Source organism: uncultured Paraglaciecola sp., from assembly GCF_963977085.1.
Classification (GTDB): domain Bacteria; phylum Pseudomonadota; class Gammaproteobacteria; order Enterobacterales; family Alteromonadaceae; genus Paraglaciecola.
In genome coordinates, this window is record NZ_CAXBNC010000013.1 from 1 (window position 1) to 57671 (window position 57671).

Genomic DNA, 57671 nt, shown 5'->3' on the forward strand with positions numbered 1-57671 from the left:
CTAGAAGCTAGAAGCTAGAAGCTAGAAGCTAGAAGCTAGAAGCTAGAAGCTAATCCTCATAATCCAAAGGATCACATACGCCGTTTTCAGAAAAGGCTTCTAGCCTTTCCTGACAGGCGCCACATTTTCCACAGGCTTTTTCGCGGCCGTTATAACAAGTCCAGGTTAGATTGTAATCCAGGCCCATTGCTAACCCAGCGGTCAATATGGCTGTTTTACTGACTTCTAAATAAGGGGTGACAATTTCGACCGCTTCGTAATTGGCTATGGCACAAACATCATTCATTTTGTGAACAAATTCAGGGCGGCAATCCGGATAAATGGCGTGATCCCCTGAGTGTGCTCCGTAGTAAACTTTAGTGGCGTCCATTGAAACGGCATAACCCACTGCCATCGACAGCAAAATCATATTTCTATTGGGCACTACAGTGCTTTTCATGCTTTCTTCTTCGTAATGGCCTTCTGCTACGTCAATATCTGACGTGAGAGATGAACCACCAATTAGTTGATTGATAGCTGAAATATCTACAATTTTATGCTGAACACCAAGGGTTTTGCAGGCGCGACTGGCATAATCCAGTTCTTTTTTGTGTCTTTGCCCGTAATCAAAAGATAACGCAAATACTTGCAATCCCTGTTTAACTGCTAGGTTTAGGACGGTAAATGAGTCCATTCCCCCTGAAAAAATTACCACTACCTTTTGTGACATGGGCTTTGCTTCTTTATAATCAATTAATTAGTAATGATTTTAAGTGATTTAACTGTAAATTCCCACACTAGGGTTAAGTTAAACAAATAGGAAAGTGATTGAGTTTATATAAAATTAATGAAGTGTTTGAATCTTTGCAAGGAGAAGGCAGCTATACCGGCTTGCCTTCTATATTCGTGCGCTTGCAAGGTTGTCCTGTGGGATGCCCATGGTGTGATACCAAACATACTTGGGTGGTGTCACCTGAATTAAAAACCACTAGCGATGCTGTGATGGCCGAAACGTCGGAATCTGATAATTGGTTTGAACACAGCACCGAACAGCTATTTGCTCTTTTTAAACTCCATGGCTATGTGGCTAAACATATAGTGCTCACAGGCGGTGAGCCGTGTTTATATGATTTGACTGAAATCACCACTCGCTTAATATCAGAGGGGTATTCGGTGCAAATTGAAACAAGTGGCACCTATGAAATTATTGCCCATCCCGACACTTGGGTGACGGTTTCACCTAAGGTAAATATGCCTGGAGGCAGGCCAGTATTAAGCAGCGCAATGCGCCGTGCAAATGAAATCAAACATCCAATAGCCATGGAAAAACACATAGAAGAGTTAGATGAAGTGCTTGCGTTATTGGGTGATCAAATTGCGCCTAATATTTATTTACAACCCATTAGCCAACAAAAACGAGCGACCGACCTTGCAATTAAAACCTGTATAGCGCGTAATTGGCGTTTGTCGTTGCAAACTCATAAGTTCATCGGAATTGAATAGGGCTTAGCCCTAGTTAAGGAAAAATTATCTATGCCAATTAATTCAGAATCCTTTTTGGAAATTTATTCAAAAGCACTTAATTCTTTTGACGCTAAAAAAATAGCCAGTTTTTGTTTACCACCTACTATTATCATGACGGATAATAGTAAAAAGGTCATGGTCAGTGAGGAAGAATTGGAGGTTGGCATTAGTCGAATGATTACCAAATTTAAGTTAGCCGGTATTCATTCGTTTGTGCCAAAGTTGCAGCAAACCATGCGTCTGTCTGACTCATTATTTTTCTCAAAAATGCGCTGGCAGTTTTATGATGCAAGTCAGCAGTTATGTTTTAGCTGCGCAACCTCTTACACCTTACAAAAAATGCCAGATAAACACCTTAAAATAATTGTGGCGGTAATCGATGATGATGAAAATAAACTTGCTGAAGTGCTTGCCCGTTCTGAGTAATTTATGAAAAAGGTCTTGGCTGGATTAACCCTACTTTTTAACGTTAATGCTATGAGTGCATCATGGCAAATAACCTTTCCTCAACCCCTTGAAACGACCTCAACAATTGATGAGTACCCTATACAAGTATTAGCCCTGGCTTTGGATCAAACTGGGGTGAAATATCAGCTAAAGCCTTCAGAAAATCTTTTGTCTAAAGCCAAAGCATTGGGTCGTTTGCAAGATAATAGAGAAATCAATATTGTTTGGGGAATGACCAATACTCAGCGAGAAAAGGATTTATTGCCGATACGGATCCCCATATTTAAAGGCTTGATTGGATGGCGTTTATTATTAATTCGACAAGATATGGCGGAACGTTTTAAATATATCCAAGAGTTAGAGCATTTAGTTAAACTTTCACCTTTGCAAGGGCGTGATTGGCCAGATACCAAAATATTGCAATCCAATGGTTTTGATGTGATCACTGAACGCTCTCAAAGTGCCCTTATGAGGATGCTTCGTAATGCTCAGGGAGACTTTTTTCCTCGTTCCATTATAGAAGTGTGGGAAGAATTGGCTAAAAGCAAACCTCAGCCTGCTATTCAAATCCAACCCACCCTTGGCATTCGCTATCCCGCTGCCATATACTTTTTTGTCAATAAAAACAGTGTACCTTTGGCGAGTCTAATCGAAAAAGGGTTAGAGAAAGCCATTAAAAATGGAAAATTTGATGCCTTATTTATTGAGCATTATAAATCTTACATAGATAAAGCACAGATTGAGAATAGAACCTTTTACACCTTAAAAAATACTTTCTTACCCGAAAAAACACCCTTAGAAAGGAAGGAATTATGGTTTGACGGTTCAATTAGCGCTGCTGCACTACCATAAAAAAAACCAGAGTGATTAGCTCTGGTTTGTTGTCTTCTTTGTATTCGTAATTAGGTTACTTATTATAACCTAACTCGTGAACCGTACTCATTGCGCGCCCTGAAGGATCCGCATTCGCTTTAAAGCTAGCATCCCACTCTAAGGCTTCAACCGTACTACAGGCGATTGATTTACCGCTAGGAACACATTTTGCGGCACTTTCTTGAGGGAAGTAACCTTCAAATATGGTGCGATAAAAGTAACCTTCCTTAGTATCGGGGGTATTCACAGGGAAACGAAATTCTGCTGAAGCCATTTGTGCATCAGTGACTTCGGATTCGATATATTCTTTCAGTGAATCAATCCACGAATAACCTACACCGTCACTGAATTGTTCTTTTTGACGCCATAAAATTTCAGAAGGTAGATATTCGTTATTGTCGAAGGCTTTACGTAACACCCACTTTTCCATTTTTCCATCAAGGCACATTTTGTCTTGAGGGTTTAAGCGCATCGCCACGTCCATAAACTCTTTATCTAGGAAAGGTACGCGACCTTCAACACCCCAAGCAGAAGTGGATTTATTAGCACGAGCACAATCGAACATGTGTAAACGGTTAAGTTTACGTAGGGTTTCTTCATGGAACTCTTTCGCGTTAGGCGCTTTGTGGAAATACAGATAACCACCAAATATTTCATCAGCCCCTTCACCCGACAATACCATTTTAATGCCCATGGCCTTAATCTTACGGCTCAGCAAGTACATAGGAGTAGAGGCGCGAATGGTGGTGGTGTCATAGGTTTCGATGTGATAAATCACGTCGCGTAAGGCATCGATGCCTTCTTGCACGGTAAAATGCACTTCGTGATGCACTGTGCCTATCATGTCAGCTACTTTTTGTGCCGCAATTAGGTCGGGGGCGCCCTCTAAACCTACAGCAAAAGAATGCAAACGTGGCCACCAAGCGTCTGTTTTATCGCCATCTTCAACACGTTTAGCTACATACTTGGCCGCGACAGCAGACACCAAAGAAGAGTCGAGTCCGCCTGATAAAAGCACGCCATAAGGTACATCAGACATTAAGTGAGACTTCACTGCTTTTTCGAATGCAACTTTTAAATCTTCAAGGTTAGTTTCGTTGTTTTTAACATTCTCGTAGTCCATCCAATCACGTTTATAATAATTGGTTAATTCGCCTGTCTTACTCCACATGTAATGCCCAGGAGGAAATTCTTGAATGGTTTTGCACACAGGTGCCAAGGCTTTCATTTCTGAGGCAACGTATAAATTACCGTGCTCATCATAACCAGTATACAAAGGGATAATGCCCATATGGTCACGAGCAATAAGATAGGCGTCTTGCTCTGCGTCGTACAAAATAAAGGCAAACATGCCTTCTAATTCGTCGATAAACTCAACACCTTTTTGTTTATACAAAGGCAGAATGATTTCGCAGTCAGACTTAGTTCTGAAGTCATAAGGTGTTGCTAGCGCAGTTTCTAAAACCTTATGATTATAAATTTCGCCATTCACGGCTAACACTTGATTATTATCGCGGCTTATTAGCGGTTGAGCGCCTGTGTCAACGTCGACTATCGCCAAACGTTCGTGACATAAAATAGCATTATCATTATTCCAAATTCCTGACCAGTCAGGACCGCGGTGGCGGAGTGTTTTGGAAAGCTCTAACGCTTGCGTTCTAAGTTCTGCTGCATCACTTTTGATGCCCAGAATACCGAAAATACCACACATAAAAATATTTCTCTTGATTGCTGGTTATAGGGGCTTAGCTACTGTTCTGAGACAAGCCTGATATGGCGATTGTATTGTTTGTTTTTATTGGTGCAATCGCGCAGTTGAATTTGCCAGTCTGAGCGAAAAAAGCAAGGAGAAACTGTGATTTTCTTACATTAGAAAGGAATTAGTAAGAACAATGCTTGTTTTAGGAGGTTTGGTGAAGGTTATTTTGTAACTGATGGTTTGTCGTGTTGCTACAATTATTCTTTGCGCTCTATGTTCTATCGAAGATTAATCTACGGTCTCTTATATCTGTCATTGACAGTGAAGTATCATTGCAGATAAGTTTGTTAAAATAACAATGCAAAAAATTAAATTTGTTATACTCAATGTTCATTTAATTTGGTCTTTAAAGGAGATCCATTTGTCTACACTTACGTCTAATAAAAAATATCGTTTAGTGACTCGCAGTGATTTTGATGGACTAGTTTGTGCTGTGCTTTTAAAAAAATTGGATCTCATTGACGACATAAAGTTTGTCCATCCTAAAGATATGCAAGATGGTATTGTAGAGATTACAGAAAACGATATTACGACCAACTTGCCTTATGTAGCCGGCTGCTTTATTGCCTTTGATCACCATTTGAGTGAAGTAACCCGAAGTGGTGAAACGCAACAACAGAATCATATTATTGATCCTGACGCGCCTTCAGCTGCCCGAGTTGTGTTTGACTATTATGGTGGTGCAGAGAAATTTCCTTCCGCTTGGTTTGACATGATGGAAGCAGTAGACAAAGCGGATTCTGCACAATTTAGTCAAGACGAAATTCTCAATCCAACACAGTGGGTATTACTCAACTACTTAATGGATAGTCGCACTGGCTTGGGTCGTTTTCGTGATTTCCGGATCTCTAACTATCAGCTAATGATGGAATTAATTGATTATTGTGGCAATCATACAATTGACGAAATTATGACGTTACCTGATGTACAAGAACGGGTAACTGTCTATATGGAACATGCTGATAAATTTAAAGCACAACTTTTAGCATGTGCCACTGTACATGATAATTTAGTGGTACTAGATCTTCGCGACCAAGAAGTCATTTATGCGGGCAACCGATTCATGATTTACGCGGTTTTCCCGCAATGTAATATTTCTATCCATGTTATGTGGGGCCTCAAGAAACAAAATACCGTATTTGCTATTGGTAAATCCATTCTTGATAGAAGCTCTAAAACCATAGTCGGTGACTTATGTTTGCAATTTGGTGGAGGCGGGCATCAGGCAGCCGGCACTTGTCAGGTAGACAATGATAAAATGGCTGAAACTCAGGCCGCTTTAATCAAACAAATCACCCAAGACGGTTAAGTGTGCAAACCGTAAGAAGCATGTAAGTGACATGCTCCTTATGGTTTCTACTTTTTATTTTTATTAAATACAAAAGTATGCGCTGACGCTTACTGCCATCCCGCGCGGCGTCCGCATGGCTTTTTTCTAATGAAATCCCTTTCGCTCGACTTACTTTTCCCCAACAACAGCAAAAAGTAAGCAAAAAGTGCCGCTCGAGGGCAATGCTCTTCATCCAACTATTTGGCAAATTTAGCAGGGTTCAGCTGGATTCTTTAGAAGCAAAGCTTCGCCCAGTTGAACAGCTCGACAGGGAAGTCGAGCTTGGGTGCTGATCATCATGGACGTTTGATTGACTAACTTCAAAGGGGTACATCACTCAATTTGCATCCTTTCAAATTACCCCTCTAAATTGAACTAATAGTTGGCGAGCCTTGAGTCGAGGGTAGAACAAAAGAAAAAAGCATCGGCTTCGTCGATTAAGGTTAAGGTGCTTAATTGAAATTAAATACCTGACTTTATATCCAGTGCTAGGTTATTTGTCCAATAAGAGCAGATCGCGGACATTTAGGGGTACTTCAACAACTATGTTTTGCTTGAAGATAAAAAAACGTTTATAAAAGAAATGCGTAGAAGTCGAGTAAAAATATGACCTGAACTATAGACGACATAATGGGATGTTTAAACACGACATAATGTCATCTAATAATATTGTTATGTGTATTTAGGCTAGTTATAGGTGTACCAATGATTTTTGGAAAAATGGAATATGAAAATGACTATTCGGATTTCCATGATGAGCTCGTTAATTACTTAAAGACAAGATTTGAACCTGTTAAGTCTGGATTACAGGGGGATTCTTGGATCGAAATTTCAGAAAATAATGAAACTGTTACAGTCGATACTTTTCTATCTATGAAACATCAAATTAAGTCATCAAAGGTAGATTCTACTTTAGTAAAAATGGTCATTGATTATCTCTGCTTAAAATACAAAGTAGTGGTATTTTCTTCTCCAGAGATTGAACCACATGAATAACATCAATACACATAACAAATCAAGTCAGCGGGAATTTCACTCGCTGAAAAACACTCATAAAATCCCCTGCTTGGGGCGTTATAACTTAAAATGAATATTGAAGTATACGATAAAGAAATAACTCCAGAATTAATGGGGTTATTATTAAGTGCAGATCCGGATGAGAAAGCGATCTTATCGTATCTATCTGGTTCAGTAGTGTTGGTCTATAGAGATAACGATATATTCGTGAGCATTGCAGTTATAAATGTAGTAGCAGGAGTGTTCGAGTTGAAGAATATAGCTGTTTTAAAAAAATATCAGGGTAAAGGTATCGCCAAATCCATGATTAACAAGTCTAAACAACTAGCAAAAGAGTCCGGCGCCAAAGCGATTGAGGTGGGAACAGGCAATTCAAGCCTTTCTCAGCTAGCACTCTATCAAAAATGTGGGTTTAGGATGCACAGCATTGAATCAAACTTCTTTGATTCTTATCCAGAGCCCATAATTGAAAATGGCATTCCTTGTATAGATATGGTGCGACTGCGTGCTGAGTTATAACAAGCAAAGCCACACAGACGCGCAAAAAAGCGCGCCCCTGTACTTTGAAGCGTTATATTTAAGGGGTAGTCTTGTTCAAGCTGGTAGTTTTAAGCTCAAAACCGCAATTAACAGGACAGCCATCGTAAGAGAATAACACAATCGGCTTCGCCGATTACCGCTTAGGTGGCCCAGCCATTGCCTTTTCCGCCTGTAAAGTTTCAACACAAAAAGATTTGTTTTAGGGGCAAATAGCAAGGATGCGGGCGCCCTTCAGGGCATAGTTTTAAGGAATAGAAGGCTTACGCTGCAAAAAGCGTAAGCCAAAACACTAAGCCTATTTCCTCTGAAACTCACTACTAGCATTCCACTTAGGCCAATCATCTGATGACACTAGATCGTACCCAACTTCAAACAACATCTGGGTATCCTGCTGAATGCCTGACAAATCCCAGTTCTCGCGATACTTATCACAAACCTGATGATAACAACCAGTCACAATCACGTTAGTACGCTTACGATATGCAGCTGTCGCTTCGTCTATGGGCTCTTCTCCACCTTCTGCATAAAGAGCGGGGACACCTTGTTTGGCAAAACTGAAATGGTCAGAACGATAATAATATCCGGCTTCAGGGCGACCTTCTTGTACTAAGTGGCGACCTTGGCGTTTTACCGCTTTTTCTAGATAGTTTTCTAATTCAGACTTACCCATTCCAACAACTGCGACATCTTTGGTTTTACCTAATACATTCATGGCATCCATATTGATGTTAGCGACGGTTTTAGCTAATGGGATGATTGGATGTTCTGAGTAATACTTCGATCCTAACAAGCCTTGTTCTTCGGCGGTGACAATTAAAAAGGTAGTCGAACGTTTAGGTGTGACAGTTAATTCAGAATAGGCTTTTGCCATAACGATTGTCGCGGCAGTGCCGGTGGCATTGTCATGGGCTCCGTTATAAATTTGGTCACCGTCTTTGCTTTCATCTTTACCTAGATGATCCCAATGGGCGGTATAAATGACATGTTCGTCAGGGGTTTCAGAGCCGGGAAAGGTCGCAATGAAGTTATAACTAGTGGATTTTTTAAAGCTATTGTTAACGGTTACCGAGGCTTCTAACCCCATGCTTTTGTTGTATGGTGCCGCAATCGCTTTGGCTTTTTCTTCGGCAAAATTGAGTCCAGCATCCGCGAACACTTTTTGTGCGGCCTCTGTGGTTAGCCAACCTTCAACAGATACCCTATCTGCGTTACCGTTTTCGCTTACAAGGCCATACTGAGGGCCGCTCCAGCTGTTAGCAACCACACTCCAACCATAAGAAGCGGGTTTAGTTTCATGCACAATAATGGCTGCCGCGGCACCTTGTCGGCTGGCTTCTTCGTATTTGTAAGTCCAGCGACCATAGTAAGTCATGGTTTTACCTTGGAACTTATCACCTTGTGGATTTTCAAATCCAGGGTCGTTAACTAAAATCACTACCGTTTTGCCTTTTACATCAAGGCCTTGGTAGTCATTCCATTCATATTCAGGTGCATTAACACCATAACCAACAAAGACTAATTCAGAGTTTTTTAGTTCGACTTTGGCTTGTTCTCGCTGGGTAGAAGCCATCATGCCTTCTTTGTAGACAAAGTTATTTTCACCTATTGTCATGGTCATATCTGGGTCGGCGGTCATTTCAATCAGTTCAACGGGTTGTAAATAACTGTCTCCATTACCGGGTGCATAGCCCATTTTTTTAAAAGCATTGACTAGATAATCAAGTGTTTTCTTTTCACCAATAGTGGTGGGCAAGCGACCTTCAAATTCGTCAGAGGCTAAAATTTTAATATGTGTTTTTAACTCATCGGTACTAATAGTTTCATACACATCAATAAAGTTATCGACAACCACTGGCATAGTGTCCGCTGCTGTTGTTTCAACTGTTTTATTTTGGCAGGCTGATAGCGCCAATGTAAAAGGAAGGCATAACGCCAGAAGTTTATGGCAAGTTTTCATATTGTTGCTCTTGTAGTTAAATGGTATATCCCCATCCTTTTTACATTAGATCTAACTCAAGGGCAATTATGACTGTTTGGCATCAGGATTTTATAAAACAAACCACTATGCTACCTATGCAGCAGCTTGATGGGATTTTTAGTCTGTCAGGTTTGACTGACTGGCCCAACGCCTATGGTCTTAATCAGTTAAAGTCTGGTTTTGGTAATAAGCCTATTCCGACATTTGTTTGTCAAAACCAACTTGCCGAAACTGATGATTATTACGAACAGATAATCCATAAACAAAATATTATTCCTACTCGGCCAAATAGCTGGCATGACTTATTTAACGGTTTGATTTGGTTACAGTTTCCAAAAACTAAAGGCCTGCTTAATCAACAACACGTGGAAGACATTGAACTAAAGGGGTTGTCACCTAGAACTATAAGACGTAATAACTTAACCCACTTCGACGAGTGTGGTGTGATAGTGACCTATCAAAAAGACACAATGGCAGCACAGTTAATTAAAGAATTAGCCATGCATAAGTGGCAGTCTGTTTTTATTGAAAATCGCTCCACTTGGGGCAAAGAGTTAAATAGTTTTATGTTTGGACACGCCAATCTAGAAATGCTGTTGCAGCCCTTTATTGGTCTTACAGGAAAATGGCTTGCCGTAGAAGTCGACAGTCATTTTTCAGACTTAGATTACGCTGAGCAATTAAATCAGCTTGATGAATTATTGGTAAAGTTAATCAAGAAAACGAATGTTTTTGCTAATAAAAAACCACTGTATCCCTTACCTTTATTGGGCATCCCAGGCCTGTGGGATGCCAATAAAAATCCAGAGTTTTATGACAACTCTGATTATTTCAGACCACTGCCACGGTTAAAAAACAATAAATAACATCCAGATAATCCAAATAGTAAGATAGGGTGCGATTGCAAGGATATAGTTTTTCTTAGCTGAAAACTGGGTCCATTGACTTAATCCTACTGCGGTTAAGTACATCACCCAGATAGATTCCAAACGTATGCTTTGCAACAATGAAGACCACTGAGAATTCAAATCAATAGCAAAAATAAATCCCAGTGAAGTCGGCGCTAAACTGACAGGAGATAACTGATTATCTTGTGCCATTAACACCACTAGGATACTGATTAAGCTACAAACAATAGTGGGCAAGCTTATCCACCAAGCGAAGCCATACCAATCTGTGTAACCTTGCACACATTCCTCATCAGATTTGGTCACAATGTTAAAGTACAGCGCCAAAATGGCGTTGCTGATAATCACCACCAGTACTGAGCCAAATACGCCAGCCCATAATGATTGCGCTTGATCTGCCATGGCGTTGCGCACCGAACTTTGTTCTGCAGGGCTAAGCTCTCCAGCGATAGATTGCACCATTAATTCGTTGTACCAAGCAAAGTCGACAAAATTAAAATACAAATAAATTGGAATGGCGCCAGTCACAGCAATAAATAAAAACGGGATCCATGACCAATTGTGTACCTCGTTGATGGTGGCAAACACTTGATTAGGCTTAGTAATTATATCCTTCATGGCTTGAAATGGGTTACTGACTTGTTGCATTTAACTCCCCTACATTAGTCTTTGGTGCGTGAATATTTTGATGATTATTAACTCTAGTCAGAGCGAATTGATTATTGTTACATATTTTTTTTGTCTGGCGCATGTAATAAATCACAAAATTCAGAGACTATATCCACATGTTTGTTACTTACTAGGAAACCCAATGATAGCAATAAAAAAATTAGCGAAAAAATTCGCAGTGGAAAATCCTAAAAAGCTCAGTGAGCAAGAGAAAAAAGATCCAAGACTAAAAGGGCGTTTTTTTCATTCTGTACAAGACGTGTCTTTTACCTGTCAAAAAGGTGAAGTGTTAGGTTTACTTGGCCCGAATGGAGCCGGTAAAACAACGACCTTACGTATGTTATCCACTGCACTGAAACCTGATGGTGGCAGCGTCGAAATAGACGGTGACAACGTGTTAGCTAACCCTGTTATTGCCCGTAAAAAAATCGGTTTTTTATCAGGCTCTACAGGTTTGTATGGCCGCTTAACGGGTCGAGAAAATATTCACTATTTTGGTCAATTACACGGCATGAGTGAGGATTTAATTGTTAGTCGTATCAAAGAGTTAGCTGATCTATTAGATATGCATAGCTTCTTAGACAGGCGTTCAGAAAATTTTTCTACGGGCATGAAACAAAAAACCGCTATCGCACGAGCTGTGGTGCATTCTCCAGAGCTGGTGATTTTAGATGAGCCCACAACAGGCTTAGATATTATGGCCACACAAACTGTACTCGAGTTTATTCGTGGTTTAAAAGAGCAGGGTACGCCGGTGATTTTTTCGACTCATCATTTGGATGAGGTACAAGAGTTATGTGACAAAGTCACTGTTATCGATCAAGGTCGTACTATGTTTGATGGAGATATCGCCAGCTTTGTAGCCCTTGCAGAGGGCTCATTGCATCAGTCTTTTATGGCCGCTATCCAATCAACAACAAGCGAATAGGGAGAATAGATTATGTGGTTAGTATTTAAAAAAGAGATAAAAGAATTACTTCGCGACCGTAAAACCTTGTTTTTTATGATTGCGCTGCCTTTATTGATATTCCCTTTAATTTTCGGAATTGTTGGTTTTGTGGGTAAACAAGCCATCGATAAAGCGGAAACCCAAGTGCTTAACTATGCTTTGGTTGGTGGGCAATATGCACCTGATATTGTGAAAGAGTTGCAACAACCCGAGAAGTTTAACCTTGTAGAAATTGAGGCCGGCGCGGATTACACCAGAATAATTCGCAATGACACAGTCGATTTTGTATTGGAGATCCCTGCCAATTATTCCAGCGATGTACTCAGTAATGGCCAAGCAAATGTTAAGTTATATTTCAATGATGCGGGACTTAACTTGGTTTATACAAGAGTAAACGAAATTGTTGAAAGCCAATCTGAGTTATTTCAACAAAGTGCGTTTTCATCTATAGGTCTAGATGAAGCAAAACAACAAGCCTTGATAAAACCAATAGTATTAGAAAAAGTGAATACCGCCGACAATCGTGAAAATTGGGGCGAAAAAATTGGTGGCATGTTGCCCTATTTGTTATTCATTATTTGTTTAACAGGTGCTATGGCGCCGGCGACTGATATTGGCGCTGGTGAAAAAGAGCGCGGTACATTAGAGACCTTGTTGATTTCGCCCATCGACCGCAACAAAATTGTGATGGGGAAATTTTTAACTATTGCTTTTGCGGGCACTATGACAGCCCTCATTACAGTTGCCAGTATGGTGATTTGGGGATTAGTGTTAAGCCAAGGCATGGCTATCAAATTTGTCGCCGATTTTATGGCACAAATCGCCATGGTAGATTTTTTGCTTATTTTCTTGATGTTGGTACCCGTGGTGGCAATTTTCTCGGCCATCTTGTTGAGCATATCCATCTATGCCAAAAGTTTTAAAGAGGCACAAAGTTACATGGGGCCTATGACTATTTTGGTTATTGTACCTATTATGATCGCACTTTTACCTGGCGTAGAGCTAAAAGGTGCCTGGGCTTGGGTGCCTGTCACAAACGTTTCACTGGCGATGAAAGAGTTAGTTAAAGGCACAATGGACTACTACCAACTGTTCGCGATCTTTGGTTCAACAGTTGTGATTGCAGGGGCGTTATTTGCATTCTGTGTTTACTGGTTTAATCAAGAGAAGGTATTGTTTAGATAAATCAATGTGATGAAATGACTTGGATGATCAATAACAAAGCCATGCATTTGCATGGCTTTTGTCGTTTAGGGGCGTTAATACGGCAAGGCTTTGCCGTAGTTATTCGATTTATTGCCTGCCTATGTTAGGCATTTCTAATACAGTTTTTTCCTGCTTGTTTGGCAGTATATAGGGCTTCATCGGCTCGCGAAAAAATGCCAATTTGAGAATCATCTTCTCCATAAGTGGCGCTACCTATGCTGCAAGATATGTGATGTAGTTGCAGTAAGGGGTGTAATTCAAACGCACTACGAATACGTTCTGCAATCAAATTGTTGGTCCGTGTGTCTGCCTCAGGTAACAAACAGCAGAATTCATCACCCCCAAATCTAAAGGCAAAATCAGACTCTCTAAGGCTGTGTACTATAGTATCTGCACATGCCATTAGTACTTTATCGCCAACTTGATGACCATGAATATCGTTAACTTGTTTAAAGTTATCCATATCTAATATCAGCAAACCAAATGGTTGATGACTTCTCTGTGATTGACTGGCTAATCTAATCATAGTTTCGTCGTAACTGGCTCGATTACCCAAAGAGGTTAAAAAATCCTTCATAGCAAACTGCTTAATTTTATGATGCTCTAGGGCATTCTTAAAAGGATTACAAAAATTAACATGCATTTGTTGCAAAATTTGCCAATCCCTTATCGATAAAGGTTGTGTGAAGCAATAATCCATAACAGCCACTGCAGTACCTAGCTGCATACAATTAAGGGTTTTGAGATGTGAAGGTTGAACTCTCTGGCCAAAGGTCACGCTATCATCTTCAAACTGGATTTTTAGTTCAGACAGCGGTAGGGTGTTTTGTAACTGCTGAAAATATAATTCACTCAGCTTAGGCAGGTCTATCGTTGTTAGTAATTTTAGGATGAAATTATTCAGCTGACTTTGTGTCAACCCTTGTTTCTTGTCATGGTTTAACTCTTCAAGACTGAAGTAAGGTTCACCGACATTTGTGTTGTATAACTGAGTAAGTTGTTCCAACATTTTCTCCTGCCAATAATATGGCGAATTACTATACAAAAATGATATTTAGTTAGGATAAGCAAATATTGTGCCTAGGGGTAAACAAACAAAGGTAATCAGCGAATTATGCACGGAAATTTAGGCAATATTGTAATTTTAATGGCCGTAGCTGTGGTAACTGTTTGGTTATTCAAACGTATTAATTTGCCACCCATTTTGGGCTATCTATTTTGTGGTATTTTGGCAGGTCCCGATCTACTGGCATTATTTGAACACCCAGAAGATATGCAAAATTTTGCCGAGCTAGGCATTGTATTTTTGTTGTTTTCATTGGGGTTGGAGTTTTCACTTCCGAAAATGTTAGCGATGCGCCACTTAGTATTTGGCGTAGGTTTGGCCCAAATGGTATTGACCACGCTAGTGTTTATGGGCATTGCTTACTTATTGGGGTTTGATAGTAAAGCCGCATTTGTTATAGGCGGCATTATTGCATTGTCGTCTACGGCCATAGTGATTAAACAAACCAGTGACTTGGGTATTTTAAATACTACTCGAGCACAAGTTGCAGTGAGCATTTTATTGCTTCAAGACCTAGCTGTTGTGCCTCTACTTATTTTAGTACCTCTATTAGCTTCTGATTCCGACCAAAGTTTAAGCATTGCTATTTTATTGGCATTTTTAAAAGGATTATTGGTCGTGGGCATTTTGTTATCCGTAGGCAAATGGGTGTTACCTAAAGTGTTTAGAGAGGTAGCGAATACCAGAACCGATGAACTTTTTGTGCTGACGACTATATTGGTGGCGTTAATGGCCGCGGGATTGGCTTTTTCTTTTGGTTTATCCATGGCCTTAGGCGCTTTCTTAGCAGGCATGATGCTAGGTGAAAGCAAGTATAAATATCAATTGGAAGCTGATATTAGGCCCTTTAGAGATATTCTGATGGGGTTGTTTTTTATTACTATAGGTATGCGCCTAGAACTGCATAATTTACCAAGCCAGATACATTGGGCGTTGTTGGGGTTGGTAGTGATTGTGTTGCTTAAAGTCATGCTTATTCGGATTTCTGCTGAGATTTTTAAATTAGGTAAACAAGATGCCTGGGCGGCGGGACTGAAACTTTGTCAGATGGGCGAGTTTGGATTCGTGTTGGCCGCACTAGCTGTAGATCACGCCATTTTAAACTCAGAGCAAGGATCTTTATTGTTGACTATTGGTGTGATGAGTATGGCGATTACGCCTTGGTTGGTCGATCAAAGCCCCAAAATTGCTAGAGCCATAAGCCCTGAAAGGACTCCTAATGTAAAAGGTTTAGAGCAAATTTCTGTTCAAGATAAACAACTGACCGACCATGTGTTGATTTTTGGTTTTGGGCGAGTGGGTCAATCAGTCAGTCGTTTATTAAAGAAAGAAGCGATTCCTTACATGGTAGTTGATGCCGATCCTATCCGTGTGCAAGAAAGCCAAAGCGCCGGAGAACCTGTGTATTTTGGCGATGTGAAACAAAAAGATATATTACGTTCAGTGGGTATCCAGCGAGCCAAAATGTTGTTAATCACTTTTGACCAACATGAAAAAGCCATGAGTGTTATTCATTTGGTTAAGAGTTTATATCCCGAATTGCCCATAGTGGTAAGAACCAGAAAAGACTACCGCATGGAAGAATTGCTAGCGGCAGGTGCATCACAAGTGGTGCCGGAAATTCTTGAGGGCAGTCTAATGTTGGTGACTCAGGTATTACAATTATCGGGTGTACCTATGTCGAGAATACTCAAACGAGTGCGCAAAGAACGTAAGGCCCATTATGCCAATATGCACGGCTTTTTTCCTGGTGAAACCACTGAGCTTGACTACGTTAAACAAGACAAACTGGAGTTTTTGCACGCAGTTATTTTGACAGAAAACGCCTATGCCGTGGGTAAGTCATTACAGCAACTTAATTTGCAGCAATGGCGGGTCAATTTAAAAGGACTCAGAAGAGATAATCTCGAGTTAGCAGAGCCTGATGAGAGCATGGCTCTATTAGTGGGTGATGTGATTGTGATTTCTGCCAAACCTCGAAAAGTCGAGCGTGCTGAACGTTTTCTGTTGGAAGGAGACTAGCCTTTTAATGGTAAACTAAGGGTGTTAGATTTGTGAAAATCTAACACATTGTGAACCTGTAATAATTGACTTACGGTTTCGCCTTGCATAGGTTTAGCAAATACAAAGCCCTGAAAATTATGACAGCCCAGCTTGATTAAGGTGTCTACTTCGGCGAAAGTTTCTGTTCCTTCTGCCAATATTTGAATATTAAACACCTTACACATCGCAATGATCGCTTCAATGACTTGAATCTTTCTTTTGTCTGTATTTATATTTTTAATAAATTGCCTGTCTATTTTAACTTTCTTAACAGGGTAGGATATAAGTTTTGCAATACCAGAATAGCCGATTCCAAAGTCGTCTATTGTGATGTCAAATCCCCAGCTAGTGAGGTGATTTATGGTTGCTAAAGCTTTCTCATTAGAGATGCTTCTTGCAGACTCAGTTAATTCAAGTTCGATTAGTTGCGGGTTAATCTTGTATTCGATCAGAGGTTTGATCAAATGTTCATGAAAATTATCTTGATCAAGGTCAGCACCTGAAATATTGATTGCCACCGGCACTAAATTTACATTGTCGTGTTGCCAGTCGTTTATTTGTTTGCACACGTTTAATACTAACCAGCGAGTTAGGTTTGTCACTAAACCTGATTTTTCTGCAATTGGAATAAACACACTAGGTGAAACCGAGCCAATTACTGCCGAATTCCATCGCAATAAGGCTTCTAAACCGATTAACTTACCGTCCCCTTCGACTTTGGGTTGATATACTATGTGTAATTCATCATTGGCTATGGCTTCACTCAGTAGAATGTTAATTTCCTGATGTTCAATAAAACGCTCCAGACTAGAATTGTCATAGAAGTTAATATCAAGATTACTAGAATTGGCGGCATATAGTGCTTTGTTTACCAATTTTTCAGGGACAGGGTCAGGATCTAGGCCATGACTCAGTGAAATACCAAGCTGAATGTCCAATGGAATTTTCTGTCCATTAATTAATATGTTTTTGGGTAATTGTTCGATAAAAGATCTCAGCAAAATTTGTGCGTCTTTGTCAGATAATTCACTTACAATAGTTAAATTATTTGGATCAACTGATGCAAATTGACAAGGCATTTTTGTTTCTGATAGCCACTGGTCGGCCAAATTACGGATCATCACAGGCAAAGTCTGAAAACCATGTTTTTGCGCAATAAACTCGGCATTTTTAATACGTATCGCTACAATACACAACTCTGTATCAGAGTGGCTGAGGCGGTTTTTTAAATGCCCCTCTAGCCATGTTCTATTCGGCAAACGAGTGGCTTCGTTTAAGTTTTGTTTACGGTGTAGTAGACTGTGCGCTGCTAAAGTTTTATGTAACATGGTTTTAGCTGTAACATCTTCAATAGTAAGAAAATAATAACTATTGTTGAGCAAAGCGCTGCGGCTTATTTTAAACATTTTCAGTCTGCCAGCGACAGTCAAATTTACAGTGTTTGTGCCTTCTTTTTCAGGCATGTCGGTAAATAATTCGGACACCTCTAACGCCTGTGTGTGTTGTTTTAAATTACAGTGTAACAATTGTTCAGCAGCAGTATTCATTTCAGACACCACCCCTTTAGTAGACACAACTAATTTGGCTATTTCAGTTTCAACAAATAAGGTTTTATAAAAATCATTTTGTAATTGTAAATTGACATTTTGCTCAGTGATGCGTTTGTATAGACGAGAATTTGCGACATTCGCGCGGGCGACGCCTAATGGAATACACAGATTAAAAAATAAAAATATTAAGCTGAAAATATAGGCATTGGCACCATCCAAATAAGCATGTTCGTTTATGTATTGATTAAGTTGGAAGCCATTTAATAAAGTAATAAAAGGTAGAATATTGAGCATGATACAAATCACGCCCACCTTACAACCTAGTAGAACAAAAGCCACTAAAGGCAAAGAAAAAATAAACACTGGCCCTAACATTGCCAAGGTAGGCACTTGCACCATTAAATTGATGCAAACTGCAGCGAGTACAATGCTGATTAAGAGGCTATATGCGCTGATGTGATAGTGTGTTTTTGAGAGCCAAAGTTGAAAACCGCCGACTAGATAAAAGCAAGATAAGACGGGCAGAGCAATATAGTATTCAGCATCAAGTGCTTTGATAACACAATGAATAGCCACCAAAGAGTATAGTGAATAACAACTAATGATCATTATTCGCAGTGCACTTATTCGCCACTTTTCTATACCTGAAAAGGTACTTTCATCATCTGAAAGCATTAAATAGTCTAGCAAGGAATTTTTTAATTTTACGATCATTCTGTGTGCCTATTACCCAAAGACTTGATAAACATTTCACATCGAATAAGCCCCTCTGCTTCCGATGCTAACTCAAGGGTAATATAGCGATTACTTTTAACTATCATTATGATTGTTATGATATTTTTATTTACTGTCAAGGTATATTTTTTAACCTCGAAAGTTAGCTTTATTTTTCTTTATTTGTGATCTAGGACGGGATTAAAGTTGTTGGTCGATGATAGTATGAGGTAATTTTTTATCATAAAGGTGTTTTTATGGCTTCTAATCACACATTGAACGCGCCCAATAAAGGATCGGTTGTAGCAGTGCTGGTCACTCAAAATCAGCAAGTACGCTTGGATCAACCTTTGGTTATAATCGAAGCCATGAAAATGCAAACTACCTTGTGTGCTGACGTTTCGGGGCAAGTCAGCCAAGTTTTTGTCAAGATTGGAGATGATTGTGAGGTAGGTATGCCTGTAGTCGAATTATGTGCCGATGGCGCCAGTGATACAAAATCGAACAAAACGGTCAACAACAATAGTACTAATTTAAGATTACTAGACCATTTGTACGCCAGAAAAGCCCTCACTCTTGATGAACAAAGAATTGAGCAACAACAAAAGCGCCATCAAAAAGGGTATTTGAGCGCCAGAGAAAACTTACAAAACCTCTGTTCTTTAGATAGTTTTATGGAATATGGACAACTCGCAGTCGCAGCGCAGCGATTACGTCGAGACTATGACGACTTGAAGTTGGCGACAGCTGCTGACGGTGTTATCACAGGTATAGGTCAAATTAATCAAGGTCTGGTCGCCAAGGAAAATACACCTGCGGCTATCGTCATCAATGATTACAGTGTGTTAGCAGGCACTCAAGGTTATTTTCATCATTTAAAATTGGACCGTATCTTGGATATCGCTGCAGATAAAAAGTATCCAGTGGTGATGTTTACAGAAGGGGGCGGGGGGCGACCTGGTGATACTGATATCACTACTGTGAATTCAGGCCTGCAATGCCAATCTTTCGCTACTTGGGCAAGTCTACAAGGAAAAGTGCCCCGTATAGCCGTTGCAAATGGTTACTGTTTTGCTGGTAATGCTGCGTTGTTTGGCGCTGCAGACATCACTATTGCGACTCATTCTTCTTGGATAGGTATGGCAGGCCCAGCAATGATCGAAGGCGGAGGTTTAGGCGTGGTCAACCCCACTGATATTGGCCCCAGCGCCAATCAGTTCAAAAACGGCGTGATTGATATCCTAGTGGAAAATGAACAACAAGCGGCCAATATGGCAAAAAAATGTCTGGCGTATTTTCAAGGGCCATTGCTAGATGGACAGGCTTGTTCATTTGCAGATCAACAAACAATTAATCATGTTTTACCTGAAGATAGACGTTTTGTGTATGACGTTAAAGACATCATAAACATTATTGCAGACACCGATAGCTTTACTGAGATTAAGTCCCAATTTGGCGCGGCTATTATTACTGGTTTTATGCATTTACAGGGGCACCCGGTAGGTGTGATCGCCAGTAATTGCAAAGTCTTAGGTGGGGCAATTGATATCGATGCAGGAGAAAAAGCCAGTCAATTTATGCAGCTTTGCCAACAGTTTGCAATTCCTTTAGTGGTGCTCTGTGATACCCCAGGATTTATGGTTGGGCCAGAGCATGAAGATAGAGGCGCAGTGCGTAGGCTGTCTCATTTGTTTGTTGCAGGTAGCCAACTTTCAGTGCCTTTAGTCGCAGTGGTATTAAGAAAGTGTTACGGCTTAGGGGCGCAAGCTTTGTTAGGCGGAAATACCAGTAAACCCAGTTACACTATGGCCTGGCCTACAGGTGAATTTGGTGGGATGGGGTTGGAAGGGGCAGTTAAACTGGGTTTCAAAAAAGAACTGGCACAAGTGTCAGATCCTAGCGCAAGAACAGCCCTTTATGAAAAGTTGTTAGCCGAACAATATCAAAAAGGCCAAGCGCAAGAGGTGGCTAGTGTGCTGGAAATTGACGCGGTTATTGCCCCTGAAGAAACTCGTCAAATGCTTATATTAGCTTTGTTGGGGTAATTTAACGGCTTCATTGTTACCAATACCTTTGAGCAATCTGCCTAAAATATCTGCGCCGGTAATGACGCGTTTTTGTGTCTCACTCCAGACTAAAATAACGTCAGAATGTAAAACTTCATCAGAGTTGGGCTCAAGGTCGTGGGCTATCTTTAGGTTTTTCATGGCTTCACCTAAAGAACATTGTTCATCTTCTATTATTAAAGGGCGATGGCAATAAGCATAAGGGTCTTTATTAGCATCTTCGGTAATAGTGGCGCGTATAAACCCGTCGGCGTCCAGCATTAACAGAGGCAAATCTTCCTCATCTGTTAGTAGTACCCATTTATGGCCCGAGCGATTGACATCTTGAGTAAAGCTTAAAAATTCTGGACTGCCCACTTCTGGCAGTATCGGAAGGTCGAGCTTGCAAGGTAGTTTGAGTACGCTTTGGGGGTCTAAACTTTCACCTTCTTGACTCACCGTTATTTTATCCATTTGCAGAAAATTAAGGGCTCCCATGCCTTGAACGTGCTCCATGTCGGTATCTTCTGATTCCATGTGTGCGTTGATAATGGCCGTTAACTCTTTTTCACGAAAGTAGGTAATGCCCTCTCTACCCAACCATCCATCTAAAATTAAAGCGGTGGGTTTGGCTACGGGAAAAAGTAGTATTTGATAAAATTTAATAATAGGTGTCAGTTTAGATGCCACCGTTAGCGCATTTCGAGAGAAGTAGGCTTGTGGAAATATCTCTCCCAAAAAAGTAATGACTATGGTTGAAAACATAAAAGAATACATGCCAGCCAATACTGAATCAGACAGCAAAGTGAGCAATACGTTGATTGATACGTTGCCCCATAAAATTGTGGATAACAAGAAATTCGAGTCTTCGCGCATAGACAAAATGGTTTTTGCACTGCTGCGTCCTTGTTTTGCTTCTACTTCAAGTTGCAATCGACTAAGACTAAAGAAGGCTAGGTTCAATCCAGAAAAAATCGCTGATTGTGTGACGCAAAGTGCAATACCAATCCAAATCAAAATTTCGTAAGTCATTTTTATTACATCTAGTTTAAAGGTTAATTATTCAAAATTGGCTGTTACAACAGGGAAAAATTGAGCCAAAATGTTAAGAGCCATGTGACACTTGTACTCAAGTAGAGAGCGGGCGAGAGGTTATCACAAATTAATCAATTCTTATGTAATCTAACGTATTTTTAATTTCCAATATTCATTGCGTAATAAGTCGATATGAAGTTTATTTAAAGGTACGATCACCTAAATTAGTCAATCAACCCTGTGGGAAAAGTATGAAAATTGGGATTTTGTCACGTAATAAAAATTTGTATTCCACTCGTAGACTGCAGGAAGCGGGCCTCGCTAGAGGTCATGAAGTCGATATAATAGATACACTACATTGTTATATGGATATCACTAGCAGTAGACCTGTAGTACGTTATAAGGGTAAAGAATTACCTCAGTATGATGCGATCATCCCTCGTATAGGTGCTTCCATCTCGTTTTATGGTACGGCAGTGGTTAGACAGTTTGAAATGACAGGTAGTTTTTGTGTAAACGAATCTGTGGCGATCAGTCGCTCCCGTGACAAACTGCGTTCGATGCAGCTCTTATCGAGAAAGGGTATTGGTTTACCTAGAACAGGTTTTGCTAATCGTCCCGATAACATCAAAGATTTAATTAAAAATGTCGGTGGTGCGCCTTGTGTTATTAAATTATTAGAGGGTACTCAAGGTATTGGTGTGGTTCTGGCCGAAACGGCTAAAACCGCTGAAGCTATAGTTGAAGCCTTTATGGGGTTAAACGCAGACATCCTTATCCAAGAATTTATTAAAGAGGCTGGTGGCGCGGATATTCGTTGTTTTGTTGTAGGTGACCGGGTGGTAGCAGCGATGAAACGACAAGGTGCGGAAGGTGAATTTCGTTCAAACTTGCATCGTGGTGGCTCTGCTGTTTTGGTGAAGTTAACAAAAGAAGAAAGAGCTACAGCTGTGGCCGCCGCTAAAATTATGGGGCTGAATGTGTGTGGTGTAGATTTACTCCGCGCCGAACGTGGTCCTGTGGTAATGGAAGTGAACTCATCCCCTGGTTTAGAAGGAATTGAAACGGCAACCGAAAAAGATGTGGCTGATTTAGTCTTTCAATTTATCGAAAAAAATGCCAAACCTCATCGTACCAAAACCCAAGGAAAAGGTTAGCAGTGCTACTTTAAGTTACTTTAGGTACAGCATAATAAAGGCCAAGTTTGCTCGCGCTAACTTGGCCCTTTTTTTAATTACTCATTATTTTGCTGCGTGTTGCTCAGGGTTGAGAATTTTAACTTCACGTTGAGGGAAGGGGATTTCGATACCATTTTCTCTTAGGGTTTCTAGAATAATCAGCATCAGGTCGCCACCGACTCTGTTTTTACCATCGTCAATACCAAACATCCAAAACTCAACAAACATGTTAATCCCAGAGTCACCAAAACTGTCAATCTCACAGTCGGGGCGTTCTTCGAATGGCACATCGAGACCACTAATCACTTGCTCATGTTCTGCTACTGCGACTTTGATGAACTCAACCATAGTGCGTACGTCAGTAGCATAGGGCACGGAAAAGTCCACACGGTATCTTTGCTTAGGATCTTTATGGGTCCAATTGACCATCAAAGAAGAAATGAATTTTTCGTTGGGCACTAAAATGTCTTTACCGTCGTAGGTTTCTAATACGGCGTAACGCATTTTAAATTCTCGAACAAAGCCCTTTTGTCCGTCGTCCAACTCCACAAAATCTCCCACTGTTAGTGAACGATCTAGGAGTATAATAATCCCCGATATAAAATTGGACGCGATAGACTGTAAGCCTAATCCCAGTCCTACACCTACAGCACCACCAAATACTGCAAGAGTCGTCAGGTTGACCCCCATTATATTTAATAATAACAAGATCACTATACAAAAAAGGGAGACCTCAAATAGTTTGCTGAATACTTCTTTGGTGGGCACATCAAGTGACGCTTGTTTTTTGATTACTGCTTTGCCAAAGGTATTTGAGGCACGGCCCAACCAAAATAGGAAACTGCCAAATATAAGTACTCTGGCGACACCGTAAGCTGAGATGCTAACGTTACCTACATCCAAAGAAATTTCTTCAAGGGCGTTAATGACAGTAGTTAACAAACTTAACAAGTGCAGCATTAAAATGGGTAAACCTACCCATCTAAACAATGACGCCGCAAACTTATGTTGTACAAATGCACGTATTAAGGAGTTAAAAAAGAGTAACACTGCTATGGCTAATGCTGTTTCGATTAACCAAGGCGTAAAGGCTAAACTTTCACCCGCTTTGGTTGAGATCTGCAATAAAATGATGGCCAATAAAGGAAATAATATCCCACCAATTCTATAGGCCAATTTGCGCACCGGATGAGCGCTTTCTAAAGGTTCATTATGTGTTAGGCCGACGCTATGCCTTATTTTATAGGCGCTAGCAAAAGACAAAATGTAAATCACCACAATAACCAGTAGTTGAATATAAGTGTTACTGTCAGCGATAGCGAATTGGGCGGTTTGTAATGCCTCGTTTATCACTGTTGACACTGAATGTGTGTCCATGGGAGTTAACTCTTTTTTTATTTAATGGCTTAATAATGAATGATAGACGAGATATTGCCTAGCTATTTGATAAATAACTAATTATCTATAAGAAATGAAAAAAGGCTTTACCAGCTAAGAAGAAACAGCAAGTTATGGATTGTTCACCATTTAATTGCTTATTCCCTCCAGTGTTATAGGCCTAAGTACTTTAAGCAGATAAAAAATCTGGAGGGAAATTATAATAGAGACAACGGGTCATTTACGCTTAAAACATGTAAACGGCTGATAGACGCAAGGTTCTAGGTTCAAATACATGGTAGTGCAAGTCTTCGGTCGCGCTATCAATAGGGTCATTGGCTAAGCGACTGGCATAAAAATAATCAATGTCGTGATCTTTGCTATCAAGGGCATTCAAAATATCCAGCTTTAGGGTTAGCCGAGAAAATTTGTAACCTAGATTAACATTCATTATTTGTGAGGCGTCAGACGTGACACTTGCGTCTTCTGTCAATGGACGTTCAGAAAAATAGCGTAGTCTGGCACTGCCGAACCAGCCTTGCTGAGGTTGGTAATGTATACCGGCTTGCAAAACATGTTCAAGTGCACCGGGAATGTGATTATTATTGTTTGCTAACTTATCGAACTCAGCATGGGTGTAGGCATATTCGATATCCAATGTTAAGTCTTCGGTAATGCTGTAATAAGTGGTTAACTCGATACCATAACGAGATGTGGAGTCACTGGGTTCAGTATTCCCCGCGTCCCCTACAAACAATAATTCGCTGTCTAGGTTAAGCTGCCATAAAGACATAGACGCGTTAAGTTTTCCAAATAAATGGGTCCGTAAGCCTACTTCAAAACCGAATGAGTCCACGATAGGATCGACTGGCTGTATTGACTCCCCAGAATTAGGATCGACTTGCACTATAGTGCCTCTGGCGTCATTACTATGGAAACCTTGTCCTGCGGAAATATAGGCTTCCCAATTTTGGTTAAAGGTGTAAATTAGGTTTGCTTTTAGGGCGACATTATCAGCGTTTTCTGTGCCTTTGTTAGCGCTTAAGTCAATACCATTGATATTTGTATTGATATTGCTATTTACATCAAAATTAAAATAATCATAACGGGCGCTGAATATTGTTTTAATGGGGTCACTCCAAATAATGGTGTTTTCCCAATAAATGCCGGCACTACTTTCGTCTACCGCATCATTTCTGATTGCGCCTAATCGTTCGCGTTGTTGGGTGTGATAAAGTCCTACTTGATCGATATTGTCGACACGTATTTGGCCACCAAACTCATTCGAGACAGGCAATCCAGACCAGTTTGAAAATAGTGTATAGCTTAACTTGCCGCCGTATATTTGGCGCTTGTCAACTTGTTCGAATTGGTCCCCTGTGGTGGGGTTATCTAAAAAATAGGTAAAGTTAGACCAAAGGTTTAAATCGTAATCTATGACGTATGCGGAGGCACTGAAATTTTGATTTTCCCATATGGCATTAAGACTATAACGACTGCTTTTGCCACCTAAACTTGTATCCAATGAGCCTAACTCATCAATAATACCGGTACTCACCGCCCGTTCAGGTATTTGATCTGCACTATTCCAAGTATTGTCGTAGCCCATAAATGTGACTTTTAAATCGCCATTTTTCACCTTGCTGTTATAACTTAAAAATACATTGGTTTTGTCTAGGTCTTCTTTGATGTCTGTCCAAGGGCCATCATAAGTATTGAATTCAATGGCGTAATTTAGATGGTCTTGGTTTAACGCCAAGTTGCCGGCTACTAAGTAGCGCTGAAAATTATCTTCTCCTATAGTGGCAGAAAATAAAGGAGCTTGTGGCTTTCCAATGGTATTAAAAGAGGCACTACCGGCTCCACTAAAATCATCTACTTCGCCATAGTAGGCGCCTTTTTTGAAAGCGATAGTTTGAATGGTTTCAGGAATAATAAAGTTAAGATCGGTATAGCCTTGACCATGACCATGACTGCGCATGTTGACTGGCATTTGATCAATGAAGGTCGCAAAGTCGGTGCCATGATCTAGATTAAAGCCTCGCAAAAAATATTGATTTGCCTTGCCTGTACCGCTGTGTTGCGTGACAACCATGCCGGGCACTAATTCAAGAATTTCCCCCACTCGTAGCATAGGTCTATTTAAAATTTCTTGTTGACCAATGATGCCTTCTGATGCTGAAATAGCATCACCAACTAGATTGGTTGCTTTTCCTTGGACTTCAATTTTTTCTATCTGGATATCTTGTGTTTGCTCACCTAAAGCGGCAAACGAAGACAACGAAGCAACACTGAATAAAATACCACTTGTCATTGTGATGTATGTTTTGGTCAATACCTTTACACTACTTTTGGGTTTTTGCATTTCGTTACCTTTGACAATTTTTTGCATCTGAAAATTACACTTATGCGTACAGTTAAACATGACAAATCAAAACCGATAAGGCCTCGGTGGAAAATATGAAATTCAACAATATATCGACGAAACCCGCTCTATCTGCTCCTGTATTGGGAAAACGGGAAATAGATACTCTCGGATTGTTTTGGCGGGACGAAAGTCTCTCGTTAAGTGCGAGTGATATACTTAATATGCTCTGCGCGCAAACAGATAAACCTGACAATGTGATCAGTATTAATACGATTCAAAGTACCATAGAGCGTTTGTGGAAAAAGCAATTACTCAGTCGTCGAAAACAAGGCAAGGCCTATATTTACCGGTCGATTTATTCAAAACAAGAAGTGATCAGTAGTTTAATAAATGAGATCAGTGACACGCTTGGTGAAGGTGACGATAGCGCCATCATGTCTGGTATTTTTACGTTTTTAAAGTCTCGAGATACCAATAAATATTTGAATTTGTTAGAAGCCCTTGAACAAGACCCTGTGTTTACTGAGGTGCCTACAAACAATGTTAGGTGACGAAGTTTGGGACTTGGTCGTTACTGTTACTACCCTAGTTTTTATTGCTAGCGGAATTTTTGGGGTCAGTTCGATATTGGCTGTTTGTGCCTATTCGTTGCATCGAAAATTCGTCAGCAAGGTTAAGCAGAGTTTAAATAGTGTTTGGATAGTGGTGCATGCTTATTGCGCTTTTTGCGCAACCCTAGTGGTCACAATATGGTTGTCTTACCCTGCGTCACTTAACTTGCCATTTGTTTTCAAGCATTGCCATAGCCGCAATTGTGACCGACACATACCGGCAATAATGGACTCCAATTTTCTCAAATTCCTGTTTGTGTTTTTCACTGTGAGTATGCTGCTGATATGCTGGACTTTAATTAAAACGCAACAGAAAAAGTTAACGTCGCAAATAAATAGTTTACTTCGGTTATCTCAAAACAAGCAGCATTCTGAAATCCAATTGTACAACGCCAACATTATCGAAGCGCCCCAGCCGGTATTATTAAACGTGGGTTTGCTTAATCCTAAGTTGCTTATATCTACACAGCTGACAAATTCGTTAGCTGCCCACGACGTAAAATTGCTGTTAGCGTACGAGTATGGAAAAGCGAAGCAGTTTGAAAACTTCAAAGTGAAGCTTTTACAAATTGTGTGTTTATTTTGGCCATCAAAATACCGCTCACTCATTATTCTCGATTTACGTACTCACTTACATAGGCGTGCGTTAAATGAGATCCGCCAGTTGTTAGGCAGTCACAAGATCCATATTCCTGAGTTAATACTCAATAATATGGCTAATGACGTTAAACAGTTTGTATTGGAAGTAAACGAAGACAAGGCGCACCCCTCTGATCCCATTAATACTTTTGTTAATGATGGGCATTTAAGTGTTTTTGGATACCTTGCTATTCTTGGTTATTTCATCTGTTTGGTGATTGTCACCTCTAACTTGTCCCATGTTTTGTTTGAGCTTGTTGGCTAATTGCATTTTTGCTTGGATAAATAACTAAAGGTAATCCACAGTTCAAGCAATGGTGATATAGAGCCCAATGGTATCAACGTTGTCAGAGAATAACGCCTTTATTGTTACTTAGTATCTGATGATTAGGCGTTTATTCCCCATTTGCTTTAGGGATGCTGTGTAACAGTGTGTCATAGTGAGAGTATATTTTACCCACATCCATTTGATTGAGAAACCCAGAGCAGGTTAAGTAGGCTAATAAATACCGAGCATCTTTTACCCAAGGTGGTAAATATTTGGGGGTTTTACACAGCCCCATTTTTTCGAGTTTGTAGATCACTGGCATATCTTCAATGTCTAACTTGCCGCAAAATAACAACTTTAAACAATCTGCTCGGCCATTGGCTGCTATTGCTTTTAAAAAATTGTGTACCCGAATCAATCCTTCTAAGTACACGCCATCTTTGGTAAAAGGTGCGCCACCTGTTAAAACACCGCCCCTAAAGACTCTGCGGCTATTTTCATAGGCTTGAGATTCGTTACCAATACGCCCTAAAAAGTATTGATATACCTGTAAAAAGTCAGCGCCATCTATGGCCATTTGTATGGCAATAATACGATCGGCAAGTCGACGTAACCGATCTAAGTCAATTGAATTGGTAATGTATTCGGCAAATACGGCTAAACCTTCTTGGGTTTTAGTCGTGCCGGGGTGTCCCGCCGCTAAAATTTTAAGGTGGGGCTGATTTAATCCATTAATAGAAGTGGCCACATGAATATGGGCTTCATGATTAATTAATTGTTGAGCGTCTAAGTCAGTAAAACACGCGGTTTTTCTGATCCTGATAAGTTTAGGACTCGCCAAGGCATTGGCTGACAGTTCATCCACAATTTCAACTTGTGGCGCTTCATCACCAAACATTTTTATGACGGCCTCGCGCATTTGTTCGGCAATACCAGAGGCGAGATAACACACAGGTGCAGGGGCGCCTAAATCGTAGTTAGCATAACTACTAATTTGTGTATCAAAACTTTCGGCTAACCCTAGGGGGGTAGATTTTCCGTCCACAAAAGGGTTAGTGGGTTTGCCGTAAAGTTTTTCAGAAAATTCATAGAATTTCTTGCTACCTGTGGATGCCATCATTAATGCACTGTATTCAAGTTTAACGGCAATACTCTCAAACCATTTATCTACATCTGAATTTCCAATTAAGGCTCTAGCATCACGCACCGCAGATAAGGTGTTAGCGGGATCAAATTCAGGATAAGTGACTTTAGGAAGTGCCTTGCATTGATCAGCAAAAAACTGTCGCTTTACATCTCTATGCCATTCCACATGAGTGAGTATTCGAATAGATTGACTGGCACCATATAAGAGTGAACTAATGTTTTGAATTCGCTGTTTTTCAGCTTCTATTGTCATAGTTTTTCACTTGTATTGTGGTCATTTTCAGGCTTATCCGAAATGGGAGGAGTGGTATTTAGGGTAACAGGCATAGGTTTGGTTGCTTCTCCTGAATAGATACTAATATGAGGGAATGGAATTTCAATACCCTGCACATCAAAGGCTTTCTTGATTTCCTGATACATAGTGTTTTTTAATCGTAGAAAGTTCTCTCGTTTGGCCCAAACTGAAAATTGAATGTCCACTGACGATGAGCCGAAGCCTAACAGGATAAACAAAGGAGCAGGTTCATCTAGGCATAAGGTATTTTTAGCCGCCACTTCGGCGAGAATGAGTTTAACTTGTTCAATATCTTCTTTGTAGGCAATACCAATTTGTAAGTCTGCCCGTCGAATTGGAAATTTAGTGAGTGTGGTTACTTGTGATTTAATCATCGATTCGTTTGGAATACGTACAAACAAATTATCAAAGGTTCTAAGTTTAACGGATAACAAATCAATGGAAATTACCTCCCCAGTGGTATCTCCTACACGGATGATGTCAGCGATTGAAAAGGGCCTTTCCATCATCAAAAATAACCCACTGATGAGGTTGGATGCAGATGTTTGTGAAGCAAAACCTACGGCAACACTTAAAATTCCCGCTGCACCTAATAGCACACTTAAGTCGAAACCCAATTCTCTTAAAGCTGAAAATAGCATAAGAATAAAAATGCCATAAAAAATGGCGCGTCTAAGTTGTACTTTACCGTGAGTGCCAAGATGTGCGAAGTCGATGCGTAACACCGCAGTACTGACTATTTTTGCGACAAAGTAGCCTACAATCAAAATTAATAGCGCTTTGGTTATAGCAAAAATATGTAGTTGTTCCATCAAGCTAATCGTTGAGGTTGTTTCTTCCATTATGGACTCCACACTTAATTAGGATTATTAGCCTAACAAGCTTTTGATTGATTTTACGAAATGACGGTTGTCTGATATCTGCCGTGCGTCTGATACTAAAGTCATATTGCCTGTTCCTTTATCAGGAGGACTACGTTTAAGTCTCAGGCCTGTTTTATCACTATCACTGTGATAGGTAATTTCGACTTCTTGGGTCCAGAAATCTTGGTTTTCATCTGCATATAAAGCTAAAAATGGTGCCGGGAGATTAATACGTTCAATGACCAAGGTTTCGGTGTGCTGATTTTTAATTAACACTGGGGTAATGGCTCTGTGCCCGCGTTTTTCAATTTGTAGCAAATTAACCCTCGCATCTGTGTATTTTGCATAACACAATTCACCTTCCATAGTTGATGGCCCAAACCATGAATCAGAAGGGCGCAAAAAAGGTATATCAACTATGGGGGAGGTCTTGTTTTTTAACTTCATCAAGAACCATAAAGGCGAACTAATGTAGAGTTCGATATGCTCCCCTGGCAAAATGTTTAATGAAGTAGCGGGTCTTGCCACTATGGGTCTGTCAGCTAACATGGGGGATATATTGATGGTATCAGTTGTTTGATTCACTAAATGTCTTGAGTAGGGCGGGTCGCTGAACGTGTTTGCGGTTTTCAGTGACTTAACAGTTATTTGCGAAGTACTTTCAGAATCTGACTCTTTATTCCAAATGACCCACTCTTTTGGCAATCTTTGAATAGCGATCATACGTTTGCCAAGACCCCAAACTTTAACCTCATCCAGCGCCAGAGACACCTCTCCCCACCAATTTATTGTTTTAGTCATTAATACTCCCGACACGCTGATACAGCATCACTATTTCGTTTGTAGCATATATCACTCTGACAACATTCATTACTACATTTTTGTGGTGGAGCATTTTAGGAAAGTAAAATAAAAAACATTTGCACAATTACTGAACAGTATTATACTGTGTGTATATACAGTAGTTGATTGGAGGCAACATGAACAATCCTTTTAATACCATTTGTGGCGCTCATAAAGTTAACCACAGTAGCCTGAGCGCAGAACATTATGCCAGTATGGATTTATGTAGTCAGGCGCAAATGTCTGAAGACGCAGATAATATTCTTAGTCGTATGGATAAACTCAGGGCTTTCGCAAAAGAGCAGCAAGCCGCACGGGCAAAATCTCAAAGGCGACAAATTAGTTTTTGTTTTTAAGGTTTAAGCTAATAAACCTGAATTTTGGGGCCGCCATATCGCCCAGCAAAGCAATAATTGCGTTAGTTAAACCCAAAATAGCAAGTTTGGCTAAGTTTTTTACGAGCAACTACTGCACAATGTGGCTATTCAAACTAAACAAGAAAATACCTATTTGTCTGTGTATCTCCCAAGGCTCGATGTGGTTGTTAAATACATTGAGTCTAATTTAAATAAAACTATCACTACCTCTGAGTTAAGTGAGATTGCTTTTTTATCTAAGTATCACTTTCACCGCATTTTTGTGGCGCACTTAGGGATCAGTGTTGGTCAATACATCAAATTATTGCGATTCAAACAAGCGTCTTATCAATTGGCATCTCGTCATCAAATGTCTTTGTTGGATATCGCTATTGATTGTGGATACGAGAATGCATCAAGTTTATCGAGAGAATTCAAAAAAGTTTTAGGGTTAACGCCTTCTGCTTTTCGAAAGTCTACTGATTGGTCGTTATGGCATCAGGTAGTCGACCCTTTATTACCGCCAGTCAATTCATTCACGGATTATCTAAAGGAGAAAAATATGTCCGCTATCAATCAAACTCAAGCAGTTAAAATTATTGATTTCCCACAAACCACAGTTGCTGCTTTAGAACACCATGGGGAACCACACAAAGTGATGGAAACAGTAGCGAAGTTTATTCAGTGGCGGAAGGAAAATGGCCCTTCACCTAAAGTTAGTGATACCTACAATATCCTCTATGACGACCCCGCAAATGTCGCACCTGAAGAATATAGGTTTGATGTATGTGCTTCAATTCAATCCCCACTTCAAGCGAACACTTACTCGGTTGTGGAAAAGGTCATTGCTGGTGGCCGCTGTGCTGTGTTAAGGCATATTGGCACTGATAGCGGTCTTGGGCACAGCATTCATTATCTGTATTCTCAATGGTTACAAAAAAGTAATGAAAGCCTCAGAGATTTTCCATGTTTTATTAAACGTGTGACTTTTTACCCAGATGTGCCTGAACATGAAATGATCATTGATATATATCTACCAATAAAGTAACGCATTCCTTATAAAAACCTTTAAACTATACACATCTTTAGGGTTGGATGAGCCAACTTCGTTTTTAGGAATATTATGATCAACAATGATGTCATGCGCCGTGTGCGTTATATCTTCGATTTCAACGACGCCAAAATGATTGAAATTTTTGCCCAGGCCGATTATCCCGCTACTGTTGAGCAGCTGCATACTTGGTTACGCAAAGATGATGATCCGGCCTTTGTTGAAATTACCGATTTGCAGTTTTCACTGTTTTTGAACGGTTTGATTAATTTAAATCGTGGTAAGCGAGAAGGTGTAGAAGCCCCAGTTGAACGTAAACTTACCAACAACATCATTTTTATGAAGTTGAAAATAGCGCTAAATATGCAAGCTGAAGCGGTATTAGAAGCAATGGATTTAAGTGGCTTTAAAATCAGTAAACATGAGTTGAGTGCGTTTTTTAGAAAACCAGAAAATCGCCAGTATCGAGCCTGTAATGATCAAATAATGCGTAATTTTTTGAAAGGACTACAGATTAAGATCCGTGGGGAAGGCTCGGCTGATTAATTGCTTTTTGGGTCAAGGCAATTGGCAGTGCTCATTTATTCCTAGCGACCACTTCGGCAATTACTTACTTTTGAATAACTGTTGAAAGACGTCTGTCTTTTATACAAAATCAACCAAAGTCGGTCGTGACTATCGGCAGTCTATCAATATATTTTCGTTAAGAAGGTTGGATTCTATCCAACCTGACCTTAGGTTATTCAAAATTCAAACTGCTATATCTACCTGATGCACCGCGCCCAGCCTGTTGTTATCGGTGATAAATACACTGGTTTGACGAATTTGTGCAGTGGCATTGCCAAGATGGTCGGTAAAAGTAAAGGGGGTATTCGCAGCATTCAGGGCTATGGCTCGAATGCCGCCCTCAGCTAAGGACTGAAGTGTCTGCTGTCCATCCCACAAGCTAAGTTGGTCAAAGAGTGAATCGTCTGATTCGATTAAATCATTGTGATTGTCATCTAGCTCGGCTAACTCAGTAAAACCTTGGCCTGTTTGTGCTCCAAATAGTTCCAGTCCATTGTCAATGCGCCCATTTTGATTACGATCGTAGGCTAAATACCACGCCCCTTCAGCCAGTTCTGGGATCAATTCTTTATGTCCATCTGCATCTAGATCAAATTTTTGTTTGTCCTTAACAAATAATTCCCGTTGCGCACCTATGTTCAACACTAAAGGATCGCTAAACTCAACAGCTGTCATGCTTAATTGCGTTGTAATATCCAGCTCTCTGGTGTAGTTCAGCGAAAAGTTATGTGAAGCAAAAGATCCATCTGATTCATCTAACCAGAGAGTGGTATTGTAGTCCAACCGCTCATACTCATAGAGTCTTTGTGTAACTGATAACACACTGTTTTCGTTTACTAGGTGGCCTTGAATCTCAAAGCTTTGTGAGTTGGATTGTTGTGCTTCATCTAGGGATAACTTGGCGAGCTGTTGCTGTTCAATGTAGATAATAATCGCTCTGCCACTCAGGCTTTCGATGGTTTTTCTTTGCACTTCTTGCTCAGGTGATAAGGTAAGCCGGTAGGCTTCATCTTCGACAGTGGTGGTAAGTGTCTGTTGGTTTTTGCTGGCGATATGCCCAATCTGACCGTCACTGTTGACCGCCGTAATGTCTCGCTCACGGATCTGTTCAAACTTGTGGTTAACTTGTGTTTTTTGACTGGAAATTTGCATAATTACAACCCTCCTTGTCAATGTTATCTGCCGGAGGCTGGAATACTTTAGGGTTAGTTTGTCGCGTAAAAATCAAACGCTATAAAACCCTTGTACCATAAAGCTAAATGAATCTTAGTGACTCTGGATCTCCGCCAAATAAATATCCGCTTGCCTGCCATCGGTTTGACTATAAATAAGCTGAGTGTGGTTTGGACTCACCGCTAAGGTTAAGCCTATTGCCGAGGGCAAAATGTCGCTGACTTTTTGTACTTCACCAGTTTCAATATGGCGTCGCCACATGCCTTTATCTGGCTCAAGTTTAGGGTAATATAAATAGTCGCCTTGTACTGTCCAATGCCCATCAAGTTGGGGGTTAAAATCCTTAATTAACACTTGTTGGTTGTGACCGTTAAGATCCATAGAATACAGGCCGTTACGATGGGGCAACGAGTAGATTATTTTATTACTCTGTGTGGCTTGCAGTCGCTCAACACTAAAATCAGTTAGTTGTATGAGATTTCCATTTTTAGTTATTTTAACTAAGGTCGATTTTTCATTCGCTTGTTTCGAAATAGCATAAATATCTCCCTGCTGGGAATACTGACAGGCGTGATGCTGCTTTGAAACGCCATATAATGGTTGGTAGTGGGTTGTGGCAAGATTAATTTGATAACAGCCATAACCCTTTGCGCTGCGACTACTCACTATTAAATGACTGCCGTCAAAAGACCAGTTGGGCTGCACTAAGTCGGCATCTTGGAGCATTAATAGTTGGCTTTGTTGTTTAGTTTCAAGGGAATACAACCAAATAGCTGCTTTGCCTTTTCTGTTGCTCACAAAAGCGATTTGTTGACCATCGGGAGAAAAGCTGGGGAAGTTATTGTATTTAATTGACTGGATAATAGGGGTCGCAATGGCCTGTTTTGCAGTTAAGTCAAGCTGCCAAATATTGGCGTTATAATGCACATCTTGAAAGGCTAAACGAGAGTTTTGCTGATTAAAACTGGGGTATTTTGCATCTCTGGCCCCTAGTAAAGTTGTTTGCTGGCTTTCAATATCCACTAACCACAAATTTCTGTCACCTAACACATTACTATCATAAATCAGCTGCTGGCTGTTTATTAGCCAGTCAAAGCTGGTGATAAAAGCCACTTGTTTAGTCAAAGCGATGGCTGGTTTTTCGGTACCTGTCTTCGTTAGTTTGCTAATAAAAATCTGGCGAATAGAATCATTACCGCGAGTTAAAGCCAAGTGTTTTCCATCAGGTGAAAAACGGGGGCGTGTGTCATAACTGTGTTGATTATCAGGAAAACTGAGTTGCAGGTGCTGCTTACTGGATAAGTCATAACGCCAAATGGCTGATACCTTTGTGCTATTGTTTTCTTGGTTAACAGAGGGCTTATTAACATATAGGAACTGTGTACCATTTGCGGACCAGTCAAAAATGCCTGATGCGTTAGGAGACATACATGCGCTGATTTTTTCACGCTCTAATGATGGTAAGTGATAAAGGTAGACAGTGCATCTATCATTGATTACGGCTGCCACTAACAATTTTTTATCATCAGGTGAAAAAGAAGCCGACATTAAGTGATGTTTAGGATCGCTGATTTCATACAAAGGCTCACCTTTGTCATCAACCACTTTTATCAGCAACTTGTGGCCTTGTTTCACTGAAAAAGCCAGCATATCCCCAGTACTTGAAAGCGCGGGGTGAAATTCTAGGGCATTATCTGTGGTGACTCTTTGGGCGGTGATCAAAGCTGATTTGATTGGCTGAGCTTGATCCTCAGTTGGGGCCTCTAAAAAGTATACAAAAAACACTAATATCAGAGCTATCAACAATATCAATAGGCCGTATTTAAAAGTAGGCTGAAGAGTACTTGGTTGTGACTGGTGGGTTCGAACAGTACTCACTTTATGAATAAATCGGTAACCTTTTTTTGGCACAGTTTCAATAAAGATGGGTGCAGTTGAGTTATCACCTAAAGCAGCACGCAATTCGGCAATACATCTTGAAAGTGCATCTTCGTTGACTATTTTATCTTTCCAAATTTCATCAATTAGCTGATTTCTGCTGAGCAAATGACCTTGATTGCTCAGCAATAAAAACAATAACTGAGCTAACCTAGGTTGCAAACGCAGGCTTTTTTGTTTGGAATTGAGCTGTCCATCCTTAGGATTAAACTGCCAATCAGCAAAATGATAAGGGGTTTCTGGGGTCGAGGCTTGGTCTGAGATCATTTGAATATTCTACATTAAAACAAACAGTTATCAGCAATTAGTGCTAAAAATCAAACCTCTGGAGGTTTTCAGGAAATTTTTAACCTCATCTCCGAAGGTTTTTCTGGGAATCTATCATTAAAATACTACTGAATTGACTCAAAGGTCATGGCTAATTGATGAAGGAAATCAAATGTACCGATTTAACTCTCTACCTCTTGCAAGCTTATTAGGCATTTTAAGCTTAGCCTCGTTCGCTGCTTTATCTAACACACCTAATTTAGGAAGTGACAAATGTGATTCTCTGTTATTGGTCAGTAGTTGGAAACGTAATAACGTAAAAATCTACGACGGTTGCAGCGGAGACTTTATTCGAGACCTAGATAGTCAAAATTTAATTGATGGCCCCCTTGGCATTTTACAAGCGCCTGACGGTGACCTGTTAGTAGTGAGCGAAACCAATGGCAGATTACTCAAATTTGATTACCAGACCTTATCCAAAGGCCGCGTGATTATGGGGGACGATCCCACCACTTCCATGCTCGAAAATAATTTTATTAAAAATCCTGTAGGCGCGGTAATTGGTAAAGATGGATTTATCTTTGCCGCCAGTTACGGCACCAATGAAGTCGTCAAAATAGATACTCAGAAATGGGAAATAGTTGAGCTAATGTTGCCTGCTGATAATGGTCACGTTAAAGGCATAGACGTAGGCATGGCCATCAGTGACGACGGCTTTTTGTATTTACCCGGTTATGACAGCGACAATATTATCAAACTGAATCTAACCGATAAAACCGTCACTACTGTTGTTGAGCCTGGTACTAAAGGGTTGGATGCGCCAAGGAGCATATTATTTAGCGGTCAAGAATTCTTAGTCACTGCAGAACGAAGTAATAAAATCATGGTTTTTGACCTAGAGGGGAATTTTAAAGAGGTGCTAATAGATGTGGTTCGCCCTACAGGTCTTAAAAAGGATGGCGATGAGCATTTTATCGTGAATACCTCGAATGCGGTTTATCGCGTGTTAAATGATGGCAGTGCCTATGAAAAAATTGTGCAAAGTGGCAGTGGCGACTTAGCCGGTGGCACTTTTGTATATCGCTTGTTTAAAACCATGCATAAGCCCAACACAGCCCGCCATGATACAAAAGAGGCCAACTAATGCTTAAGATGTTGAATATGACAAGGTGTTTTGCCTTGAGCATAATTGTTAGTCTTAGTGGCTGCAGTTCTGATGGCGCCACCGCTGCTAACAGTGCAAAAACCAATGTGCCATCCCATGTATCTGATTTAGCCGCTATGCCAGTGGCAGATTATGAAGTGTTATTTATTGGTAATAGCCATAGTTCGGCCAATGGCTTACCCAATTTAGTCGCGATACTGCTTGAATCAGCTGAGTCCGGAAAAACCGCCAACGCCGCGTTAGCCGCTGGTTATGGTTTTTTAGATGAGCGAGTGAATGACGGTGTCACCGAAGAAGCGCTAAAGGCTCGCCAATGGACTCATGTGTTTTTACAAGCACAAAAGTATTCCACTACAGGACGTTACTTTTACCCCACATTAGCGGCGCAAACATGGATAAAAAGTGTTAAATCACTATATGCCTTGCCTATCATGTTTCCTGAATGGCCAAGGTATGCAAATAAAGAAGAAGGGCAGCGGATATTCGACTTGCACCTATCAATTGTTTCCCAAGAAGCGGCATGTGTAGCACCCGTTGGCCTTGTTTGGGATGCCTCCATAAAAAGACACCCAGACATTAAATTGCATGCAGTAGATGGTAATCATTCCAACCTAAACGGTGCACTATTAACCGCTTATGTGTTTTTTCAAATCATCAGCACACAACCCGCCAATGTATTAGAATATATCCCCGAAATTGGGGTAAATGAAGTTATCCAAGCAAAGTTAAAAGCCGTGGCGCTAGATTTTCACAATTTACATTTGCCTTGTCCTTGAATCGATAAAACATCAGTGATACTCAAGGATAAAAGCAAATAGGTCACATTCAATATACTGTTGAATTTAACGCTAGAGTACAATTTCTATTGCCGCGTCCTCAGTGAAATTGTATTTGAAGGTACTGAGTTGAATCCTTGCACTTGTCTGTCAGAAAAGTTCTTTAACTTAAAAGTAAGATTCTCTATTTACCTGCTTTTCCTCAATTATCCTGTGGTCAGAAGCTTTTGTGTTAATTCTATCTATTGATTTCCGTATTTTTCAAATGCGGATTAGGGTGATAACTTTTACTCTAAATATTACTCATAGTTCCCAAAAAGTCTTTTATTTCTACAGCAAGTTTGACAAAGTTTGTACATTCACTTAACTTATGTCTTATATAAGACATAAAATTAAATTTACGCCTTTAAAATTGGAAAAATAGATGCCAAATAAACAAAAAAATATGCCCAAGGTTGGTTTTGGACTTTGGAAAATTCCCCAAGATATCTGTGCGGATGCAGTTTATAACGCTATTAAAGCTGGGTATCGTCATTTAGATAGCGCCTGCGATTACGGTAACGAAGTGCAAGTAGGTGAGGGCATCAAACGCGCTATTGATGATGGTTTGTGTACTCGTGAAGATCTCTGGGTGACCTCTAAGTTATGGAATACCTATCATGCAAAAGAGCATGTAGGCCTAGCTTTACAAAAGACGTTAACTGATTTGCAATTAGACTACGTGGATTTGTATTTAATCCATTTCCCTATCGCACAACCTTTTGTAGATTTTGAAGATCGCTATCCGCCAGAGTGGATAACAGACCCTGCGGTCGGCAAAATGGAACTAGCCCCTGTGCCCTTGTTTGAAACGTGGCAAGGAATGGAAGCCATACATGAACAAGGTTTGGCGAAACAAATTGGTGTCTGTAACTACAACACAGGTTTGTTGCATGATTTGATGTCGTATGCCCGAATTAAGCCAGCGGTTTTACAAGTGGAATCTCACCCTTATTTAACGCAAGAACGCTTAATGCGATTAGCCAAGCAGTATGGTATTGAGGTGACTGCCTTTTCTCCCCTTGGCGCTTTATCCTACTTAGAACTCGACATGGCCGGCGCTGCAGAATCTGTTTTAGAACAGGCTGTCGTTAAACAAGCGGCTCAAAGAGTAGGCAAAACAGCCGCTCAGGTTGTGCTGCGTTGGGGAGTACAAAGGGGCAATGCGATTATTCCAAAAACCTCTCGCCCTGAACGTCTAATTGAAAATTTAGACATTTTTGATTTTGAATTAACCTCAGATGAAATGCAGGGTATTTCAGCGCTAAACAGTAATAGACGATTTAATGATCCGGGTAACTTTTGTGAAGCTGCCTTTAATACTTTTCACCCCATTTACGATTAACAGAGGCGCCAGACAATGCAACCCATTAATTATGTAGAAGTGCCACATCAATTGAACTGCTCGGATTCAGTTTTTCCTAGTGTAGTTGTCAACGATGGTTCCCTAACTTCGCTGCAACAATGTAGCGATTGGATCAAAGCGAACTTGAGTGAACTTGAGGCTAAGTTACGGGAATCGGGGGCTATTTTATTTAGAGGATTTCCATTAGATTCGGCTGAGACCTTCGATGAATTTTCAAACTCTTTTGATTACCCGAATTTTACTTATAAAGAATCATTGTCGAATGCGGTACGCATCAACTTTACTGAAAGGGTGTTCACCGCCAATGAAGCGCCTAAAGATGTGGAAATATTCCTACATCATGAAATGGCTCAAACACCTATTTCGCCAAGTAAATTGTTTTTCTTTTGCAAAAGTGCAGCCGAACAAGGTGGTGAAACACCTTTATGTCGTTCTGACATGTTATTTGCAGAGTTGCAAAAACAGATGCCAGCTCTTGCAGCAGATTTTGCAAATAAGGGCCTTAAATACACTACTCATATGCCTGCGGAGGATGATCCTAATTCAGGACAAGGTCGCAGTTGGAAAAGCACATTAAGCGTACAAAGTGCGGCCGAAGCAGAACAAAAATTGGCTGACTTAGGCTATAGTTGGAAATGGCTTGATGACGGCAGTTTACGGGCTACTACGCCTGTTTTACCCGCTGTAATTGATATGGGTAATCAGAAAAAAGTATTTTATAATCAATTGATTGCTGCATTTATGGGGTGGAAAGGTGTGCGAGAAAACCCTTCTAGTGCTATCACCTTTGGAGATGGTTCTGCTATCCCAATTGAAGGGTTAGAGTTGGCCGTCAAATTGTCTAAAAAGTTCACTTTTGACTTACCTTGGCAGGATGGCGATGTGGCGCTAGTGGACAATTATATGACTATGCATGGTAGACGCCCTTTTTCAGGCGAACGCAAGCGGCAAGTGTTGGTTGCTTTGGCAATAGACTAATAATACATCAATTTTTATGACAATTTTTACAGACCAAGTGAGCGAATACATTGCATATCAAAACTAAGCTGCCGGGTGTTTTAATTTCTGTCATTGTTGGCCTAGCTGCCTTGTTCTTAAGTGAACATTATGGCGCACCTGCGATGTTATTTGCCTTGTTGTTAGGCATTGCCATGTCCTTTTTATATGAAGGCACAAAATGTAAAGAGGGCATTGAGTTTACTGCTTGTCATATTCTACGTGTAGGTGTTGGATTATTAGGATTACGTATCGCCTTTGGTGATTTGGCAGCCTTAGGTTGGAAAACTGCATTGTTATTGGTAGTGGCTATTGTCAGCACTATTGGCCTAGGAATGGTATTAGCCAGAGCGCTTGGGTTAAAGAAACGTTTTGGGGTATTAACAGGGGGCGCAGTAGGTATATGTGGAGCGTCGGCGGCCATGGCAATTGCGGCTGTGTTACCTGAGAGTAAAGATAAAGATCGCGATACTTTGCTGACAATTGTAGGTGTGACTGCATTGTCAACAGTGGCTATGGTGATGTACCCAATAGTGGCAGGGGTACTCAATCTAGATCCCACTCATACTAGTATTTTTCTAGGCGGCACCATCCATGATGTGGCACAAGTAGTAGGCGCAGGGTATTCAGTATCGGAACAAACAGGCGACTTAGCCACTTTGACTAAGCTAGTCCGTGTGGCTTTCTTAATGCCTGTAGTGGTGTGTATTTTGTTAGTGCTGAGAATGAACTTAGATAAAACTTCAGATGCTAAAGCACCTGGTATTCCAGCATTTTTAATCGCCTTTATCGTGTTAATGACAATTAACAGTTTAGTGGATTTGCCTGAGCTAGTGACCCAAGGCGCCACAGACATTTCTCGTTTTGCCTTAGTGATTTCCATTGCCGCTATTGGCATGAAATCAAATCTGGGACAATTGCTTGAAGTGGGTTTAAAACCTATTTTACTGTTAGTGTTAGAAACCCTATGGATCGCGGGCTTGATACTAGTCTGTTTGCCCTATATTTAAGCATAGTCGTCAAAGCATTACTGCTTATCATGATGCGTCAAGCTTAGCTCGTATTCAAAATCCATGGATGCTGCATTAATTGACATTCTCCCCATACAGGTAATTCGAGTAAGGGACTGATAGTCTCGGCCTTAAAAAAATCCATTCCTAGTAGAACTCAGTTCTAATGTTATAAATTCGTTACAATTCACTACCTTATGATGTCAGGCACTGCTAAAGTGGTGCACTTTTAAAATCAATATGGAAGTAGACGCATATTGATAAAAAATTGTCATTTAGATTTTTCGATTTGAGCTCAAAGGTGCAGGGTATGTCTTTTCTTACAATAAAAATTAGTTGGCGTTGGACCGCCGCTGTTGTACTTTTTTTGTGTGCTTTTTTCGCTTTGATGATGGGGGTGACATTATCAGAGCGACCAGATATTCAAACCGCTGATATGCTAACTAAAGCTTATTATAGCTTAGGGTTGTTTGTCATGGGGGGCTTGGATTTGGGCACCCCTGTTGATGGTCCTGTGGTGGCTAAATTGATGTTGTGGTTAAGTTATTTTGGATCACCCATCTTAGCGGCTTCAACCATTATTGAAGCGGTCATCAAAACCATTTCCCCTTATAAATGGCATTTTCGGCGCATTAGTAATCATATAGTGGTATCTGGCGCTGATGAGTTGACTATTACCTACTTAAAGCAACTTAGGTTGGTGCAACCTAAAATACCCTTATTAATTATATGTGATGAAATTTCACCTGTTCGCGAAGAAGAACTTAAGCGTCGTTATCATGCCAAAGTGATTACGGGTGATGTGACTCGTAGTTATTATTTGTCGAAATTATTTCTACATAAAGCCAAAAAAGTATTATTACTTGGCCAAGATAATTTTCAAAATTATGAGGCTGCACACAAAATTTTGCAGATGCAGCCATCATTAAAAGGCAACATTATTATTCACTGCAATAGCATTCGCTTTATGCGTTCTATGGCTGATTCTAGCGTAGCTAAACAATGTATTAATTTTAACGCATACCAATTAGCCGCTTCGGCTTTAGTTAAACAACATTTGATTTCGCATTTTGTAGAAACTGTGCCCAAAGATGTAGTGGTAATAGCGGGTTTCGGTTTATTTGGTCAAACAATTCTTGAAGAATTGCAGCAATATGCACAACAAGAAATAGATACTATTGCCATTATTGGTATCGATGCCAAACGCCGAATTCAAGTCGTGGATGAACAACTAAAGTTAACTAATTTTTGTAAAAGGGAAATATTTGAAGGAAATATTTCCCATCCAGAAGTGTGGCAACAATTACGTGCCAAAGTGGATTTGTCTAACACTCAGCCTATTATTATTTTATGCACAAACTCAGTAGAAGATAATTTTAGAACCTCTTTGTGGCTCAAAAATAAATACCCCGACTCAATGATAATTGCGCGCAGTTATTTACCATCAAAATTCGCCGAAAATGTTAGCGAACAATACAATATTTTGAATGTGAGTATAAATCAGTTAGTGAAAGATAACTTCCCAGAGGAGTGGATGGCGCCTTAACGTATAAAGTGTGAATTAATAGGTAGCAAATTGTATGAGGGAATACCCAAGAGACATTAACATAGCTATATCTCTGTTGCCTTTGCGCTCAAAGGCTCATCTAGGTGGCGGTTTGTTTGAATGCAAACATCCTCCCTAAGGGACTAATTGATTGCGGCCTTGATCTTTAGCTTGATAAAGCCTTTTGTCTGCACGTCTAAAACAGTCACTTATGGTTTCATCTTCTTCACTTATCACCCAGCCAATACAGGCTCTTACCTCAATTGATTCATAATTTGGGATGACTATTTGATTCACTCTTAAATGTAATGCTTTGAGTGTGGCAGCAAATACAGATTTTTCTGGAAGACGTTGAATTATGGCGAATTCCTCACCTCCGAAGCGCCCTGCAATACAATCAGCAGTATTCAATGGTTGCAGTAGTGCTGCTATCTGGCATAGCACTATGTCACCCACATCATGTCCATAGGTATCATTAACACGCTTAAAATGATCCAGATCCAATAACGCTATTCCAATGGTCTTAGCGTTGTGTTCGATACAATCATCAACAAATAAATCCAAACTGCGCCGGTTAGGTAATTTAGTCAAAGGATCTTTCGATGCGAGCTCCTGAAGCAATTGATTAGAGGCTTCTAGTGCTTGGGTGCGCTCGTTCACTAACTTTTCTAAGGCGTAAGCCTGTTGTTGTTCAAGGTCTCTTTGGCTTTGTAAAAGTTTAATGAGATAAGTTGAGATCATTACCGTTAGTAATAAACAAGTTGAGACTAAGCCCAACATTAAAGACCCAATCGGATCAACGGGAATATTCAGACCAAGTGCAATGGCTACAACAATAGCGCTACTTATTGAGAAGGGTAACATGGCAAAAATAAACCATAAGGCTTTGACAGAGCCAGCAGAGAACTCTTTGTAGGTGATGAAGAATGCTAATAAAACTGACGGGAAAAACCAATATAAAGGAATGACCAAAGTGGTATTTAAATCTAAGAATAACGCAGAAAACAGCCCACTTATCATTAGCAAAGCGGTGTAAGCCATTACGATATTTTGAAAGGCTACTTTCTTGTCTTGGCGTTTTAAAAGTGAAATTGTTAACCAAGATGACGACACCATGACGCTGTAAAGTAAAAGTCCGTAGGAAATATCATTGATTTGAGGGTAGTTTGGCCAAATGAGTTCAAAGCCATAACCAAATACACGAAAAAACCAAGCACCAAAGGCAAAAGTAAACACCGCAAAACTTAAATAGGAATAGTATTTTGTGGCTAAAAAAATAATTAAACTAACAATTACTAAGGTACTCATAGCGCCGAAGAATGCCATGTCTCTCATAACATTGTGTCGGTACAAAGCGGTGACTTGTTCTGGCGTATTTAGGGTAAACGAATAACGCAAAATTTCCCCTTGCATAAAGCCCGAAAGTTGTGTTGATTGGTTTGCTTTTAGGTGTACTGGAAAAATATAATCAGGTGATTCTACCGGACGTGTTGAAAAGTTTAATGCATCACCTGTTACCCAAGTATTGAGTCCATCAGTAACAGTTATATGTTTTATTGCTGGGAAAGGGAGTACCAACCACAACGAATGTTCAATAGATTGACGGTTCTGTATCGACACTCGAAAATGTAAATATTGCTCTTTGCTGCGGGATAATTTTTTATCGTGGGAAAGCCATTTTTCATCACCCACAAGGGTGTCACTGTCGGTTACAGTGAATTCCATATGTTCATCGAGATTAAGTTGTGAATCTCCAATCCAAGCAACTTCAGCAGCATTGCCAATAAAGCTTGTTAGCAATAACCACACTATTACCCAATACTTCAGAATTTTCACCACTGATACAGCTTACATTTTTATATATTAACGGAATATACCTGAATGACAAATGGATAAACTTTTTAGGTAGGCATAAAAAAGGCGCTCAACCTTTAAAAAAGAAGAGCGCCAATACACACTTAAGTTAAGTTAGAACTTAGCTCGTAACTGCACACCGAAATAGCGTGCTGCATCGCGAGGAATTTGGTAACGGAAACCATCGCCACTGTAAGTCGTGATGTAACTTTCATCGGTTAGGTTTTTACCTATGATAGAGATACGATAATCATCATCACTAAAGGAGAATGCTAAGCTAGCGTTCAGTATGGCGTAATCAGGAAGCAGGTCGACTGCAGAGGCTGTCGCTCCTGGAGCTCCGGCAAAAATTTCGTCTGTGTATACGTATGAACCATTTAAATAAATATCCATATCATCTAATTCCCAAACGTATTCGCCTGTTACCGAGTACTTTAGATCAGGTGAAAAGGGGAGGTCTGTGCCTGATATTGCATCGCAACTGGTGGTTGTGCCGTCTGGACACAAAAATTGATCAACTTCTGCTTTTACGCTGGAAAGTCCACCTGTCACTGTTAATTGATCTGTGGCTTGCCACATAAAATCGAACTCAATACCTTGAGTAATTACCGAGCCCGCATTAGTTAGACGAGTAATGGTGACACCGTCTAATAATTCAGAGTTGTTGGCTTGGAAGCCGTCTATTTCGGTACGGAATATCGCGGCATTAAAAATTAAGTTGCGACTCGCATATTTATAACCAAGCTCATAAGCATCTGATGTTTCTGAATCAATTGGCAAGGTATCATTATCAGACATGTTGTAGAACACGTTAAAGGCTGGGCCTTTATAACCTTGAGAGTAAGTGGCGTAGACCATGCTATCGTCGTTGATGTCAAATTGTGCACCCAATTTACCTGATACATTTGACTCATCTGTTGTGCCTTGGTAATCCGTGTCGAATCCACGTACACCTACACCTGTGCGTCTGTATTGATCGCTACTACTACGATTGTGAGAAAAACTCACTTCATCATCGGTGTAACGTAAACCAAACAATAATCTAAAATCATCGTTGATGTGGTATTTACCGTCTGCAAACAATGCCCAGTTATCGAACTCGGTTTGCATATAAGCGGTCGCACCTACAATATCGTTAGCGTTACAACTTAAACCTTGGTCGCTGATAAACTGTTCTATGTCTGCGTCTGTCGGATCAACCGCACCAAGTACATCTGTTAAGTATGTGCCAATTGCTGCAGGAAACTGCCCACCGTTATTCTGACAACTTGCATCTCGAGTAAAGTTACGTTCCGATTTTTGATTCCACCAGAAGAAACCTGCTTGATAGTCCAATGCTTCGCCGGTAGGTGATGCGATACGTAATTCCTGTGATACCTGATCCCACTCTTGGGGACCAATATCGTGAAGTTGAAATCCAACGCCACCGTCATTCACATTTCCAAAGTTAACTGGGAAAGGGATAGAGCCTGTTGTTGATGTGAAATCACCTTCTCTGTATTCGGTATTATTCCAACTACGGTAAGCGGTGATAGATGTGAGTTGATGATCGCCCAGTTCTTTATCTACTTGTATTGAAAACGCGGTAGTTTCGTCAATGGTACGGGTTTCGAAGTCATGGTCAATTTGCCTTTGATCAAGATCAAAATCCCCAGAGCCAGTACTATTAGGTGAAGCTTCTGAATCATGACGACCACTTGGCGTCAGTTCTAAGTCTGCACAGCAGCTGTCGTTAGAATTGACATTTTCAAAGATAAATAAGATATCTGTGTCGTCAGCCGCTTCGATATCAAGCATGGCACGTACACCTTCTTTGTCGTAGCCACTCACGGTTTGATTGTTATAAACGTTATGAATATACCCATCAAACTGCGATTTTAAAACCGTTAAACTACCACTGACGTTATCGTTTAGCGGGCCTGACACGCTAGTTTTTAAACGATATTCGTTATCTTGGAATAATGTTGCTTCGAAGCTGCCTTCAAATTCATCTGATGGGCGTTTAGTGGTGATGTTAACAACACCTGCCGAGGCATTTTTACCAAAAAGAGTGCCTTGAGGGCCACGCAATACTTCAATACGGTCAAGATCGTATAAGTCTACGAAAGCCTGACCAGAACGCCCCAGTACCACACCGTCAACAACTGTGGATACGCTAGGTTCTGCAGCCACACTAAAGGAAATGGTGCCAACACCACGAATTGTAATCGCGGAATTACGGGTAGTGTTACCTTTTCTAAAACTAACGGAAGGCACTAAGGCTTGTAAACCTTCTATATTGGCCGAAAACGCTGAGTTAATTTGTTCTTCTCTCAGGACGGAAACCGCAACGGGCACTTCATTTAAACTCTCGACACGTTTTTGTGCGGTCACTGTGATTTTTTCAAAACCTTTATCGTCTATGTCTTCTACTTCTTGTGCATTGGCTGTTAAACCAATAGTCATACAAGCAGATAATGCAAGGGCTTTGGTTATGCTGGTGTGTAAGTTACTGGGTTTAAGTTGCATGGTGTTCTCTCAAGCTTCGTTTTAGTTCTAATTGTGTAACGACACCCCAGTGAAAAGTATTTCATCTGTCTGAGGTGATGGCTTATGTGTCATTGGATTGTTATACCAACTATTATTGTTATTTTACTTTTCCATATCTTCTGTCTTATATAAGACAGAAGATATGGTGAATTTAACCTCTAAGTAAAAAATATGCAAACACTTTGTTGCTATTAGGTTAATTGTAGGTAACAAAAGGGTATTATTTGAAAAAGAATCTTAATTGATACTGGCATCACATTCTTTTACAGAAGTTTCCAAAAAGTCTAGCCACTCATTACCAAAGTTTGTGCTAAACCAAAGCCGCATATTGACTGAGGCATCTTTAAAGCTTTGCTTTTCTGCTTCAGAAGGGTGGTAAATAGTGCCACCTGCTTGTTCAAAAATTTTGTAGGAATGGCTTTCTTGAGTGGCAACTAATTCACTGGCTGCTGCTTTTTGTTTGGCGAATCCGTCGAGTACAATTTGTTGAATATCTGCTGGCAGTGTTTTCCACACGGGTTCAGAAAACCACCAAAGGGTTGCCATGTAGGAATGCCCATCAAGGATGATATACTTTAAATGTTCTTCCAGCTTAGCCCCTATAATATCCTGAATACCATTTTTACTGCCTTCAACCACACCTGTAGCGAGTGCAGTATAGAGTTCTGCCCATGATATTGGGGTGGGGTTGGCTCCTAACTGCCTAACTAACTCTTGCTGAATATCGGCTGGAGTGGTACGAATTTTTTGACCTTTTAAGTCGGCGGGACTGTGAATGGGTTTCTTGGTTGTGGCAAAGTTACGCCAGCCACCAGTATTAGATACACCAATTAATCGAATATCTAAGCCTTTGTTGAGTACAGTTTCCCGCATTTTCTGGATAATAGGGCCGTCTAATACACATTCTGCTTGAGCATCACTGGTAAACACATAGGGTAAATCCAATACTTGAGCGGGAGCGAAAAAGTTACCTGTTCCTCCTGCTGTGCTAGGAAACATTTCTAACACGCCAGATTGTAAACTTCCGATACATTCAGGTACGCTGCCGCAAAACTGTCCTGAGGCATATAACTGTACTTGTACTCGGCCGTTGCTAGTCTTTTCGACATATTCTTTGAACGCCAATAACCCTATATAATCTTCATCTTGCGTAGAAGCTTGAATCGAGGCTTTAATAGTAAACTCTGCTTGAGTCACGCTAGCGCGAAAAATCCCCACTATGCAGGCTAGAGCAATCAGCCCATAAATAACCAGTAATATTAACCGTTTTGTTGACATGTTATGCGAATCCAAAAAATTTAGGTAAGGTCATAGTGAGAGCTGGGAAGTAAGTGATCAGAAATATGACTGCCGCTTCTACCGCTAAAAATGGCAACATTTCTAAGGCGATATTTTCAGTTTTTTCACCTGACACCGATGCGGCAACAAACAACACTAGCCCCATAGGTGGCGTGGCGAGTCCAACGGTAAGGTTGACGCACATGATTACCGCAAAATGCAAAGGGTCTATGCCTAGAGTAATAAATATAGGTGCCAGTACTGGGCCTAAAATTAGAATGGCGGGCCCAGCATCTAAGAACATGCCTATGGCAAATAAGAATAAATTGATGATCAATAGCAGTAACAACACATTGTCGGTTATACCGATGATTTCTGAGGCGAGGGTATCAGCCATGCCTGATACAGTAATGATCCAAGCAAAAGTGACCGCTGAGCCCACTAATAATAAAATGGTGCCAGATTGCACTGCTGCATTGACCAATATAGTAGGCAATTTATTAAACTTTAACGTGTTGGTCACAAACAAGGTGATGATCAGCGCGTAACCAGCGGCGACTGCTGCTGCCTCTGTGGGAGTAAACACTCCTAGCACTATGCCACCCAGTAAAATAACGGGCGTTAACAAAGGTAAAAAGGAGCTTTTTAAGGCACTACCACGTTGGTGCCAAGTGGCTTTGGCATTAGCAACAGGGTAATTACGTTTTTTGGCAATACGGCTGGTCATTAACATCAAGCCAACACATATTAATATGCCTGGCACAATGCCGGCCAAAAACATCCCTGCAACAGAGACGTTCATAATAAAGGCGTACAATATCATAATGCCAGAAGGAGGAATAATGGGGCCAATCACTGACGACGCAGCAGTTACTGCCGCAGCAAAACGCCTGCTGTAACCATTTTGCTCCATAGCTGGAATAAGCATTTTCCCCAGTGCTGAGGTGTCTGCGACAGCAGAGCCAGACAAACCTGCGAATAACACAGACGATAAAATATTCACCTGGGCCAAACCGCCCCTGTAGTGGCCAATTAAAGTCTGGCTAAAGCGCACAATTGATTGGGTGATACCACCTTGGTTCATCAACTCCCCTGCTAAAATAAAAAACGGTACCGCCATCAACGGAAAAGAGTTCATGCCTGAATACAGTCTGTTTAACAGGGCCGAGAAAAACACCTCTTTACCATCTAAAATCAGACTGACACCAGGGCCAATTAACAGTGCAAAAATGACAGGAGCACCGGCGGTTAACAATAAAATAAAGACCCAGAAGTAACTTAATGACATTTTAGAGTACGTCCTGCTGTGTGGCGAAACAATGATCTAAAGGCAAACATAATTGTTCGATAAGCTTTTCTAAGCCAACCAAACAAATTGAGCCAAAAGCAAATGGGGCGCAGCTATAAAAATAAGCCAATTTAATGGGTACAGAAGAAGCATTAATGCTCAGTCCTGATTGCCAAAATTCTAAGCTTTGGAGAAAAAATATGCCGCAAATTACTATCACTAATAAGGTGATCAGTATTTCGGTAATTCTGCGTAAAACATCGGGTAGTGCATCAGCAAACATTTGGATAGAGACATTTAGATAGGCCCGATAGGCCCAAGGTGCCACCAAGCAGGCTACCCAGACCATAGAAAATTTTGCCAGTTCTTCGGTCCATGCCAATGAATCGTTCAACACATATCGAAAAAACACCTGCGCTAATATCATGGCTAACATAAGTGCAAGTAATCCACCGGCCAAATTCTTAGCTACATTCGCCACAACATAATTGAGTTTACCCAAAGGAGTATTGACGGCGAATAAAGCTTGCTGCAGCTTAATCATTGTGACTTCGCATCTGTGATGGGCCAGTAATGACTTATTTGTTGGCCGATTTGGGGCTGCGTTAATTGTTCGGTATGCAATATATCTGGGCCAATGGGAATTTGTTGGCCCTTTGGAACAAACACGGCCATTTCATCAAGATCTAATGTCAACTTGTGGACCCTGCCACCACTGAATACTTGTTGTTTAGGGAATGCCAGCCACTCGCCTTGAGGTAAGTAAAACTCCACTTCGCCACCGGGTTGTGTGCAAGGTACCACTAATAAATTCTCACCAAACATAAATTGTATTTCAAACCCTCTGGCTATCCTGTCATCGGGAAAGGCTAACGCCATTGCGCGCATCACTGGCATACCGGTTTGATTGGCTTGCTGCATAGTGTGTTGAATATAAGGAATAAGCTGATAACGTAGTTTTAATGCTTGATTTACGGCTTTTTCAGCATCCGCCCCATAACTCCAAGGTTCACGTTGACCTATGCCGTGTAAGCGCATATGCGCTGAAAACACCGCCGTTTGTGACCAACGAACAAATAACTCTGCGTCGCGGGTATCTTTGTAAAAACCGCCAACGTCAGTCGCAAAATAAGGTGCCCCAGACATACCCCAAGACAACGCCCCGCGGATGCTACCAATCAATCCACCCCAATCTGCTTGAGGATCGCCACCCCATTGGCTTGGATAACGTTGTGAACCCGTCCAGGCACTGCGGCTAAATAAAAACGGTCCGGTTTGGCAATATTTCTCTGCAGCTTGATACACGCAGCGGTTATACAATAGGCTGTAGACATTGTGTAATCGATGCCCAGAGTCTCCGTTGTGGGCTAACATATTGTCATCTTCTAGTTGCTCACCAAAATCAGCTTTGATCATATCAACGCCAAGGTCGAACAGAGGTTTATGTGACTCAAGCCAAAAATCAAACGCATCGGGGTGGGTGAAATCCACTATTCCAGACTCAGGTAAGGGGGTCAGTACTTCAGCAAACGCACTCATATCCCATTGGTAACGATAAGCTTCGCCAGTACGTTTGTCTGTGAGTAACCAGCCTTTTTTTGCCATCTCTGCAAACAAGGGGTTTTGTACTGAGACTAAAGGGTATTCCCAGATACAGACTTTAAAGTCCATGGCTTTTAAATCAGCAATGACTTTATTTGGCGGAAAGTCAGCAAATCGCTTGGGATCCCACTCAAAGGCAAATCGGGTATCGGTATCTTGCCATGCGCGCCCATCTATGGTGATCACATCACAAGGCATATTATGTTCACGCACAGCTTTAGCCGTTGCCATTAATTCGGGTACATCTTTGTAATAGGCTTTAGATAAAATCACCCCCAAACTCCAAACGGGTGGAATCGGTGCTTTACCTGTTAGTTCGGTATAATGATGGATAATTTCCCCACCATTTTGACCTTTTAGAATAAAAATATCTAAGGCATCGTCTTCAATCAATAAACCATAAGCTCGCTGAGACCATGGCGCATAACCTACAGCGTGGGTCACTGGTGCCGGGGTGTGTACAAATACCCCCCAACCTTGTGGGCTCCAAGCAAAAGGGGTGTTTTTGTAAGATATTTCAGCATTGACCCCTAGGGCATCATGATTATAGGAACGAATAAACTGACCTCGTTTATTCAAACTTGACCATTTTTCACCTAAACCATATACCGCTTCTTCAGCGCCTAAATCTAGACTAAACAACCAGCCTTGATCTGTTTTGGCTAAAGGTGGCACACGAAACTGACGTACAAAATGTCCATCATTTGGGGTTTGTTGCACACTTTTACCGTCGTGAAATAGTGCAAAAGAAAACGGATTATGCTGAATAATCAGTTCGTAGTTATCTGATATAACAGAAGTGCTGTGTTCAGAGTGTGTCACTTGACAAGAGTGTGTTGCTGGCTCTTGTTGTAACATTTCATAGTTAGCACTAGAGGTACCTGCAATTCTTAGGCGTAACCCAGATGTATGGAAACTCACTTGTAATTGGCCAGCTGAAGTTGGCAACAAAACGCTGCCATTTTCGGTTATAGAAGCGGCACCTGTTACTTCTACTTGTGTGACCAAGTTCCAATCGGGAGCAGTGAGATTAAGTTTTTGAGATAATGATGGAGTGAGCACAGACAAAGGTAACCTCGAGCAATTTGAGTAAACTATATTTTATTCATCTTAAACTCATTACTTAAAAACAAAGCATAAATGAATAAAGTGCGTGTCGTTAATCTTATATAAGACATAAGTTATAGCAATGTTAAATTTTTGTCAATCAATGAGAGTATTCCATCGCTTTAACTGTTTTAGCATGTCCCATCTATAGCAACCATAAGGTATTTGGCATAACTAGAGTTAATCAGCTAAGGCATGGTTGATTTTTGTTAAACACTTAGGTTGATGTTTTTTAGAATAATTTTTATTTATTATCTTGTATCAGAGCATAGGTTGATAATACTCTAGAAGTACTATTAACTTGCTGTTCACATCTATGAATAAAAATCGTTTTGATAATAAACTCAGTCGTCCAGGTTTAGCGTTTCAGCCCCTGTATAAACAAGTTGAAGAACACGTGACGCAATTGATTGTTGAACAACGTTGGAAGCCTGGGGAAATGCTGCCAAATGAATTTCAATTGGCAAACGAGTTAAATGTAAGTCAAGGCACAGTGCGTAAGGCCCTAAACAGTTTAACCGACGCTAAAATTCTAAATCGCAAGCAAGGTATTGGCACGTTTGTCTCCGAGCATACTGGGCATCATAGTTTATATCGCTTCTTTCCATTAATCGCCGATGGCAAAACCCCAGAGTTACCTAAAGCTGAACTTTTATCGGTAGAGACTCGTGTGGCAACTAAGGAGGTTGCTCAAGCCTTAGAATTAGCCGCCAACGCTAAAGTGATAGTGTTGACTAGAAGGCGGATTTTGAATAACGAGTTTTGTATTGCCGAAACGATATTTTTACCACACAAATACTTCTCAAGATTAGAGAAACAACCTGAAGTCCCCCATACCCTATACCATTTTTATCAAACTCAATTTAACCTCACAGTGCGAGACACCCGTGACAGTATTAAAGCTGTACTTGCCACAAAGCAAGATGTACAGATGTTGGGGATTATGGAAGGTGAACCTTTACTTGAAGTCACAAGAGTTACACACTCTTTAGATAACAAAGCCATTGAGTTTAGACAGAGTCGCTGCCGTACTGACAAATATCATTATTTAGTGGAACTGGGTTAGATAATAAAGTCATACTCATTTCGGGATGCCTAAATTAATTTGGGCACACCCTTAATTATCGGTAAAACAAACAGCGATCGTGTTTTTCTTGCAGTGTTTGCTGTTCATTTTTAAGTGGTGTAGATACTTTATCGGGCTAAAGCTAGGATCATAGGCTTATTATCCCTTGAGGAATTTACAATACTGCCTAAACATTAACCTAACACTTTTCTATTTTATATTCAGAGTAACCGCCACCTAAACAAATCGTTGAGCCGCATCTACTCACTATCAAATTGTAAGCTTAAAGTTTACATCTCTACCTAAGGTATGTATCGCCATACAAAAGTATAAAGCAGCGCCTTATTTTCTCGATAAATTATAGATATGCTTGATAATCACACTCAAGATATTGATATATATGAATAAAATTTACAAGAAATACTCATTTCGTTTACCTGTTGTCCCATCCAATGTTAGCCTTAAATTGCTATTTTATGTGTTGTTAACAGTATTTATCGCAGCATGTGGAGGCGGTGGAGGGGAGGACAGTGGTGTGACAATTACGCCAGCCGTTCCAGCTTCACTGACCTTAGTTGTAGATGACCAAGATATCAGTATCGAAGAAAATGCCCCTGCAATTATTCTGGTTAATGTTAACTACACAGGTTCCAAGACCCTTGTTGCCACATTGAGTGATGTAAATATTGATGGCTTAAGCGTCAGCCAATCGCAAGAAGTAAATAATTTTGAGATTACGCTTTTGGCAAGTGATTTAACTGGTTCGTTTGAGGAAACAGGTGAATTAACTATCACTGTGAGCGACGGAACAGTATCAGATACTACAACAGTAGCCATTAGATCGAGCAACACATCGTATTTACAGCTGGTTGAACAAACCAGCCTAGAAATCGAAGCCCTTGAGTCATTTGATGTGAGTGATGAGTTCACTAAAGTCACCCTCTATGCTGCTGACAAAGCCTACCTTTATGGCCTTATGACTTATGATGAAAAAGTCGCTTGGCTAGAAGATATGGGGTTACTTTTAGCAGATATTCAATCTACGGCAACCATTGAAGCACAAGAAATATTAGTAGGGATCCTTGAGCAGCAAACCGAACTATCCGAATCCGACGCCATCAGTCTAAGTAATCAAGCAATGGATAGCTTAGCTGCAGCAGGCGCAAAATTTGACTCCTTATCCACTGCGATAGATTCTCTTTCTATTCCAAACTTTACTTCGTTAGCGTCCTTTAAAATCACTCAATATCAAGGTCAATATTCTTTGTTTTATGGCAATGATGCATACGGAGTTGAAACGAATAATGAATGGACCTTTGCAGAAAAGTGGGCGTTATTAGAAAGACTATTGTCCTTCGCTCCTCAGTCATGCCCCGTAAATAATGTATAAGGAAATTGTGATGAAAACTATTTTATTGGCGTTAATGCTCTCTTTGTCCTTCGTTACTTACGCAAGCAACCTTGCTTCAAATACTCACATTGAAAACGATGTTATTATAGGCACGCCTAAGTCAAAACCTAAGACCTATAATGATTACCACTCACTAACACTAGAACAGCTACCTAAGCAACAGGTTAAAGAGCCCTATAGTATCTACCCAAGTAGCCGCTCTGATTATGTGCCAAACGACACTTACTACAATGAGCAAGTTCATTGGCTTGCACCTACCACTCAATACCTCAGCTACAATAATATACTGCCAAGCGTGCAAAGGTTGTCGCCGATGCGCAGGCCTGTTGTTGGCATAATTGATAGTGGATTTTATGCACACCCCGACCTGATTTATGCAGATGGTTACGACATGGTGACATTGGGAGACGCCCAACGCGGTGAAAATTATCTTATGCGTGAAAGTGACGATGAAGAACATTTTTGCAATGTACATGGAACGGGAGTCGCAGCAGTAGCTGTTGCTACCCGTGACAATAATCTGGGCTTTGCGGGGATTGCAGATGGTGATTTTCTTGCAACACGTTCAATGGATTGTGGTTTTGGTTATCTAAGTGATTCTTCTGACGCACTACTGTGGCAGATTGGTAAACCAGTAGAGGATATTCGACCCGCTACTGTTACAGCTGATGTAGTGAATATGAGTTTAGGTGGCACAGTGGACCATTGCCCTGATTTTATGCAAAACGCTATCACCGAAGCGGTTAATTCAGGAGTGCCTGTCATTGCGGCAATAGGCAATAATGAGATGGATGCATCAGAGTTTACCCCTGCAAATTGTAATGGAGTGATAAACGTTGCAGCTGCTTCTCGAGAAGGTGAGCTGTTTAGCTCCAGTAATTTTGGCACCCTCATTGACATTGCTGCACTGGGTGACTTTGTGGCCTCTGCTACTGAAGATCCAGATGGTGTAGGTTGGTGGGAAGAGTCGAGTTTTTCAGCCCCCATAGTGACAGGTGTTCTTGCAAACGCTGTATCTGAATTTGGCTTATTAAGTAACGCAGAAATAAAATTCTTTCTCGCTGTCACTGCAACACCTTTTGCAGCAGGGCAATGTGATGACAGTAATAGATGTGGCCCCGGTATTATGGATGCTAACGCCTTCCATAGTTCACTGCGAGAATATAAAAATGGCGATCTAGTAACCTTGAAGCCAGCGTTATCAAATACTGAATTTTGCGATAAAGATCTCTATGCAACCGATGACAATGAACTTGCCATGCTATGTGAAACATATGAACTCGTCATGCCAGTACATCAAAGTAATCGCTCAGATATTCGTTTTGAAGTAATGGTTTTTGTTAAAGACGACACTATGCAATATGCCAATGGTCAAGTGGTGGCTACATCCACTTCAAGTCGTATGTTAATGAGTGCTTTGGATATGAGTAGCAATGATTATGGCGTCAGAATGTGTAATACAGAACGTTGCTTCGGCGATACTGCAATTAAAATTAATTCAAGCTCGACAGCGTTACCCGCAAAATGCAATCAATAACACAGTAGTAAAACAGTCCATTTTTAGTTACTTAAAAATGGGTTGTTTTTTAAGCTTTGTTATTTAAAAGATCATCGCTACTGAAGGCATAAACAAACCTGACTTTTAAATCAATAGTCACATTCACTCAGAGTTTAACTCGTAATAGTGGATAGATTGAAAGTAGGGTTTCGCCTAGTAAGTTGTTCCGGAATCAAACATAGGAGCGTAAATGGAAGTCTCAATTGAAACAGAAATAGCAACTTCAATTGAGGGGGAAAGAGGGGGGAATGCTTGGGTCACACCCGACGATATTACATCTTGGAACTTTGCCACTGATGAGTGGTGCTGCCCAGAGGCAAAAATTAACCTAGTAGCCAGCGGTCAGTTCAATTATCGAATGGAAGCCAAAGACGGCTCAATAGGATTCGATTTTGAAGGTGAATTTACGTCGATAGAGCGACACAAGTTAATTCATTACAAGTTGCAAGATGACCGCAAAGTTAAAATAACATTTATAGAAACCGAAGGCACAACAAAGGTTATTGAA

At 40.6% G+C, this 57671-nt stretch carries 47 protein-coding genes (1 of these 47 running past the window's edge); 27 read left to right on the forward strand and 20 right to left on the reverse strand.

What is annotated here, in order from left to right:
- Positions 1 to 49: 49 nt before the first annotated feature.
- Complete coding sequence (gene queC / locus AAC000_RS14785) at positions 50 to 709, reverse strand: 7-cyano-7-deazaguanine synthase QueC (RefSeq protein ID WP_339723604.1); 660 nt, start codon at positions 707 to 709, stop codon at positions 50 to 52.
- A 98-nt stretch (positions 710 to 807) separates the two neighbouring features.
- Between queC and queE the strand changes: the two genes are divergently transcribed.
- From queE to AAC000_RS14800, 3 genes are read left to right on the forward strand one after another with little or no spacing between them, the layout of a single operon-like run.
- Positions 808 to 1482, forward strand: a complete 675-nt coding sequence (gene queE, locus AAC000_RS14790) for a 7-carboxy-7-deazaguanine synthase QueE (RefSeq protein ID WP_339723606.1) — start codon at positions 808 to 810, stop codon at positions 1480 to 1482.
- Between the two features lie 30 nt (positions 1483 to 1512).
- Positions 1513 to 1929 (forward strand): hypothetical protein, encoded by a 417-nt coding sequence (locus AAC000_RS14795; RefSeq protein ID WP_339723607.1) that lies wholly within the window; start codon positions 1513 to 1515, stop codon positions 1927 to 1929.
- 3 nt (positions 1930 to 1932) lie between these two features.
- Positions 1933 to 2802, forward strand: a complete 870-nt coding sequence (locus tag AAC000_RS14800) for an amino acid ABC transporter substrate-binding protein (RefSeq protein WP_339723609.1) — start codon at positions 1933 to 1935, stop codon at positions 2800 to 2802.
- A gap of 55 nt (positions 2803 to 2857) precedes the next feature.
- On the opposite strand, the gene asnB is transcribed toward AAC000_RS14800, so the two are convergent.
- Positions 2858 to 4534 carry an asparagine synthase B gene (asnB, locus tag AAC000_RS14805; protein WP_339723611.1) on the reverse strand — a complete coding sequence of 559 codons (1677 nt, stop codon included), beginning with the start codon at positions 4532 to 4534 and terminating at the stop codon, positions 2858 to 2860.
- A 409-nt stretch (positions 4535 to 4943) separates the two neighbouring features.
- On the opposite strand from asnB, the gene AAC000_RS14810 reads away from it, so the two are divergent.
- From AAC000_RS14810 to AAC000_RS14820, 3 genes are all read left to right on the forward strand, one after another.
- Positions 4944 to 5891, forward strand: a complete 948-nt coding sequence (locus AAC000_RS14810; protein WP_339723612.1) for an exopolyphosphatase — start codon at positions 4944 to 4946, stop codon at positions 5889 to 5891.
- A 726-nt stretch (positions 5892 to 6617) separates the two neighbouring features.
- Positions 6618 to 6908, forward strand: coding sequence for a hypothetical protein (locus AAC000_RS14815; protein ID WP_339723613.1), 291 nt, complete (start codon positions 6618 to 6620; stop codon positions 6906 to 6908).
- A 90-nt stretch (positions 6909 to 6998) separates the two neighbouring features.
- A complete protein-coding gene (locus AAC000_RS14820) occupies positions 6999 to 7448 on the forward strand; it encodes a GNAT family N-acetyltransferase (protein WP_339723614.1) in 450 nt (149 codons plus the stop codon).
- Positions 7449 to 7764: 316 nt separating this feature from the next.
- Here AAC000_RS14820 and AAC000_RS14825 read toward each other — a convergent pair whose 3' ends face one another.
- Positions 7765 to 9426: a M28 family metallopeptidase gene (locus AAC000_RS14825; RefSeq protein ID WP_339723615.1), complete on the reverse strand. Its 1662-nt coding sequence runs from the start codon at positions 9424 to 9426 to the stop codon at positions 7765 to 7767.
- 68 nt (positions 9427 to 9494) lie between these two features.
- On the opposite strand from AAC000_RS14825, the gene AAC000_RS14830 reads away from it, so the two are divergent.
- On the forward strand, positions 9495 to 10313 hold the full coding sequence (locus AAC000_RS14830; protein WP_339723616.1) for a DUF3025 domain-containing protein: 819 nt from the start codon (positions 9495 to 9497) through the stop codon (positions 10311 to 10313).
- Here AAC000_RS14830 and AAC000_RS14835 read toward each other — a convergent pair.
- Entirely contained in the window at positions 10296 to 11003 is a 708-nt protein-coding gene (locus AAC000_RS14835; RefSeq protein ID WP_339723617.1) for a YIP1 family protein, read from the reverse strand. The two genes, AAC000_RS14830 and AAC000_RS14835, sit on opposite strands and share 18 nt — an antisense overlap.
- Before the next feature lie 163 nt (positions 11004 to 11166).
- On the opposite strand from AAC000_RS14835, the gene AAC000_RS14840 reads away from it, so the two are divergent.
- Positions 11167 to 11952, forward strand: a complete 786-nt coding sequence (locus AAC000_RS14840) for an ATP-binding cassette domain-containing protein (RefSeq protein WP_339723619.1) — start codon at positions 11167 to 11169, stop codon at positions 11950 to 11952.
- Between the two features lie 12 nt (positions 11953 to 11964).
- Positions 11965 to 13158, forward strand: coding sequence for an ABC transporter permease (locus tag AAC000_RS14845; RefSeq protein WP_339723621.1), 1194 nt, complete (start codon positions 11965 to 11967; stop codon positions 13156 to 13158).
- Between the two features lie 124 nt (positions 13159 to 13282).
- Here the strand turns inward: AAC000_RS14845 and AAC000_RS14850 are convergent, their stop codons facing one another.
- Entirely contained in the window at positions 13283 to 14188 is a 906-nt protein-coding gene (locus AAC000_RS14850; protein ID WP_339723623.1) for a GGDEF domain-containing protein, read from the reverse strand.
- 105 nt (positions 14189 to 14293) lie between these two features.
- Between AAC000_RS14850 and AAC000_RS14855 the strand changes: the two genes are divergently transcribed.
- Positions 14294 to 16267: a cation:proton antiporter gene (locus AAC000_RS14855; RefSeq protein ID WP_339723625.1), complete on the forward strand. Its 1974-nt coding sequence runs from the start codon at positions 14294 to 14296 to the stop codon at positions 16265 to 16267.
- On the opposite strand, the gene AAC000_RS14860 is transcribed toward AAC000_RS14855, so the two are convergent.
- Positions 16264 to 18552, reverse strand: a complete 2289-nt coding sequence (locus AAC000_RS14860) for a GGDEF domain-containing phosphodiesterase (RefSeq protein ID WP_339723627.1) — start codon at positions 18550 to 18552, stop codon at positions 16264 to 16266. The genes AAC000_RS14855 and AAC000_RS14860 overlap by 4 nt on opposite strands.
- 257 nt (positions 18553 to 18809) lie before the next feature.
- Here AAC000_RS14860 and AAC000_RS14865 point away from each other — a divergent pair, with 257 nt between their 5' ends.
- On the forward strand, positions 18810 to 20597 hold the full coding sequence (locus AAC000_RS14865) for a carboxyl transferase domain-containing protein (protein WP_339723629.1): 1788 nt from the start codon (positions 18810 to 18812) through the stop codon (positions 20595 to 20597).
- On the opposite strand, the gene AAC000_RS14870 is transcribed toward AAC000_RS14865, so the two are convergent.
- Positions 20580 to 21629: a DUF21 domain-containing protein gene (locus AAC000_RS14870; RefSeq protein ID WP_339723630.1), complete on the reverse strand. Its 1050-nt coding sequence runs from the start codon at positions 21627 to 21629 to the stop codon at positions 20580 to 20582. The genes AAC000_RS14865 and AAC000_RS14870 overlap by 18 nt on opposite strands.
- Positions 21630 to 21883: 254 nt before the next feature.
- On the opposite strand from AAC000_RS14870, the gene rimK reads away from it, so the two are divergent.
- The gene (rimK, locus tag AAC000_RS14875; RefSeq protein WP_339723631.1) at positions 21884 to 22789 is read left to right on the forward strand and encodes a 30S ribosomal protein S6--L-glutamate ligase; all 906 of its coding nucleotides are present in this window, start codon (positions 21884 to 21886) and stop codon (positions 22787 to 22789) included.
- An 84-nt stretch (positions 22790 to 22873) separates the two neighbouring features.
- On the opposite strand, the gene AAC000_RS14880 is transcribed toward rimK, so the two are convergent.
- Positions 22874 to 24187, reverse strand: coding sequence for a mechanosensitive ion channel domain-containing protein (locus tag AAC000_RS14880; RefSeq protein WP_339723633.1), 1314 nt, complete (start codon positions 24185 to 24187; stop codon positions 22874 to 22876).
- Between the two features lie 247 nt (positions 24188 to 24434).
- Entirely contained in the window at positions 24435 to 26579 is a 2145-nt protein-coding gene (locus tag AAC000_RS14885; RefSeq protein ID WP_339723635.1) for a TonB-dependent receptor, read from the reverse strand.
- 68 nt (positions 26580 to 26647) lie between these two features.
- Between AAC000_RS14885 and AAC000_RS14890 the strand changes: the two genes are divergently transcribed.
- The gene (locus AAC000_RS14890; RefSeq protein ID WP_339723637.1) at positions 26648 to 27106 is read left to right on the forward strand and encodes a BlaI/MecI/CopY family transcriptional regulator; all 459 of its coding nucleotides are present in this window, start codon (positions 26648 to 26650) and stop codon (positions 27104 to 27106) included.
- Positions 27096 to 28070 (forward strand): hypothetical protein, encoded by a 975-nt coding sequence (locus AAC000_RS14895; RefSeq protein ID WP_339723639.1) that lies wholly within the window; start codon positions 27096 to 27098, stop codon positions 28068 to 28070. The genes AAC000_RS14890 and AAC000_RS14895 overlap by 11 nt, the downstream gene beginning before the upstream one ends.
- A 130-nt stretch (positions 28071 to 28200) precedes the next feature.
- On the opposite strand, the gene AAC000_RS14900 is transcribed toward AAC000_RS14895, so the two are convergent.
- Genes AAC000_RS14900 through AAC000_RS14910 form a run of 3 tightly spaced genes read right to left on the reverse strand, consistent with a single transcriptional unit; the run spans position 28201 to position 31178 of the window.
- Positions 28201 to 29472: a flavohemoglobin expression-modulating QEGLA motif protein gene (locus AAC000_RS14900; RefSeq protein ID WP_339723640.1), complete on the reverse strand. Its 1272-nt coding sequence runs from the start codon at positions 29470 to 29472 to the stop codon at positions 28201 to 28203.
- Entirely contained in the window at positions 29469 to 30356 is an 888-nt protein-coding gene (locus AAC000_RS14905) for a mechanosensitive ion channel family protein (RefSeq protein WP_339723641.1), read from the reverse strand. Before AAC000_RS14905 ends, AAC000_RS14900 begins: the two co-directional genes overlap by 4 nt.
- Positions 30357 to 30383: 27 nt before the next feature.
- The gene (locus AAC000_RS14910; RefSeq protein WP_339723642.1) at positions 30384 to 31178 is read right to left on the reverse strand and encodes a hypothetical protein; all 795 of its coding nucleotides are present in this window, start codon (positions 31176 to 31178) and stop codon (positions 30384 to 30386) included.
- Between the two features lie 179 nt (positions 31179 to 31357).
- On the opposite strand from AAC000_RS14910, the gene AAC000_RS14915 reads away from it, so the two are divergent.
- The 3 genes from AAC000_RS14915 (at position 31358) to AAC000_RS14925 (ending at position 33173) form a co-directional block, all read left to right on the forward strand.
- Positions 31358 to 31576 carry a hypothetical protein gene (locus tag AAC000_RS14915; RefSeq protein WP_339723644.1) on the forward strand — a complete coding sequence of 73 codons (219 nt, stop codon included), beginning with the start codon at positions 31358 to 31360 and terminating at the stop codon, positions 31574 to 31576.
- Positions 31577 to 31697: 121 nt separating this feature from the next.
- Positions 31698 to 32624 carry an AraC family transcriptional regulator gene (locus AAC000_RS14920; protein ID WP_339723646.1) on the forward strand — a complete coding sequence of 309 codons (927 nt, stop codon included), beginning with the start codon at positions 31698 to 31700 and terminating at the stop codon, positions 32622 to 32624.
- A 75-nt stretch (positions 32625 to 32699) separates the two neighbouring features.
- A complete protein-coding gene (locus tag AAC000_RS14925; RefSeq protein ID WP_339723647.1) occupies positions 32700 to 33173 on the forward strand; it encodes a DUF1456 family protein in 474 nt (157 codons plus the stop codon).
- A 204-nt stretch (positions 33174 to 33377) separates the two neighbouring features.
- Here the strand turns inward: AAC000_RS14925 and AAC000_RS14930 are convergent, their stop codons facing one another.
- Both AAC000_RS14930 and AAC000_RS14935 read right to left on the reverse strand, forming a co-directional pair.
- Positions 33378 to 34346, reverse strand: coding sequence for a hypothetical protein (locus tag AAC000_RS14930; RefSeq protein WP_339723649.1), 969 nt, complete (start codon positions 34344 to 34346; stop codon positions 33378 to 33380).
- 114 nt (positions 34347 to 34460) lie between these two features.
- Complete coding sequence (locus AAC000_RS14935; protein WP_339723650.1) at positions 34461 to 36572, reverse strand: winged helix-turn-helix domain-containing protein; 2112 nt, start codon at positions 36570 to 36572, stop codon at positions 34461 to 34463.
- A gap of 172 nt (positions 36573 to 36744) precedes the next feature.
- Between AAC000_RS14935 and AAC000_RS14940 the strand changes: the two genes are divergently transcribed.
- From AAC000_RS14940 to AAC000_RS14965, 6 genes are all read left to right on the forward strand, one after another.
- Positions 36745 to 37716, forward strand: a complete 972-nt coding sequence (locus tag AAC000_RS14940) for a hypothetical protein (protein ID WP_339723651.1) — start codon at positions 36745 to 36747, stop codon at positions 37714 to 37716.
- A gap of 35 nt (positions 37717 to 37751) precedes the next feature.
- A complete protein-coding gene (locus AAC000_RS14945; RefSeq protein WP_339723652.1) occupies positions 37752 to 38513 on the forward strand; it encodes a hypothetical protein in 762 nt (253 codons plus the stop codon).
- Positions 38514 to 38937: 424 nt separating this feature from the next.
- Positions 38938 to 39897, forward strand: coding sequence for an aldo/keto reductase (locus AAC000_RS14950; protein ID WP_339723654.1), 960 nt, complete (start codon positions 38938 to 38940; stop codon positions 39895 to 39897).
- A gap of 15 nt (positions 39898 to 39912) precedes the next feature.
- On the forward strand, positions 39913 to 40896 hold the full coding sequence (locus AAC000_RS14955; protein WP_339723656.1) for a TauD/TfdA family dioxygenase: 984 nt from the start codon (positions 39913 to 39915) through the stop codon (positions 40894 to 40896).
- A gap of 50 nt (positions 40897 to 40946) precedes the next feature.
- Positions 40947 to 41924, forward strand: a complete 978-nt coding sequence (locus AAC000_RS14960; RefSeq protein WP_339723658.1) for a putative sulfate exporter family transporter — start codon at positions 40947 to 40949, stop codon at positions 41922 to 41924.
- A gap of 310 nt (positions 41925 to 42234) precedes the next feature.
- Positions 42235 to 43470, forward strand: coding sequence for an NAD-binding protein (locus AAC000_RS14965; protein WP_339723660.1), 1236 nt, complete (start codon positions 42235 to 42237; stop codon positions 43468 to 43470).
- A gap of 135 nt (positions 43471 to 43605) precedes the next feature.
- On the opposite strand, the gene AAC000_RS14970 is transcribed toward AAC000_RS14965, so the two are convergent.
- The 6 genes from AAC000_RS14970 to AAC000_RS14995 all read right to left on the reverse strand — a co-directional run bounded on the left by AAC000_RS14970 (position 43606) and on the right by AAC000_RS14995 (position 53089).
- Positions 43606 to 45306: a diguanylate cyclase gene (locus AAC000_RS14970; RefSeq protein WP_339723662.1), complete on the reverse strand. Its 1701-nt coding sequence runs from the start codon at positions 45304 to 45306 to the stop codon at positions 43606 to 43608.
- 132 nt (positions 45307 to 45438) lie between these two features.
- On the reverse strand, positions 45439 to 47832 hold the full coding sequence (locus AAC000_RS14975; RefSeq protein WP_339723664.1) for a TonB-dependent receptor: 2394 nt from the start codon (positions 47830 to 47832) through the stop codon (positions 45439 to 45441).
- A 258-nt stretch (positions 47833 to 48090) separates the two neighbouring features.
- Complete coding sequence (gene dctP, locus AAC000_RS14980; RefSeq protein ID WP_339723665.1) at positions 48091 to 49131, reverse strand: TRAP transporter substrate-binding protein DctP; 1041 nt, start codon at positions 49129 to 49131, stop codon at positions 48091 to 48093.
- 1 nt (position 49132) lies between these two features.
- Positions 49133 to 50419, reverse strand: a complete 1287-nt coding sequence (locus tag AAC000_RS14985; protein ID WP_339723667.1) for a TRAP transporter large permease — start codon at positions 50417 to 50419, stop codon at positions 49133 to 49135.
- A 1-nt stretch (position 50420) separates the two neighbouring features.
- Positions 50421 to 50963, reverse strand: coding sequence for a TRAP transporter small permease (locus AAC000_RS14990; protein WP_339723669.1), 543 nt, complete (start codon positions 50961 to 50963; stop codon positions 50421 to 50423).
- Positions 50960 to 53089, reverse strand: coding sequence for an alpha-xylosidase (locus AAC000_RS14995; protein ID WP_339723671.1), 2130 nt, complete (start codon positions 53087 to 53089; stop codon positions 50960 to 50962). Before AAC000_RS14995 ends, AAC000_RS14990 begins: the two co-directional genes overlap by 4 nt.
- A 355-nt stretch (positions 53090 to 53444) precedes the next feature.
- On the opposite strand from AAC000_RS14995, the gene AAC000_RS15000 reads away from it, so the two are divergent.
- The 4 genes from AAC000_RS15000 to AAC000_RS15015 form a co-directional block, all read left to right on the forward strand.
- Positions 53445 to 54194: a GntR family transcriptional regulator gene (locus tag AAC000_RS15000; RefSeq protein WP_339723673.1), complete on the forward strand. Its 750-nt coding sequence runs from the start codon at positions 53445 to 53447 to the stop codon at positions 54192 to 54194.
- A gap of 400 nt (positions 54195 to 54594) precedes the next feature.
- The gene (locus AAC000_RS15005) at positions 54595 to 55584 is read left to right on the forward strand and encodes a hypothetical protein (RefSeq protein ID WP_339723675.1); all 990 of its coding nucleotides are present in this window, start codon (positions 54595 to 54597) and stop codon (positions 55582 to 55584) included.
- 10 nt (positions 55585 to 55594) lie between these two features.
- Positions 55595 to 57142 carry a S8 family serine peptidase gene (locus AAC000_RS15010; RefSeq protein ID WP_339723677.1) on the forward strand — a complete coding sequence of 516 codons (1548 nt, stop codon included), beginning with the start codon at positions 55595 to 55597 and terminating at the stop codon, positions 57140 to 57142.
- Between the two features lie 211 nt (positions 57143 to 57353).
- On the forward strand, positions 57354 to 57671 hold the 5' portion of the coding sequence (locus AAC000_RS15015; protein ID WP_339723679.1) for an SRPBCC domain-containing protein. Its footprint extends 102 nt past the window's final position; 318 of the gene's 420 nt are visible here — the first part of the coding sequence; it begins with the start codon at positions 57354 to 57356; its stop codon lies beyond the right edge, outside the window.

What these genes read in the sequence shown, in the direction of transcription:
- AAC000_RS14845 (WP_339723621.1), top strand. Translation starts at nt 11,965, where the DNA reads ATGTGGTTAGTATTTAAAAAAGAGATAAAAGAATTACTTCGCGACCGT.
- AAC000_RS14825 (WP_339723615.1), bottom strand. Translation starts at nt 9,426, where the DNA reads ATGAAAACTTGCCATAAACTTCTGGCGTTATGCCTTCCTTTTACATTG.
- AAC000_RS14915 (WP_339723644.1), top strand. Translation starts at nt 31,358, where the DNA reads ATGAACAATCCTTTTAATACCATTTGTGGCGCTCATAAAGTTAACCAC.
- AAC000_RS15000 (WP_339723673.1), top strand. Translation starts at nt 53,445, where the DNA reads ATGAATAAAAATCGTTTTGATAATAAACTCAGTCGTCCAGGTTTAGCG.
- AAC000_RS14840 (WP_339723619.1), top strand. Translation starts at nt 11,167, where the DNA reads ATGATAGCAATAAAAAAATTAGCGAAAAAATTCGCAGTGGAAAATCCT.
- AAC000_RS15005 (WP_339723675.1), top strand. Translation starts at nt 54,595, where the DNA reads ATGAATAAAATTTACAAGAAATACTCATTTCGTTTACCTGTTGTCCCA.
- AAC000_RS14855 (WP_339723625.1), top strand. Translation starts at nt 14,294, where the DNA reads ATGCACGGAAATTTAGGCAATATTGTAATTTTAATGGCCGTAGCTGTG.
- AAC000_RS14990 (WP_339723669.1), bottom strand. Translation starts at nt 50,963, where the DNA reads ATGATTAAGCTGCAGCAAGCTTTATTCGCCGTCAATACTCCTTTGGGT.
- AAC000_RS14885 (WP_339723635.1), bottom strand. Translation starts at nt 26,579, where the DNA reads ATGCAAAAAATTGTCAAAGGTAACGAAATGCAAAAACCCAAAAGTAGT.
- queC (WP_339723604.1), bottom strand. Translation starts at nt 709, where the DNA reads ATGTCACAAAAGGTAGTGGTAATTTTTTCAGGGGGAATGGACTCATTT.
- AAC000_RS14865 (WP_339723629.1), top strand. Translation starts at nt 18,810, where the DNA reads ATGGCTTCTAATCACACATTGAACGCGCCCAATAAAGGATCGGTTGTA.
- AAC000_RS14955 (WP_339723656.1), top strand. Translation starts at nt 39,913, where the DNA reads ATGCAACCCATTAATTATGTAGAAGTGCCACATCAATTGAACTGCTCG.
- AAC000_RS14880 (WP_339723633.1), bottom strand. Translation starts at nt 24,187, where the DNA reads ATGGACACACATTCAGTGTCAACAGTGATAAACGAGGCATTACAAACC.
- AAC000_RS14950 (WP_339723654.1), top strand. Translation starts at nt 38,938, where the DNA reads ATGCCAAATAAACAAAAAAATATGCCCAAGGTTGGTTTTGGACTTTGG.
- AAC000_RS14835 (WP_339723617.1), bottom strand. Translation starts at nt 11,003, where the DNA reads ATGCAACAAGTCAGTAACCCATTTCAAGCCATGAAGGATATAATTACT.
- AAC000_RS14815 (WP_339723613.1), top strand. Translation starts at nt 6,618, where the DNA reads ATGATTTTTGGAAAAATGGAATATGAAAATGACTATTCGGATTTCCAT.
- AAC000_RS14940 (WP_339723651.1), top strand. Translation starts at nt 36,745, where the DNA reads ATGTACCGATTTAACTCTCTACCTCTTGCAAGCTTATTAGGCATTTTA.
- dctP (WP_339723665.1), bottom strand. Translation starts at nt 49,131, where the DNA reads ATGTCAACAAAACGGTTAATATTACTGGTTATTTATGGGCTGATTGCT.
- AAC000_RS14895 (WP_339723639.1), top strand. Translation starts at nt 27,096, where the DNA reads ATGTTAGGTGACGAAGTTTGGGACTTGGTCGTTACTGTTACTACCCTA.
- AAC000_RS14900 (WP_339723640.1), bottom strand. Translation starts at nt 29,472, where the DNA reads ATGACAATAGAAGCTGAAAAACAGCGAATTCAAAACATTAGTTCACTC.
- AAC000_RS14830 (WP_339723616.1), top strand. Translation starts at nt 9,495, where the DNA reads ATGACTGTTTGGCATCAGGATTTTATAAAACAAACCACTATGCTACCT.
- AAC000_RS14925 (WP_339723647.1), top strand. Translation starts at nt 32,700, where the DNA reads ATGATCAACAATGATGTCATGCGCCGTGTGCGTTATATCTTCGATTTC.
- AAC000_RS15010 (WP_339723677.1), top strand. Translation starts at nt 55,595, where the DNA reads ATGAAAACTATTTTATTGGCGTTAATGCTCTCTTTGTCCTTCGTTACT.
- AAC000_RS14870 (WP_339723630.1), bottom strand. Translation starts at nt 21,629, where the DNA reads ATGACTTACGAAATTTTGATTTGGATTGGTATTGCACTTTGCGTCACA.
- AAC000_RS14890 (WP_339723637.1), top strand. Translation starts at nt 26,648, where the DNA reads ATGAAATTCAACAATATATCGACGAAACCCGCTCTATCTGCTCCTGTA.
- rimK (WP_339723631.1), top strand. Translation starts at nt 21,884, where the DNA reads ATGAAAATTGGGATTTTGTCACGTAATAAAAATTTGTATTCCACTCGT.
- AAC000_RS14820 (WP_339723614.1), top strand. Translation starts at nt 6,999, where the DNA reads ATGAATATTGAAGTATACGATAAAGAAATAACTCCAGAATTAATGGGG.
- AAC000_RS14930 (WP_339723649.1), bottom strand. Translation starts at nt 34,346, where the DNA reads ATGCAAATTTCCAGTCAAAAAACACAAGTTAACCACAAGTTTGAACAG.
- AAC000_RS14910 (WP_339723642.1), bottom strand. Translation starts at nt 31,178, where the DNA reads ATGACTAAAACAATAAATTGGTGGGGAGAGGTGTCTCTGGCGCTGGAT.
- AAC000_RS14935 (WP_339723650.1), bottom strand. Translation starts at nt 36,572, where the DNA reads ATGATCTCAGACCAAGCCTCGACCCCAGAAACCCCTTATCATTTTGCT.
- AAC000_RS14965 (WP_339723660.1), top strand. Translation starts at nt 42,235, where the DNA reads ATGTCTTTTCTTACAATAAAAATTAGTTGGCGTTGGACCGCCGCTGTT.
- AAC000_RS14905 (WP_339723641.1), bottom strand. Translation starts at nt 30,356, where the DNA reads ATGGAAGAAACAACCTCAACGATTAGCTTGATGGAACAACTACATATT.
- AAC000_RS14850 (WP_339723623.1), bottom strand. Translation starts at nt 14,188, where the DNA reads ATGTTGGAACAACTTACTCAGTTATACAACACAAATGTCGGTGAACCT.
- asnB (WP_339723611.1), bottom strand. Translation starts at nt 4,534, where the DNA reads ATGTGTGGTATTTTCGGTATTCTGGGCATCAAAAGTGATGCAGCAGAA.
- AAC000_RS14985 (WP_339723667.1), bottom strand. Translation starts at nt 50,419, where the DNA reads ATGTCATTAAGTTACTTCTGGGTCTTTATTTTATTGTTAACCGCCGGT.
- AAC000_RS14800 (WP_339723609.1), top strand. Translation starts at nt 1,933, where the DNA reads ATGAAAAAGGTCTTGGCTGGATTAACCCTACTTTTTAACGTTAATGCT.
- AAC000_RS14860 (WP_339723627.1), bottom strand. Translation starts at nt 18,552, where the DNA reads ATGATCGTAAAATTAAAAAATTCCTTGCTAGACTATTTAATGCTTTCA.
- AAC000_RS14795 (WP_339723607.1), top strand. Translation starts at nt 1,513, where the DNA reads ATGCCAATTAATTCAGAATCCTTTTTGGAAATTTATTCAAAAGCACTT.
- AAC000_RS14975 (WP_339723664.1), bottom strand. Translation starts at nt 47,832, where the DNA reads ATGCAACTTAAACCCAGTAACTTACACACCAGCATAACCAAAGCCCTT.